The organism is Pseudomonas sp. W2Aug9 (genome assembly GCF_023127755.1).
Lineage (GTDB): Bacteria > Pseudomonadota > Gammaproteobacteria > Pseudomonadales > Pseudomonadaceae > Aquipseudomonas > Aquipseudomonas synxantha_A.
The window spans coordinates 186,703-244,373 of sequence record NZ_SPKL01000020.1; the positions used below are offsets into that span (position 1 = coordinate 186,703).

47 protein-coding genes (2 of these 47 only partly in view) are annotated in these 57,671 nt (G+C 61.6%); 29 read left to right on the forward strand and 18 right to left on the reverse strand.

The genetic code is table 11. The features are described from left to right. A protein-coding gene (gene tssI / locus E3O56_RS14505) for a type VI secretion system tip protein TssI/VgrG (RefSeq protein WP_248089361.1) crosses the window boundary here: on the reverse strand, positions 1 to 508 show its 5' end (the start). The gene continues 1,514 nt to the left of window position 1, outside the view; the window shows 508 of its 2,022 coding nt (coding positions 1-508); the start codon lies at positions 506 to 508; its stop codon lies off the left edge, out of view. 215 nt (positions 509 to 723) lie between these two features. Beyond that, positions 724 to 2,208 (reverse strand): sodium/proline symporter PutP, encoded by a 1,485-nt coding sequence (gene putP / locus E3O56_RS14510; protein WP_005784119.1) that lies wholly within the window; start codon positions 2,206 to 2,208, stop codon positions 724 to 726. A 461-nt stretch (positions 2,209 to 2,669) separates the two neighbouring features. Here putP and putA point away from each other — a divergent pair, with 461 nt between their 5' ends. Both putA and E3O56_RS14520 read left to right on the forward strand, forming a co-directional pair. Then, positions 2,670 to 6,623: a trifunctional transcriptional regulator/proline dehydrogenase/L-glutamate gamma-semialdehyde dehydrogenase gene (putA, locus tag E3O56_RS14515; RefSeq protein ID WP_032878273.1), complete on the forward strand. Its 3,954-nt coding sequence runs from the start codon at positions 2,670 to 2,672 to the stop codon at positions 6,621 to 6,623. A 211-nt stretch (positions 6,624 to 6,834) separates the two neighbouring features. Beyond that, positions 6,835 to 8,637, forward strand: coding sequence for an acyl-CoA dehydrogenase (locus E3O56_RS14520; RefSeq protein ID WP_248128457.1), 1,803 nt, complete (start codon positions 6,835 to 6,837; stop codon positions 8,635 to 8,637). On the opposite strand, the gene E3O56_RS14525 is transcribed toward E3O56_RS14520, so the two are convergent. Then, positions 8,634 to 8,924 carry a cell division protein ZapA gene (locus tag E3O56_RS14525; protein ID WP_005784113.1) on the reverse strand — a complete coding sequence of 97 codons (291 nt, stop codon included), beginning with the start codon at positions 8,922 to 8,924 and terminating at the stop codon, positions 8,634 to 8,636. The two genes, E3O56_RS14520 and E3O56_RS14525, sit on opposite strands and share 4 nt — an antisense overlap. After that, a complete protein-coding gene (locus tag E3O56_RS14530; RefSeq protein WP_003187970.1) occupies positions 8,921 to 9,151 on the reverse strand; it encodes a hypothetical protein in 231 nt (76 codons plus the stop codon). The genes E3O56_RS14525 and E3O56_RS14530 overlap by 4 nt, the downstream gene beginning before the upstream one ends. 277 nt (positions 9,152 to 9,428) lie before the next feature. Between E3O56_RS14530 and E3O56_RS14535 the strand changes: the two genes are divergently transcribed. From E3O56_RS14535 to trxC, 5 genes are all read left to right on the forward strand, one after another. After that, complete coding sequence (locus tag E3O56_RS14535; protein ID WP_078820113.1) at positions 9,429 to 11,054, forward strand: methyl-accepting chemotaxis protein; 1,626 nt, start codon at positions 9,429 to 9,431, stop codon at positions 11,052 to 11,054. Positions 11,055 to 11,284: 230 nt separating this feature from the next. Then, entirely contained in the window at positions 11,285 to 13,027 is a 1,743-nt protein-coding gene (locus tag E3O56_RS14540) for a potassium/proton antiporter (RefSeq protein ID WP_005784108.1), read from the forward strand. Positions 13,028 to 13,076: 49 nt separating this feature from the next. Beyond that, positions 13,077 to 16,460 (forward strand): mechanosensitive channel MscK, encoded by a 3,384-nt coding sequence (gene mscK / locus E3O56_RS14545; RefSeq protein ID WP_078820112.1) that lies wholly within the window; start codon positions 13,077 to 13,079, stop codon positions 16,458 to 16,460. 48 nt (positions 16,461 to 16,508) lie between these two features. Further along, positions 16,509 to 17,972 (forward strand): protein adenylyltransferase SelO, encoded by a 1,464-nt coding sequence (gene selO / locus E3O56_RS14550; RefSeq protein ID WP_248128458.1) that lies wholly within the window; start codon positions 16,509 to 16,511, stop codon positions 17,970 to 17,972. Positions 17,973 to 18,008: 36 nt separating this feature from the next. Further along, on the forward strand, positions 18,009 to 18,443 hold the full coding sequence (gene trxC / locus E3O56_RS14555) for a thioredoxin TrxC (protein WP_248128459.1): 435 nt from the start codon (positions 18,009 to 18,011) through the stop codon (positions 18,441 to 18,443). 130 nt (positions 18,444 to 18,573) lie between these two features. On the opposite strand, the gene E3O56_RS14560 is transcribed toward trxC, so the two are convergent. Then, entirely contained in the window at positions 18,574 to 18,798 is a 225-nt protein-coding gene (locus E3O56_RS14560) for a DUF6124 family protein (protein WP_216090636.1), read from the reverse strand. A gap of 480 nt (positions 18,799 to 19,278) precedes the next feature. After that, on the reverse strand, positions 19,279 to 20,049 hold the full coding sequence (locus E3O56_RS14565) for a ParA family protein (RefSeq protein ID WP_032878281.1): 771 nt from the start codon (positions 20,047 to 20,049) through the stop codon (positions 19,279 to 19,281). Positions 20,050 to 20,364: 315 nt separating this feature from the next. Between E3O56_RS14565 and E3O56_RS14570 the strand changes: the two genes are divergently transcribed. The 20 genes from E3O56_RS14570 to E3O56_RS14665 are packed head-to-tail and all read left to right on the forward strand — an operon-like array spanning position 20,365 to position 37,691. Beyond that, entirely contained in the window at positions 20,365 to 21,087 is a 723-nt protein-coding gene (locus E3O56_RS14570) for a beta-ketoacyl synthase chain length factor (protein WP_078820110.1), read from the forward strand. After that, positions 21,063 to 21,875, forward strand: a complete 813-nt coding sequence (locus E3O56_RS14575) for a lysophospholipid acyltransferase family protein (RefSeq protein ID WP_078820109.1) — start codon at positions 21,063 to 21,065, stop codon at positions 21,873 to 21,875. The genes E3O56_RS14570 and E3O56_RS14575 overlap by 25 nt, the downstream gene beginning before the upstream one ends. Continuing rightward, on the forward strand, positions 21,853 to 22,122 hold the full coding sequence (locus E3O56_RS14580) for a phosphopantetheine-binding protein (protein ID WP_005784090.1): 270 nt from the start codon (positions 21,853 to 21,855) through the stop codon (positions 22,120 to 22,122). The genes E3O56_RS14575 and E3O56_RS14580 overlap by 23 nt, the downstream gene beginning before the upstream one ends. Before the next feature lie 9 nt (positions 22,123 to 22,131). Beyond that, positions 22,132 to 22,386, forward strand: a complete 255-nt coding sequence (locus E3O56_RS14585; protein WP_003187949.1) for an acyl carrier protein — start codon at positions 22,132 to 22,134, stop codon at positions 22,384 to 22,386. Then, positions 22,383 to 22,928 carry a membrane protein gene (locus E3O56_RS14590; RefSeq protein ID WP_032878284.1) on the forward strand — a complete coding sequence of 182 codons (546 nt, stop codon included), beginning with the start codon at positions 22,383 to 22,385 and terminating at the stop codon, positions 22,926 to 22,928. Before E3O56_RS14585 ends, E3O56_RS14590 begins: the two co-directional genes overlap by 4 nt. Beyond that, complete coding sequence (locus E3O56_RS14595) at positions 22,925 to 24,595, forward strand: acyl-CoA synthetase family protein (protein WP_248128460.1); 1,671 nt, start codon at positions 22,925 to 22,927, stop codon at positions 24,593 to 24,595. The genes E3O56_RS14590 and E3O56_RS14595 overlap by 4 nt, the downstream gene beginning before the upstream one ends. After that, the gene (locus E3O56_RS14600) at positions 24,588 to 25,322 is read left to right on the forward strand and encodes a glycosyltransferase family 2 protein (RefSeq protein WP_078820105.1); all 735 of its coding nucleotides are present in this window, start codon (positions 24,588 to 24,590) and stop codon (positions 25,320 to 25,322) included. The genes E3O56_RS14595 and E3O56_RS14600 overlap by 8 nt, the downstream gene beginning before the upstream one ends. After that, positions 25,319 to 26,254: a glycosyl transferase gene (locus tag E3O56_RS14605; protein WP_248128461.1), complete on the forward strand. Its 936-nt coding sequence runs from the start codon at positions 25,319 to 25,321 to the stop codon at positions 26,252 to 26,254. The genes E3O56_RS14600 and E3O56_RS14605 overlap by 4 nt, the downstream gene beginning before the upstream one ends. After that, complete coding sequence (locus tag E3O56_RS14610; RefSeq protein ID WP_248128462.1) at positions 26,238 to 27,779, forward strand: aromatic amino acid ammonia-lyase; 1,542 nt, start codon at positions 26,238 to 26,240, stop codon at positions 27,777 to 27,779. The genes E3O56_RS14605 and E3O56_RS14610 overlap by 17 nt, the downstream gene beginning before the upstream one ends. Then, the gene (locus tag E3O56_RS14615) at positions 27,772 to 28,200 is read left to right on the forward strand and encodes an acyl-CoA thioesterase (protein ID WP_248128463.1); all 429 of its coding nucleotides are present in this window, start codon (positions 27,772 to 27,774) and stop codon (positions 28,198 to 28,200) included. The genes E3O56_RS14610 and E3O56_RS14615 overlap by 8 nt, the downstream gene beginning before the upstream one ends. After that, a complete protein-coding gene (locus E3O56_RS14620; protein ID WP_032878290.1) occupies positions 28,194 to 28,889 on the forward strand; it encodes an outer membrane lipoprotein carrier protein LolA in 696 nt (231 codons plus the stop codon). The genes E3O56_RS14615 and E3O56_RS14620 overlap by 7 nt, the downstream gene beginning before the upstream one ends. Continuing rightward, positions 28,861 to 31,191 carry an MMPL family transporter gene (locus tag E3O56_RS14625; RefSeq protein WP_248128464.1) on the forward strand — a complete coding sequence of 777 codons (2,331 nt, stop codon included), beginning with the start codon at positions 28,861 to 28,863 and terminating at the stop codon, positions 31,189 to 31,191. Before E3O56_RS14620 ends, E3O56_RS14625 begins: the two co-directional genes overlap by 29 nt. A gap of 33 nt (positions 31,192 to 31,224) precedes the next feature. Further along, a complete protein-coding gene (locus E3O56_RS14630) occupies positions 31,225 to 32,472 on the forward strand; it encodes an NAD(P)/FAD-dependent oxidoreductase (RefSeq protein ID WP_248128465.1) in 1,248 nt (415 codons plus the stop codon). Then, the gene (locus E3O56_RS14635) at positions 32,469 to 33,218 is read left to right on the forward strand and encodes a class I SAM-dependent methyltransferase (RefSeq protein WP_248128466.1); all 750 of its coding nucleotides are present in this window, start codon (positions 32,469 to 32,471) and stop codon (positions 33,216 to 33,218) included. The genes E3O56_RS14630 and E3O56_RS14635 overlap by 4 nt, the downstream gene beginning before the upstream one ends. Then, positions 33,215 to 33,697 (forward strand): hypothetical protein, encoded by a 483-nt coding sequence (locus tag E3O56_RS14640; protein ID WP_148852982.1) that lies wholly within the window; start codon positions 33,215 to 33,217, stop codon positions 33,695 to 33,697. Before E3O56_RS14635 ends, E3O56_RS14640 begins: the two co-directional genes overlap by 4 nt. Further along, positions 33,694 to 34,860: a beta-ketoacyl-[acyl-carrier-protein] synthase family protein gene (locus E3O56_RS14645; RefSeq protein ID WP_248128467.1), complete on the forward strand. Its 1,167-nt coding sequence runs from the start codon at positions 33,694 to 33,696 to the stop codon at positions 34,858 to 34,860. The genes E3O56_RS14640 and E3O56_RS14645 overlap by 4 nt, the downstream gene beginning before the upstream one ends. After that, the gene (locus tag E3O56_RS14650) at positions 34,857 to 35,318 is read left to right on the forward strand and encodes a hotdog family protein (protein WP_078820098.1); all 462 of its coding nucleotides are present in this window, start codon (positions 34,857 to 34,859) and stop codon (positions 35,316 to 35,318) included. The genes E3O56_RS14645 and E3O56_RS14650 overlap by 4 nt, the downstream gene beginning before the upstream one ends. Beyond that, the gene (gene fabG / locus E3O56_RS14655; protein ID WP_216090631.1) at positions 35,315 to 36,043 is read left to right on the forward strand and encodes a 3-oxoacyl-ACP reductase FabG; all 729 of its coding nucleotides are present in this window, start codon (positions 35,315 to 35,317) and stop codon (positions 36,041 to 36,043) included. The genes E3O56_RS14650 and fabG overlap by 4 nt, the downstream gene beginning before the upstream one ends. Beyond that, positions 36,043 to 37,269, forward strand: a complete 1,227-nt coding sequence (locus E3O56_RS14660) for a beta-ketoacyl-ACP synthase (RefSeq protein ID WP_032878298.1) — start codon at positions 36,043 to 36,045, stop codon at positions 37,267 to 37,269. The genes fabG and E3O56_RS14660 overlap by 1 nt, the downstream gene beginning before the upstream one ends. Before the next feature lie 26 nt (positions 37,270 to 37,295). Further along, positions 37,296 to 37,691 carry a hypothetical protein gene (locus E3O56_RS14665; protein WP_032878299.1) on the forward strand — a complete coding sequence of 132 codons (396 nt, stop codon included), beginning with the start codon at positions 37,296 to 37,298 and terminating at the stop codon, positions 37,689 to 37,691. Positions 37,692 to 37,893: 202 nt separating this feature from the next. On the opposite strand, the gene E3O56_RS14670 is transcribed toward E3O56_RS14665, so the two are convergent. Continuing rightward, a complete protein-coding gene (locus tag E3O56_RS14670; RefSeq protein ID WP_032878300.1) occupies positions 37,894 to 38,280 on the reverse strand; it encodes a type II toxin-antitoxin system PemK/MazF family toxin in 387 nt (128 codons plus the stop codon). 88 nt (positions 38,281 to 38,368) lie between these two features. Continuing rightward, a complete protein-coding gene (locus E3O56_RS14675) occupies positions 38,369 to 39,262 on the reverse strand; it encodes a LysR family transcriptional regulator (protein ID WP_032878301.1) in 894 nt (297 codons plus the stop codon). Between the two features lie 124 nt (positions 39,263 to 39,386). Here E3O56_RS14675 and E3O56_RS14680 point away from each other — a divergent pair, with 124 nt between their 5' ends. Beyond that, on the forward strand, positions 39,387 to 40,655 hold the full coding sequence (locus E3O56_RS14680) for an MFS transporter (RefSeq protein ID WP_032878302.1): 1,269 nt from the start codon (positions 39,387 to 39,389) through the stop codon (positions 40,653 to 40,655). A 122-nt stretch (positions 40,656 to 40,777) separates the two neighbouring features. On the opposite strand, the gene hemE is transcribed toward E3O56_RS14680, so the two are convergent. From hemE to pilM, 10 genes are all read right to left on the reverse strand, one after another. Beyond that, complete coding sequence (gene hemE, locus E3O56_RS14685) at positions 40,778 to 41,845, reverse strand: uroporphyrinogen decarboxylase (protein WP_046070564.1); 1,068 nt, start codon at positions 41,843 to 41,845, stop codon at positions 40,778 to 40,780. Positions 41,846 to 42,097: 252 nt separating this feature from the next. Next, positions 42,098 to 43,516 carry an FAD-dependent oxidoreductase gene (locus tag E3O56_RS14690; RefSeq protein ID WP_003187920.1) on the reverse strand — a complete coding sequence of 473 codons (1,419 nt, stop codon included), beginning with the start codon at positions 43,514 to 43,516 and terminating at the stop codon, positions 42,098 to 42,100. Positions 43,517 to 43,548: 32 nt separating this feature from the next. Further along, on the reverse strand, positions 43,549 to 47,994 hold the full coding sequence (gene gltB / locus E3O56_RS14695; protein ID WP_032878304.1) for a glutamate synthase large subunit: 4,446 nt from the start codon (positions 47,992 to 47,994) through the stop codon (positions 43,549 to 43,551). Positions 47,995 to 48,349: 355 nt separating this feature from the next. Next, a complete protein-coding gene (locus E3O56_RS14700) occupies positions 48,350 to 49,921 on the reverse strand; it encodes an AAA family ATPase (RefSeq protein WP_005784047.1) in 1,572 nt (523 codons plus the stop codon). A 10-nt stretch (positions 49,922 to 49,931) separates the two neighbouring features. Continuing rightward, positions 49,932 to 51,032, reverse strand: coding sequence for a 3-dehydroquinate synthase (gene aroB, locus E3O56_RS14705; protein WP_032878306.1), 1,101 nt, complete (start codon positions 51,030 to 51,032; stop codon positions 49,932 to 49,934). A gap of 125 nt (positions 51,033 to 51,157) precedes the next feature. Further along, on the reverse strand, positions 51,158 to 51,676 hold the full coding sequence (gene aroK, locus E3O56_RS14710; RefSeq protein WP_005784043.1) for a shikimate kinase AroK: 519 nt from the start codon (positions 51,674 to 51,676) through the stop codon (positions 51,158 to 51,160). A 4-nt stretch (positions 51,677 to 51,680) separates the two neighbouring features. After that, positions 51,681 to 53,006, reverse strand: coding sequence for a type IV pilus secretin PilQ family protein (locus tag E3O56_RS14715; RefSeq protein ID WP_078820091.1), 1,326 nt, complete (start codon positions 53,004 to 53,006; stop codon positions 51,681 to 51,683). A gap of 69 nt (positions 53,007 to 53,075) precedes the next feature. Continuing rightward, complete coding sequence (locus E3O56_RS14720; RefSeq protein ID WP_248128468.1) at positions 53,076 to 54,047, reverse strand: pilus assembly protein PilP; 972 nt, start codon at positions 54,045 to 54,047, stop codon at positions 53,076 to 53,078. Then, on the reverse strand, positions 54,044 to 54,598 hold the full coding sequence (locus tag E3O56_RS14725; RefSeq protein ID WP_005784037.1) for a PilN domain-containing protein: 555 nt from the start codon (positions 54,596 to 54,598) through the stop codon (positions 54,044 to 54,046). Before E3O56_RS14725 ends, E3O56_RS14720 begins: the two co-directional genes overlap by 4 nt. Next, positions 54,595 to 55,251 (reverse strand): type IV pilus assembly protein PilM, encoded by a 657-nt coding sequence (gene pilM / locus E3O56_RS14730; protein WP_248128469.1) that lies wholly within the window; start codon positions 55,249 to 55,251, stop codon positions 54,595 to 54,597. Before pilM ends, E3O56_RS14725 begins: the two co-directional genes overlap by 4 nt. Positions 55,252 to 55,481: 230 nt before the next feature. Here pilM and E3O56_RS14735 point away from each other — a divergent pair, with 230 nt between their 5' ends. Further along, positions 55,482 to 57,671, forward strand: partial view of a penicillin-binding protein 1A gene (locus tag E3O56_RS14735; protein ID WP_248128470.1) — the 5' portion only. 276 nt of this gene lie beyond the right edge of the window; only the first 2,190 of its 2,466 coding nucleotides appear in the window; it begins with the start codon at positions 55,482 to 55,484; its stop codon lies off the right edge, out of view.

Here is a 57,671-nt window from a genome sequence, read left to right on the forward strand (position 1 = left end):
AGTGATAGTGAATGCCGACTTCGGCACACAGGCGTTGGATGAACGCCAGATCCGTCTCACCGAATTGCACGCAATACTCACGCTCAGGGTATTGACCGCTCAGCCGGAACTCAAAGCTGTCACTGTGGATGCCCTGCCCCGCCAACACCTGCGCAACGATCTGCGGCACCGTCTGATGCTGGAAAATCCGCTGATGACTGCTGTGCGCCAGATACGCCAGGTGCGGCGCCAGGCTGAGCTGGTAGCGTGTCAGGCGCCGTCCGGAATCGCCTTGGGCGACCCGGTACACCAGGCCATGCACACCATGGCCGCGGTCATCGAAACCCAGGTATACCTGACGATGCAGCAAGCTCTCCAGGTCGATATCCGGCTGCTCGCTGACCAGCTCAAGTTCGAAACGGTAAGGCTGGCTGATGGCCTCGGAGCCACTGAACTCATACACCTTGAGGTCACTGGGCGCCCCATCCAGGGCCAGGGTAAATGCACTTTGGTTGGCAGGAGCGAACATCCGGTGTTTCTCTGCGAAGGGTGGGCAGCCGATTCTGCACCAGCTTTTTGCCGGGCCGGGCGTAACGCAGCCAAATCAGTAAGGTCCTACCTGTGCCTTCATCCAGCCACCCTCGAAGGCAACCAGGCGAACTGGCCGAAACAAAAACGGCCCGCCATCCAAAGGACGCGGGCCGTTTTTGTTTCAACTGGACAGGCGCTCAACGCCCGGCGCAGTTATTTGTTGAGGTTGTAGTCTTTTTCGGCAGCATCAAAACGCTCGACCATACCAACCGTCGGTGCGCCCATCTTGCTCACGAAGTAGATCGCCAGACTGGCGAAGATGAAGCCTGGGATGATTTCGTACAGACCCAGCAGTTCAAAGTGCTTCCACACGATCACGGTGATCGCGCCGACCAGGATGCCGGCCAGTGCGCCGTTGCGGGTCATGTTTTTCCAGATCACCGAGATCAGCACCACAGGGCCGAACGCAGCGCCGAAACCGGCCCAGGCGTAGCTGACCAGGCCCAGCACGCGGTTTTCCGGGTTGGCGGCCATGGCGATGGCGATCAAGGCCACTACCAGCACCATGATCCGACCGACCCAAACCAGCTCAAGCTGGGAAGCGCCTTTACGCAGGAACGCCTTGTAGAAGTCTTCGGTCAGGGCGCTGGAGCACACCAGCAACTGGCAGCTCAAGGTACTCATCACCGCCGCGAGGATCGCCGACAGCAATACACCGGCAACCCATGGGTTGAACAGGATTTTGGCCAGTTCGATAAACACTCGCTCAGGGTTTTCAGTGACCGGGCCAGCCACTTCCGGATGCGCCGAGAAGTAAGCGATACCGAAGAAGCCCACCGCCACGGTGCCGCCCAGGCACAGGATCATCCAGGTCATGGAGATGCGACGTGCGTTGGCAATCGACTTCACCGAGTCGGCCGCCATGAAACGCGCCAGGATGTGCGGCTGGCCGAAGTAGCCCAGGCCCCAGCCCATCAGCGAGATGATGCCGATGAAGGTGGTGTTTTTCAGCATGTCGAAGTTGGTCGGGTCTTTGGCTTCGATGGCCAGGAACGTGGTGTCCACACCGCCGGTGGCCAGCAGCACGATGATCGGCGTCAGGATCAGCGCGAAGATCATCAGCGTGGCTTGTACGGTGTCGGTCCAGCTGACCGCCAGGAAACCACCGATAAAGGTGTAGGCAATCGTTGCCGCAGCACCGGCCCACAGCGCGGTCTCGTAGGACATGCCGAAGGTGCTTTCGAACAGGCGGGCACCGGCGACAATGCCGGAGGCGCAATAGATGGTGAAGAACACCAGGATCACCACTGCCGAGATGATCCGCAGCAGGCCGCTTTTATCTTCGAAGCGGCTGGAGAAGTAATCCGGCAGGGTCAGGGCGTCGCCGTTGTGTTCGGTCTGCACCCGCAGGCGGCCAGCCACGAACAACCAGTTGAGGTAAGCACCGGCGATCAGGCCGATGGCAATCCAGCTTTCCGACAGGCCGGACATGTAGATGGCGCCCGGCAGGCCCATCAACAACCAGCCGCTCATGTCGGAAGCACCGGCCGACAAGGCTGTCACCACGCTACCGAGGCTGCGACCGCCGAGGATGTAATCGGAAAGGTTGTTGGTGGAGCGATAGGCCATCAAGCCGATCAGCACCATTGCTGCGATGTAGATCACGAACGTGATCAGGGTTGGATTGCTAACGCTCATATGAGTGACGCCCTGGCTTTGTTTTTATGTAGCGACGGTCTGTCAGATCGCCACTGGTGGATAACCGAGTAGACGAGCCTGCTAGCCGCGCATTTATGACTGGCGTTTCCCCAGGAAAGCCGCCAGCCGATGAACCAAACCTTAGAGGTGGTTGCACCTTGGTGCGCGAATGCTATTCAACAAAGCAAATAAGGTGCAACCAGTTTCTTGCGAATAAGTTGCACCCAGGTGTGATTTAGGACAAACGCCGTGTTTTTGCTCCTTTTCGGAGCAAGAACAGCCGATCTCAGAAGCAAACGCACCAATGCCGAGCGGATTTTGTCGAAGGCCAATTTTTTTCCGATCAACCGTCGAAAATTTCCTAAACAAAAGGGTTGCACCCGGTTGCACCTCTGCATGGGCAAAGCTAATCTTGCCGCCAGCAGATGCCACTCGGTAGTGGCACCCATGAGGATAAGAAAATGGCAACGACCACCCTTGGGGTCAAACTCGACGACCCAACCCGCGAGCGCCTGAAAGCCGCCGCGACCTCCATTGATCGCACGCCGCACTGGCTGATCAAGCAGGCAATTTTCAATTACCTGGAGAAACTCGAGGGTGGTGCAACCCTGTCCGAGCTCAATGGCTTGAGCAGCAAGGACGCCGAAGACGCGGGCGAGATCCAGGCTGACCACGCCCACCAGTGCTTCCTTGAGTTCGCTGAAAGCATCCTGCCGCAATCGGTACTGCGCGCATCGATCACCGCCGCTTACCGTCGCCCGGAACCGGAAGTGGTACCGATGCTGATCGAGCAGGCACGCCTGCCGGCAGACATGGCCGAAGCCACCAACAAGCTGGCTGCCACCATTGCCGAGAAACTGCGTAACCAGAAGAGCGCCGGCGGCCGTGCCGGTATCGTCCAGGGCCTGCTGCAGGAATTCTCCCTGTCGTCCCAGGAAGGCGTGGCGCTGATGTGCCTGGCCGAAGCGCTGCTGCGCATCCCGGACAAAGGCACCCGTGACGCGCTGATCCGCGACAAGATCAGCACCGGCAACTGGCAGCCGCACCTGGGCAACAGCCCGTCGCTGTTCGTTAACGCCGCCACCTGGGGCCTGTTGCTGACCGGCAAACTGGTCGCCACCCACAACGAAGCGGGCCTGACCTCCTCCCTGAGCCGCATCATCGGCAAAAGCGGCGAGCCGATGATCCGCAAGGGCGTCGACATGGCCATGCGCCTGATGGGCGAACAGTTCGTCACCGGCGAAACCATCGCCGAAGCCCTGGCCAATGCGAGCAAGTTCGAAGCCAAGGGCTTCCGCTACTCCTACGACATGCTCGGTGAAGCCGCCCTCACCGAACACGATGCCCAGAAGTACCTGGCTTCGTATGAACAAGCCATTCACTCCATCGGCAAAGCCTCCCATGGCCGTGGGATCTATGAGGGCCCTGGCATCTCCATCAAGCTCTCCGCCCTGCACCCGCGCTATAGCCGTGCGCAGTACGAGCGCGTGATGGACGAACTGTACCCGCGCCTGCTGTCGCTGACCTTGCTGGCCAAGCAATACGACATCGGCCTGAACATCGACGCCGAAGAAGCCGACCGCCTGGAACTGTCCCTGGACCTGCTGGAGCGTCTGTGCTTCGAGCCGCAACTGACCGGCTGGAACGGTATCGGTTTTGTGATCCAGGCTTACCAGAAGCGTTGCCCGTATGTGATCGACTACGTCATCGACCTGGCCCGCCGCAGCCGCCATCGTCTGATGATCCGCCTGGTAAAAGGCGCGTACTGGGACAGCGAAATCAAACGCGCCCAGGTCGAGGGCCTGGAAGGCTACCCGGTGTACACCCGCAAGGTGTACACCGACGTTTCCTACATTGCCTGCGCACGCAAACTGCTGTCGGTGCCGGAAGCCATCTACCCGCAGTTCGCCACGCACAACGCCCACACCTTGTCGGCCATCTACCATATCGCCGGTCAGAACTATTACCCCGGCCAGTACGAGTTCCAATGCCTGCACGGCATGGGTGAACCGCTGTACGAACAAGTGGTGGGCAAAGTATCCGAGGGCAAGCTGAACCGTCCGTGCCGTGTGTACGCGCCGGTCGGTACCCACGAAACACTGCTGGCCTACCTGGTACGCCGCCTGTTGGAAAACGGCGCCAACACCTCGTTCGTCAACCGCATCGCCGACCAATCGATCTCGATTCAGGAGCTGGTGGCCGATCCAGTGGCCAGCATCGAGCAGATGGCTACGCTGGAAGGTGGCTTCGGCTTGCCGCACCCACGTATTCCGCTGCCGCGTGACCTGTATGGCAGCGACCGCGCCAACTCGGCCGGTATCGACCTGGCCAACGAACACCGTCTGGCGTCGCTGTCCTGCGCCCTGCTGGCTACCGCGCACAACAACTGGAAAGCCGCGCCGATGCTCGGTTGCGCCTCCAGCCAGGAAGCGGCCCAACCGGTGCTGAACCCGTCCGACCTGCGGGATGTGGTCGGCCACGTACAGGAAGCTACCGTCGAAGACGTCGACAACGCGATCCAGTGCGCGATCAGCGCCGCGCCGATCTGGCAGGCCACCCCGCCCGCCGAACGCGCCGCGATTCTGGAGCGTGCCGCCGACCTGATGGAAGGCGAGATCCAGCCGCTGATGGGCCTGCTGGCCCGTGAAGCCGGCAAGACCTTCGCCAACGCCATCGCCGAAGTGCGTGAAGCCGTGGACTTCCTGCGTTACTACGCGGTGCAGGCGCGCAACGACTTCACCAACGATGCCCATCGCCCACTGGGCCCGGTGGTCTGCATCAGCCCGTGGAACTTCCCGCTCGCCATCTTCAGCGGCCAGGTGGCTGCGGCATTGGCCGCCGGTAACCCGGTACTGGCCAAGCCTGCCGAACAAACCCCGCTGGTCGCCGCCCAAGCCGTGCGCATCCTGCTCGAAGCCGGCATTCCCGAGGGCGTGCTGCAGCTGCTACCGGGCCAAGGCGAAAGCGTCGGCGCCCGCCTGGTGGGTGATGATCGCGTCAAAGGCGTGATGTTCACCGGTTCCACCGAAGTTGCTCGCTTGTTGCAACGCAATGTCGCAGGGCGCCTGGATGCCCAGGGTCGCCCGATCCCGCTGATCGCCGAAACCGGTGGCCAGAACGCGATGATCGTTGATTCGTCGGCGCTCACCGAACAGGTGGTGATCGACGTGGTGTCGTCGGCTTTTGACAGCGCCGGCCAACGTTGCTCGGCCTTGCGTGTACTGTGCCTGCAGGAAGATTCGGCAGACCGCGTCATCGAAATGCTCAAGGGCGCCATGGCTGAATGCCGTCTGGGCAACCCGGAGCGCCTGTCGGTGGATATCGGCCCAGTGATCGACGCCGAAGCCAAGGCCGGCATCGAGAAACACATCCAGGCCATGCGCGACAAAGGCCGCAACGTTTATCAGGTTGCAATTGCCGATGGCGAAGAGATAAAGCGCGGCACCTTTGTGATGCCAACCCTGATCGAGCTGGAAAGCTTCGACGAGCTGCAACGCGAGATCTTCGGCCCGGTGCTGCACGTGGTGCGCTACAAGCGTAAAGAGATCGACCAGTTGATCGGCCAGATCAATGCGTCGGGCTACGGTCTGACCCTGGGCGTGCATACCCGCATCGACGAGACCATCGCCAAGGTGATCGACAACGTCAACGCCGGTAACGTCTACGTCAACCGCAACATCGTGGGTGCCGTGGTCGGCGTGCAGCCGTTCGGCGGCGAAGGCCTGTCGGGCACTGGCCCGAAAGCCGGCGGCCCGTTGTATCTGTACCGCCTGCTGTCGACTCGTCCTACCGACGCGATCGAGCAATCCTTCGTACGTGGCGACGCATTGACTGCACCCGACGTACGCCTGCGCGACGCCATGAGCCAACCGCTGACCGCCCTGAAAACCTGGGCCGACAGCCATAAGTTCAGTGAGCTGAGCGCGCTGTGCACGCAATTCGCGGCGCAGTCGCAAAGCGGTGTCACACGGCAACTGGCCGGCCCGACCGGTGAGCGCAACAGCTACGCAATCCTGCCGCGTGAACACGTGCTGTGCCTGGCTGAAGTGGAAGGTGATCTGCTGACCCAACTGGCGGCAGTGCTGGCCGTCGGCGGTTCGGCGGTATGGCCGGAAACCGAGCTGACCAAGGCCCTGTTCCCACGCCTGCCGCGAGACATTCAGGCGAAGATCAAGCGCGTGGCCGACTGGACCAAGGACGACGTAGTGTTCGACGCCGTCCTGCACCACGGTGATTCCGACCAACTGCGTGCGGTGTGCCAGCAAGTGGCGCAGCGCGGTGGGGCGATTGTTGGGGTGCATGGTATGTCTCAGGGTGAGACGGCCATTGCCTTGGAGCGATTGGTGATCGAGCGGGCGTTGAGCGTCAACACCGCAGCGGCAGGCGGTAACGCCAGCCTGATGACTATCGGTTAAAACCTGTGGGAGGGGGCTTGCTCCCGATAGCGGAGTGTCAGTCAGCACATTGGACACTGACACACTGCTATCGGGAGCAAGCCCCCTCCCACATTGACTGCATTTCAATTCCCTGCCTGCGTTTTGCCCTTCCATCACCCAGATCAATCTTGCTATCCAGCCTCTATTCACGCGCTTAGACTCAGGCCAATTCCTTCAAAGGTAGTCCGCCATGTCCGAGACGCTGCTCAGTTCCCGCAATCTGGCTTTCGAGCTGTACGAAGTCCTCGATGCCGAGGGCCTGACCCAGCGTGAGCGGTTTGCCGAACACAACCGCGAAACCTTCGACGCTGCGATCAGCACGGCGCGCAGCATCGCCGAAAAGTACTTCGCCCCCCACAACCGCAAGAACGACGAAAACGAACCGCGTTATGAGAACGGCCAAGCGATCCTGATCCCGGAAGTCAAACCCGCCGTAGACGCCTTCCTGGAGGCCGGTTTCCTCAACGCAGCCCGCAGTTTCGAAGCAGGCGGCATGCAACTGCCGACCTTGCTGTCCCAAGCCTGCTTCGCCCACTTTCAAGCGGCCAACACCGCATCGACCTCCTACCCGTTCCTGACCATGGGCGCCGCCAACCTGATCGAAAGCTTCGGCACCGAGGAGCAGAAACAGCGCTTCCTGCAACCGATGATCGAAGGGCGCTTCTTTGGCACCATGGCCCTGACCGAGCCCCATGCCGGCTCCTCGCTGTCAGATATTCGTACCCGCGCAGAACCGGCGGCTGACGGCAGTTATCGCCTCAAAGGCAACAAGATCTTCATCTCCGGTGGCGACCACTCGCTGTCGGAAAACATCGTGCATATGGTGCTGGCCAAATTGCCGGACGCACCCGCGGGCGTGAAGGGTATTTCGCTGTTTATCGTGCCCAAGTTCCTGGTCAACGATAACGGCAGCCTGGGCGAACGCAACGATGTATTGCTAGCCGGGCTGTTTCACAAGATGGGCTGGCGCGGTACCACGTCCACGGCGCTCAACTTCGGCGATAACGGCAACTGCGTCGGCTACTTGGTGGGCAAACCGCACCAGGGCCTGAGCTGCATGTTCCAGATGATGAATGAAGCACGCATTGGCGTGGGCATGGGCGCGGTGATGCTTGGTTACGCCGGCTACCTCTACTCGCTGGACTACGCCCGCGAACGGCCCCAGGGTCGCCTGCCCGATAGCAAAGACCCAGGCACCGCACCAGTGGCGATCATTCAGCACGCCGACATCAAGCGCATGTTGCTGACCCAGAAAGCCTATGTGGAAGGCGCCTTTGACCTGGGCCTCTACGCAGCCCGACTGTTTGACGACACCACCACCCTGGCAACCGACACTGAGCGCAAGCACGCCCACGAACTGCTGGACCTGCTCACCCCCATCGTCAAATCCTGGCCGTCGGAGTTTTGCCTCAAGGCCAACGAACTGGCGATCCAGATTCTCGGCGGCCACGGCTACACCCGCGAATACCCGGTGGAGCAGTACTACCGCGACAACCGCTTGAACCCGATCCATGAAGGCACCCACGGCATCCAGTCCCTGGACTTGCTTGGGCGCAAATTGGCGCAGAACGGCGGCGCCGGCTTGAAGCAATTGATTCGCCTGATCGCCGAGACCGGGGCCCGTGCGCAGAAGTACCCGTCACTTACGGCACTGCGAGAGCCGCTGGAGCAACTGGTCAATCGACTGCAAGGCGTCACGATTGGCCTGCTGACCGATCTCGCCCAGGGCAAGGTCAACAGCAGCCTGGCGAACTCGGCGCTGTACTTGAAAGTATTCGGGCATACGGTGATCGGCTGGCGCTGGCTGGAACAGGCGATCCGCGCTGAAGAAGGGCTGGCCAAGGGTGAAGCGGCCGATGCGGCCTTCTACAAGGGCAAGCTCCAGGCCGCCCGGTACTTCCTGACTTGGGAAGTACCGAGCTGCCATCACGAACTGGCAATTCTGGAGGCACGCGACGATACGTGCCTGGGGATGCAGGATGAGTGGTTCTAAGGCTGGATCGCCTTGGAAATCACCTCGACCGTGGCGCTGACTTGCTCTTGGTAACGGTCGAGTTCCTGCTGGTGAGCCTGTTGCATTTCGATCTGCTCGGCGCACAGGTTCAGCGCGGCCAGTACCAATAATTTATCACCGATCAGCGTCGGGTACTTTTTCTTGGTAACCGCCAGGGAAGCCTTCAGCATAGTCACGGCATGCATCAGGGTCTGATCTTCGCCGGCCGGTGCCTTGATCGAGTAATCCTCTCCGAGAATCGAAACGACCTTTATCCCCTCATTCATGCGCTGACAGGCCCTGCACTCACACGCTCAACCAGTGCCTGGATGCGTGCGGCGGTGGCGCCGTGCTTTTCTTCCTGCTCCATCAGGTTCAGTTGCAGGCTGTCGTTTTCATCCTTGGCGCGAGCCAGTTCGGCCTTGAGGGATTCGTTGCTGCCCAGCAGCTCTTGATTCTGCTGTACCAGGTCGCTGACCAGTTGTTCCAATTGGCTGAGAGATGCTTCTAACATTTTGATTTCCCGGGCTTTTAAAAGGGCGGTGACGATAAAGAAAATTCACCTCGGATGCCAGGGATATCCCCGGCGTGCAGCCCGATTTATCGGGGCCGGGCAGCACTTTCGAGCCTTAGTGACTGCAATTACCCGATCTGGTTCCTCCAATGCCCCCAACCCTTCGTCAGATGCGACAAAAGCGCGCAGCCCCTTAAGACTTTAGTCGCAGGGCCGATAACGCAGGCACACCTCGTCTCATGGCCGCACGGATCGCGCTTCCCCCCAGGATTCCAGCATGTCTCTTCGTAATATGAATATCGCCCCGAGGGCCTTCCTCGGCTTCGCGTTTATTGGCGCCCTGATGTTGTTGCTGGGTGTGTTCGCCCTGAACCAGATGAGCAAGATTCGCGCAGCCACCGAAGACATCACCTCAGCCAGCGTGCCAAGCATTCGTGCCCTCGACGAATTCACCCAACTGACCCTGCGCCTGCGCGTGCTGTCGTATCGCTTGCTGACCAACCGCGAGCCGGATGTACAGCAAAAGACTTTGGAAGCCTTCGAGTTGCGCAATCAGCAGATTCGCACGGCCCAGGGCATCTACGAAAAATTGATCACCAGCACTCAAGAGCGCAACGCCTACGACGAATACGTGCGCCTGCTGGGCCAGTACCACCAGATTGAAGAGCGCATGAAGAGCCTGTCACGCGCCAATCAGGTCGACGAGCTGCGCAACTTGCTGAACACCGAGTTGCTGAGCAACTCCGAGCAAGTCAACGCCGTATTGACCCGCTTGCTGGATATCAATAACGACGACGCCAACGCCACCAACCAGCAAGCCAAAGACCAATACGACATGGCCTTCGACCTGGTGGTGGGCCTGCTGGTGGTTGCCACGGCGCTGACCGTGTTGTTCGCCTGGTTGCTGACCCGCAGCATCACCCTGCCCATCGCCCGAGCCCTTGAAGCCGCCGAAGAAGTGGCCGAAGGTAACCTGACGCGCCCGATCACCGTAGACGGCAACGACGAAGCCGGCCGCCTGCTCGCCGCCATGGCCAAGATGCAAAACAAACTGCGCGATACCCTGCAACGCATCGCCGGCTCCGCCACTCAGTTGGCGTCTGCCGCCGAAGAGCTGAACGCCGTCACCGACGAAAGCGCCCGTGGCCTGACCCAGCAAAACAACGAAATCGAACAAGCCGCCACCGCCGTCAACGAGATGACCAGCGCCGTTGAAGAAGTCGCACGCAACGCCGTGAGCACTTCCGAAGCTTCGCGCAACGCCACCACCTCTGCCGGTGATGGTCGGGACCTGGTGCAGGAAACCGTCAGCGCCATCGAACGCATGAGCGCTGACGTGCAGGCCACCGCCTCCCTGATTGGCGACCTGGCCAATGAATCGCGGGATATCGGCAAAGTGCTGGACGTGATTCGCGGCCTGGCCGACCAGACCAACCTGCTGGCCCTGAACGCGGCGATTGAAGCCGCACGCGCCGGGGAAGCCGGACGTGGTTTCGCCGTAGTGGCCGACGAGGTGCGAGCGCTGGCCCATCGCACGCAACAATCCACCAGCGAGATCGAGCGCATGATCGGCAGTATCCAGACGGGTACTGAGCACGCAGTGGATTCGATGCGAAACAGCACCGAGCGGGCCGAGTCGACGCTGAACATCGCCAAGGGCGCGGGCATGTCGCTGGACACCATCAACACCGCAATTGTCGAGATCAACGAGCGCAACCTGGTGATCGCCAGCGCGGCGGAAGAACAGGCCCAGGTGGCGCGGGAAGTGGACCGTAATCTGGTGAATATTCGCGACCTGTCGGTGCAATCCGCTACGGGCGCCAGCCAGACCAGCGCCGCGAGCAGCGAATTGTCGCGCCTGGCAGTGGATCTGAATGGGATGGTAGGCCGCTTCCGTCTCTAACTGACGGCACTTGAAAATGTGGGAGGGGGCTTGCTCCCGATTGCGGTATATCAGTCAACTTATCTGTGGCTGACCCACCGCTATCGGGGGCAAGCCCCCTCCCACATTTGCTTCTGCAAAAATTCAGAAAAAGCTTTTTGACAGCGCAGCAATTCAACAGGTTAGAATCGCTGGCACGCAGACTGCATGGTCAGTTTGCGCCCCGCCTTCCCTGCTCTGGAGTACTGCCTTTGAATGCGACGACCATCAACAGCCTGTTCTTGATCGGCGCGTTGCTGGTAAGTGCGAGCATTCTGGTGAGTTCCCTTTCGTCCCGCCTGGGCATCCCGATCCTGGTGATCATCCTGGCCGTGGGCATGACCGCCGGTGTCGATGGCGGCGGTATCATTTTCGATAACTACCCGACTGCCTACCTGGTGGGCAACCTCGCCCTGGCCGTGATCCTGCTCGACGGCGGCTTGCGCACACGGGTGGCGAGTTTCCGCGTGGCGCTGTGGCCGGCCTTGTCCCTGGCCACGGTGGGGGTGTTGATTACCACCGGCCTCACCGGCATGGCGGCGGCCTGGCTGTTCGACCTCAATATCATCCAGGGCTTGCTGATCGGCGCCATCGTCGGCTCCACGGACGCTGCAGCGGTGTTCTCGCTGCTGGGCGGCAAGGGCCTCAACGAACGGGTCAGCGCCAGCCTGGAAATCGAATCCGGCAGCAACGACCCGATGGCGGTGTTCCTTACCGTCACCCTGATCGACATGCTCGCCAGCGGCCAGACCGGCCTGCACTGGAGCCTGCTGACTCATCTGATTCGCGAATTCGGCATCGGTGGCCTGGTGGGCCTGGGCGGCGGCTGGCTGATGCTGCAGCTGGTCAACCGCATCAACCTAGCCAACGGCCTGTACCCGATTCTGGTAATCGCCGGCGGCCTGTTCGTTTTCGCCCTGACCAACGCCCTGCACGGCAGCGGCTTCCTGGCCGTGTACCTGTGCGGCCTGGTGATTGGCAACCGCCCGGTGCGCAGCCGCCATGGCATTTTGCATATGCTCGATGGCATGGCCTGGCTGGCGCAGATCGGCATGTTCCTGGTGCTGGGCCTGTTGGTCACGCCCCATGACCTGCTGCCCATCGCCCTGCCCGCGCTGGGCCTGGCGCTGTGGATGATCCTGTTTGCGCGGCCTCTTTCGGTGATGGTTGGCCTGCTGCCGTTCAAGGCATTCCACGGTCGCGAAAAGGCCTTTATCGCCTGGGTCGGCCTGCGCGGCGCGGTGCCGATCATCCTCGCGGTGTTCCCGCTGATGGCTGGCCTGCCCCATGCGCAGCTGTACTTCAACCTGGCGTTCTTTATCGTGCTGGTGTCGCTGCTGGTGCAGGGCACAAGTCTGCCGTGGGTGGCCAAGTTGCTCAAGGTCACCGTACCACCGGACCCGGCACCGATTTCCCGCGCAGCCCTGGAAGTACACGTCACCAGCGAGTGGGAGCTGTTCGTCTACCGCCTCGGCGCCGAGAAATGGTGCATCGGCGCGGCCCTGCGCGAGCTGAAAATGCCCGAAGGCACGCGCATCGCTGCACTGTTCCGGGGCCAGCAACTGCTCCATCCGTCGGGTAGTACGGTGTTGGAAGTCGACGATTTGCTCTGTGTAATCGGCCACGAACACAACCTGCCGGCCCTGGGCAAACTGTTCAGCCAGGCACCGCAACGGGGCCTCGATTTGCGCTTCTTCGGCGACTTCGTGCTCGAAGGCGACGCCCAGCTGGGCGCGGTTTCGGCCTTGTACGGGCTCAAGCTCGAGGGTATCGACCCGGACATGCCGCTGAGTCGCTTCATCACCCAGAAGGTCGGCGGTGCACCGGTGGTGGGCGACCAGGTGGAATGGAACAACACCATCTGGACTGTCGCGGTCATGGACGGGAACAAGATTGGCAAAGTCGGCGTCAGATTCCCCGAAGGAAGTCGCCCGGGCCCCGGACTCTTCCTCTAAACTGCGGGGCAACAACGCCCCGATTCTTCACCTTGCAAGACCGGTCTCTATGCCAACCCTGCGCACTTTTATCGCCACTGCCCTGCTGGGCCTGACCCTTTGCGTCGGCGCCGTTCACGCTGCCGACCCGCCCAGCGCCGACGCCATCCAGCAAACCCTGGATAAACTGCCCGACCGCAAGCTGCCCGACGCTGACATGAAGGCGTTGCAGGGCATCCTGCAGCAGACCCTGACGTACCTGGCGAACCAGCAGGATTACGAGCAGCGCCTGGCCGATCTCAAGCGCCAGCTGGAAGAGGCCCCACGCCAGACCGCCGACAACCAGCGCGAGCTGGCCCGGCTCAAGGCCACCAAAATCATCCCGGTAGCCCAACGCTACGCCTCGCTGCCCGTGCCGCAGCTTGAGCAATTGCTGGTGCAACGCAGCACCCAGCAAGGCGACCTGCAAAAAGAGCTGGCCGACGCCAACAGCTTGACCATCGCCGCCCAGACCCGCCCCGAGCGCGCCCAAACCGAAATCAGCAGCAGCCAGACGCGCATCCAGCAGATCAATGCCACGCTCAAGCTGGGCAAAGACAACGGCAAAGCCCTCAGCGGCGACCAGCGCAACCAGCTGAACGCTGAACTGGCGGCCCTGAATGCGCTCATCCCCCTGCGCCGCCAGGAGTTGGCCGGCAACAGCCAGTTGCAAGACCTGGGCAACAGCCAGCACGACCTGATCCAGGAAAAAACCGCGCGCCTGGAGCAGGAAATCCAGGACCTGCAAACCCTGATCAACCAGAAACGCCTGGCCCAGTCCCAGCAGACGGTGACGCAACAGTCCATCGAAGCCCAGAAAGCCGGGGGCAGCAGCATCCTTGCCAAGGAAAGCGCCGACAACCTGAAGCTGTCCGACTACCTGCTCAAGAGCACTGACCGCCTCAATGACCTGACCCAGAAGAACCTGCAGACCAAGCAGCAACTGGACACGGTCAACCAGAGCGATTCGGCCCTGGACGAGCAGATCAACGTGCTCAAGGGCAGCCTGCTGCTTTCCAAGATTCTGTATAAGCAAAAACAGGCCCTGCCGCGCCTTACCGTCGACCGCGACCTGGCCGACGATATCGCCAACATTCGCCTGTACCAGTTCGAGGTCAACCAGCAGCGTGAGCTGATCAGTTCCCCCAGCGCCTATGTGGATAACCTGCTGGCCAACCAGCCACCGGACGAAGTCACGCCGCAACTGCGTCGCACCTTGCTGGAACTGGCGATCACCCGCAGCGACCTGCTGGAGCGCCTGAGCCGCGAGCTGAGTGCGCTACTGAACGAATCGATCACCCTGCAACTGAACCAGAAGCAACTGTTGAGCACCGCCACTACACTGCGCGCGACGCTTGATGAGCAGATGTTCTGGATCCCGAGCAACAAGCCGCTGGACACCGAATGGCTGGAAACCGTGCCGGCGCACCTGAGCAAGCAAGTCGCCACCCTGCCCTGGGCGTCCAGTGTCAGTGAACTGTATGACGGCCTGACCCAGCGCCCGTTGCTGTTCCTGCCGCTGCTGCTGTTGCTCGGCGCGCTGTTGTGGCGACGCAAGGCGTTGTACCAGCGCCTGAACAAGGTCCACCTGGACATCGGTCACTTCAAGCGCGACAGCCAGTGGCATACGCCGCAGGCGATCCTGATCAATATCCTGCTGGCAATGCCGGTGTCACTGGGCCTGGCGCTGTGCGGCTATGCCTTGCAGATCGACGCCCGCGGGCAAAACGCCAACCTGGGCTCGGCCCTGCTGCAGATCGCCCAGGCGTGGCTGGTGTTCTACACCGCCTACCGCATCCTTGCGCCGGGCGGCGTGGCCGAACTGCACTTTCGCTGGGAGAAACCTCAGGTCCAGTTCCTCCAGGGCTGGATACGCAAGCTCGGGCTGGTGGTACTGGCCCTGGTGGCAGTGGTGGCGATTGCCGAACACCAACCGGCGGCACTGGCCGAAGACGTGCTGGGCATCGCCGTGGTGCTCACCTGTTATGGCTTGATGGCGTGGCTGCTGAGTCGCCTGCTGCTCAACAGCCCCACCCATGAAAAGGCCTCGCTGTTTCGCAAGGCCATCGGGCTGGTGTTCACCGCCCTGCCGATCGCGCTGTTCATCGCCGTGTGCTTTGGCTACTACTACACCGCCCTGAAACTCAGCGACCGGCTGATCAACACCCTGTACCTGCTGATGTTCTGGCTGGTGATCGAAGCCACCTTCGTGCGCGGCCTCGGCGTGGCCGCCCGGCGCCTGGCCTATGCCCGCGCCCTGGCCAAACGCCAGGCCGCCAAGGAAGCCGGTGATGGCGAAACGGTGATCGAGGAGCCGACCCTGGACATCGAACAGGTCAACGAACAGTCCATGCGCCTGATCCGCCTGGCCTTGCTCGGCGGCTTTATCGCGGCGCTGTACTGGGTGTGGTCGGACCTGATCTCGGTGTTTTCGTACCTGGATAACGTCACCCTGTACGAATACACCAGCGGTACGGGTGCCAATATCAGCATGGTGCCCATCAGTATCGGCGACCTGCTCGGCGCGTCGATCATCATCGGCATCACCTTCGCCCTGGCGCGCAACCTGCCCGGCCTGCTGGAAGTGCTGGTGCTGTCCAAGCTGGACCTGGCCCAAGGCAGCGCCTATGCCACCACCACCTTGCTGTCCTACATCATTGCCGGCGTAGGGTTTGTCACCACCCTGTCCACCCTCGGCGTGAGCTGGGACAAGCTGCAATGGCTGGTTGCGGCGCTGTCGGTGGGCCTGGGCTTCGGTATGCAGGAGATCTTCGCCAACTTCATCTCCGGTATCATGATCCTGTTCGAACGCCCGGTGCGCATTGGCGATACCATCACCATCGGCAACCTGTCGGGTACGGTGAGCAAGATCCGCATTCGCGCCACCACCATCACCGACTTCGACAACAAGGACATCATCGTCCCGAACAAGACCTTTATTACCGGGCAACTGATCAACTGGTCGCTGACCGACACCATCACTCGCGTGACCCTCAAACTCGGGGTGGACTACGGCTCGGACCTGGACCTGGTGAAGGAATTGTTACTGAAAGCCGCACGGGAAAACCCGCGGGTACTGAAAGAACCCGAACCCCACGTGTACTTCCTCAACTTCGGCGAAAGCACCCTGGACCACGAGCTGCGCATGCATGTGCGCGACCTCGGCGACCGCAACCCGGTGCTCGACGAGGTCAACCGCTTTATCAACCGTGAGTTCAAGAAACAGCACATCAACATCTCGTTCAGGCAGATGGAGATCTACCTGAAAAACCTCCACGGCCAGGAATACAAGCTGGTGCCGGCCGAGGATGAGCGCAAGACCATCGTCGAGCCCGTCGACAAGCCCGACGCACCAGAGCCACCCGCCGGCAAAGTGGTGGATGCGCCGGAGCCGCCACCGAGCAAACTCGACTAAACGCCCTATCCCCAGCAGAATGCTCGGACATTCTGCTGGAGATGGCCGGTGAAAGCCCTCGACGAACTGACCTTCGACAACCGCTTCGCACGCCTGGGCGACGCGTTCTCAACCCACGTATTGCCAGAGCCCCTGGACGAACCGCGCCTGGTGGTGGCCAGCAAGGCCGCCATGGCCCTGATTGACCTCGACCCGGCCGTGGCTGAAACGCCCGTGTTTGCCGAACTGTTTGGCGGCCACAAGCTGTGGGCCGAAGCCGAACCACGAGCGATGGTTTATTCGGGGCATCAGTTTGGCGGCTACACCCCGCAATTGGGCGATGGCCGCGGGTTGTTGCTGGGCGAGGTCTACAACGACGCCGGCGAGCATTGGGATTTGCACCTCAAGGGCGCGGGGATGACGCCTTACTCGCGCATGGGCGACGGGCGTGCGGTGTTGCGCTCTTCGATTCGCGAATTCCTCGCCTCCGAAGCGTTACACGCGCTGGGCATCCCCAGCAGCCGCGCTCTATGCGTGATCGGCTCCAGCACCCCGGTCTGGCGTGAGAAACAGGAACGTGGCGCCATGGTGTTGCGCCTGGCCCATAGCCATATCCGCTTCGGGCATTTCGAATACTTCTACTACACCAAGAAGCCCGAACAGCAGGCCGAGTTGGCCGAACACGTGCTGAACCTGCATTACCCCGAGTGCCGCGAGCAGCCTGAGCCGTACCTGGCGATGTTCCGCGAAATCGTCGAGCGCAATGCCGAAATGATCGCCAAGTGGCAGGCCTATGGCTTTTGCCACGGGGTGATGAACACCGACAACATGTCGATTCTGGGCATCACCTTCGACTTCGGGCCCTTCGCGTTTCTCGATGATTTTGACGCGCACTTCATCTGCAACCACTCCGACCATGAAGGGCGCTACTCCTTCAGCAACCAGGTGCCTATCGGGCAGTGGAACCTCAGCGCCTTGGCCCAGGCGCTTACGCCGTTCATCAGCGTTGATGCCTTGAAGGAGGCACTTGGCCTGTACCTGCCGTTCTACCAGGCCCACTACCTGGACCTGATGCGCCGCCGGCTGGGGCTCACGAGCGCTGAAGAGGATGACCAGAAACTGGTGGAAGACTTGCTCAAGCTGATGCAGAACAGCGGCGTGGACTACACACTGTTCTTCCGACGCCTGGGCGATGAATCCGCGGCGCTGGCCGTGACGCGGCTACGTGACGACTTTGTCGACCTGGCCGGGTTTGATACCTGGGCCGAGCGGTACAAGGCCCGCGTTGCGCGGGACGGGGATTTCACCCAGGAACAGCGCCGTGAGCGGATGCATGCGGTGAACCCGCTCTACATCCTGCGTAACTACCTGGCCCAAAACGCCATCGCCGCCGCCGAATCAGGCGACTACAGCGAAGTGCGACGGCTGCATGAAGTGCTAACCAGGCCGTTTGAAGAGCAAGCGGGGATGGAGCAGTACGCGCAACGGCCGCCGGATTGGGGTAAGCATTTGGAGATTAGTTGTTCGTCGTAAGTCCTGAAACCCATAGCCACCCCCAAGGAGCCCCCGATGTCCGAATCTCCTGTCATCCCCTGCCCTCATTGCAATGGCCTCAACCGCATCCCCGGCGAACGCCTGGGTGATGCGCCCAAATGCGGGCGTTGCAAGCAGCCGGTGTTGTTGAATAGGCCCTTTGAATTGAAACAAGGCGACTACGCCAGCCAGATCAAGGGCGACTTGCCGTTGCTGGTGGATGTGTGGGCCGACTGGTGCGGGCCGTGCAAGTCGTTTGCGCCGGTATTCGAGCAGGCCGCCGGGCAGCTTGAAGGCAAGTGCCGGCTGGCGAAGCTGGACAGTGAGGCTAATCAGCAGCTGTCGGCGCAGTTGGGGATTCGTTCTATTCCCAGTTTGATCCTGTTCAAGAACGGCCGCGAAGTGGCGCGCCAGAGCGGAGCGTTTCCGTTGCCGCAGCTGATGAGCTGGTTGCGTAGCCAGGGGGTGTAACCACCCCTTCAGAACACCGCTGGACAGTGTGGGAGGGGGCTTGCTCCCGATAGCAGTAAGCCAGTCAACTTATCAGGGGACTAACACACCGCCATCGGGAGCAAGCCCCCTCCCACATTTTGACCGCATTTCAGCCTTGAGGGAGTGGGGCTTCGCGGTCCATCATCTGGCCGACCAGCATGACGCCCAGTTCGCTTAATTGGTGAATCGCCAGAGCCACATCGCGATGTTCGCCTGTGAGGTCGTTGGACAAGTTGAGTAATAGCGTGCGCACGGAGGAGAAGATTTCGTAGCTGTTGAGCACGAGGGCTTCGGTGGGGAGGTTGGGTGAAACATTGAAAAGACGGATAGACATGCATTTGTTCCCTGATAGGGCCACTACCGTTTCGCTACTAAACGAAGGGTGGCAGCTGTACGCAGGTTAGTAGACCGGGGAACAAAGCAAAGACCGGCGCACCCGAAGGTGCCCTGCGCACAGCCACCATCAGATAGGCGATAACGCCATGCTTTTGGAGCAGGTGCACATGCTTTGGTCGGTCGGGCTACTAAACCCGATCACTGAACATTCAGCGACCGGCAAACCTTAGAGACGCCCATCCAGACGCACAAGCCGGCGGATTCTGGCGTAGCTGTAGGCAAGGTTACAAGGCACAAGCCCAATTGCCAGACCCTTCCTACAGACCCTGTGGGACAAATCCAACCCACCTGCCGAAATGCAATCCAAACTGTGGGAGCTGGCTTGCCTGCGATGCAGGCGACTCGGTCTGCCTGGTACACCGAGGTGATGCCATCGCAGGCAAGCCAGCTCCCACAGTGTTCTGCGCTGCCTGTGGGGTCAGGCATTTTCCAGCAGATTATGCAGCTCCACAAACTGCTGCGTCAGTTTATGCCGTGGGTCGAGGTGGATCAGCGGCTTGCTCTCCTGGTGCGACTCGCGCATTCGCACCGAGCTGGCCAGGTACACCGGCAGCACCGGCAGCCCTTCGGCAATCAGTTCATCCAAGATCTGCTGCGGCAGACTCGCCCGGGCCTGAAACTGGTTAACCACGATACCTTCCACTTCCAGGCCTTCATTATGGTCTTCCTTCAGTTCTTCGATTTCCGCCAGCAGGCCATACAGGGCCTGGCGCGAAAAGCTGTCGCAATCGAAGGGGATCAGCACACGATCAGCCGCAATCAGCGCAGAAACCGCATAGAAGTTCAACGCGGGTGGAGTATCGAGGTAAATCCGGTCGTAATCCTCGCTCAACTCATCCAGCAGCTTTCGCAGCTTGTTGATCTTGTGCTTGGCTTCGAGCTTGGGCTGCAGGTCTGCCAGCTCAGCGGTGGCGGTGATGACGTGCAGGTTGTCGAACGGCGTTTCGTAGATATCAACCTTGTTCTTCTTCGAAAACGGCCCGGAAGACAACGTTTGCTTGAAAAAATCCGCGATCCCCATGGGGATGTCTTCGCCCGTCAACCCGGTGAGGTACTGGGTCGAGTTGGCTTGCGCATCGAGGTCCACCAACAGGGTTCGATAACCTTCGCTGGCGCTGACCGCCGCCAGGTTGCAGGCGATGCTGGACTTGCCCACGCCGCCTTTTTGATTGAACACCACGCGCCGCATGGAAAAACCTCCGTGTATCAATGAATGACCGAGTGTAGAGCGCAAAAGCGCCAGTTAGCTACCTCGTTCATCCATACGCTGTGCCTGGCTCACAAATGAATGGGAAATCTCCGACGACCCAGCCTGGCCTGTGATCGCCGACAATCTGTAAATTCTTCCAACTTATTTGTGATCAATAGTGAACAAATTTTCACCACTATTTGCTAGAACCCCGCGGCACCGGGATAATGCGCGCCATTCGGCTATTGCTCTCTGTCCCGGAATCCGGGGCCATTGGCCGCACATGGAAGCCCGCAGGGGCGGGATAACTTCTCAGTGATCAACTTCAACATCGCCCAATGGCGCGCCTGGGCTCCTGGCCTTGAGAGTGCGCACGACTGGCACGCCTGGTGCCGGGACCCGGTGTTGCTGCCCGTCAGCGAAGCCTGCCCGGATGTGTCATTTCTGCCAGCTATGCAGCGCCGCCGCTTGAGCCGGCTGGCGCGCATGGCATTCAGCGTCGGCTGGCCGCTGGCCGAGGGCCTTGCAGAGCTGCCGCTGGTGTTCATTTCCCGCCACGGCGAAACCCCGCGCACCCTGGATATCCTCAGCGATTTGGCCAACGAGCAGCCGCTGTCGCCCACCCAGTTCAGCCTGTCGGTGCACAACGCGGTGATCGGCCTGTGGTCGATCCTGCGCAATGAAACCGCCGAGATGACTGCCCTCGCCGCCGTTGGCGATGGCCTGGAGCACGGCCTCCTCGAAGCCGCCGCACTGCTCAACGAAGGCGCCCCGGCGGTGCTGCTGGTGATCACTGAAGAACAGCCGCCCGAAGCCTACGCCGGCTGGATCCATGACGTACCGTTCCCCTATGCCCTCGGCCTGTTGCTCACACCGGGCGACGAGTGGCAGCTGGAACTTACCACCGGCACTGTCCAACCCTCCACCATCGCCCAGTGGCCCCACGCCCTGAACCTGCTGCGCACCCTGCTGACCGAACAGGGCGCCTGCCAACATGCCTGGAAGAACCGAGTATGGAACTGGCAACGCAAGCCCTGACCGACAAGCCTCGGGACGCCTATTACTGGCGCCTGTTCGCTACCGCCGCGAGCTTTTTCCTGTTCGGCGTGGGCGGGTTGTGCCTGCGTTTGCTGGTGTTCCCATTGCTCAGTTGCTTGCCGGGCAGTGCCGAACAGCACCAGCGCCGTGCACGTCACACCATCAGCCGGCTGTTCTGGTTCTTTGTGCGGTTGATGCAGCGTGTCGGCGTGCTGACCTACAGCGTGGAAGGCGCCGAAAAGCTCGGGCGTCCAGGGCAGATGATCGTTGCCAACCACCCGTCGCTGATCGATGTGGTGTTCCTGATTGGCCTGATGCGCCAGACCAACTGCGTGGTCAAGCAGAGCCTGTTCCAGAACCCCTTCACCCGCGGGCCGGTGCGTGATGCCGGCTACATCAGCAACGACGGCAGCGCCGACATGCTCGATGCGGCTGCCGACGCCCTGCGCGCCGGCCAGACCCTGATCATCTTTCCCGAAGGCACCCGCACCACACCCGGCGCGGCCCCCGCCTTTCATCGCGGCGGCGCGGCCATTGCCCTGCGGGGTGCGACAATCATCACCCCGGTGGTGATCAAGGTCAGCCCCACCACCCTGACCAAGGCCGAACCCTGGTATCGCATCCCCAAACGTCGATTTCACTTCAGTTTGCGCGTGGGGGCCGATATAGAGCCACAAGCGTTTGCCGCGCTCGGCGCCGCGCCCCAGGCTTCACGCAAGCTCAACGATTACCTGCATCACTATTTCATTAAGGAGCTCGCCGAAGATGAGCGACCAAAAAAGCCTTGAGCACGAGATAAAAGAGCTGATCATCGAGGCCCTGGGCCTGGAAGACATCAGCGCCGACGACATTGGCAGCGAACAGACTCTGTTTGGCGAAGGCCTGGGCCTGGACTCGGTCGATGCCCTGGAATTGGGCCTGGCGATCCAGAAAACCTACGGCATCAAGATCGATGCCGACGCCAAGGACACCCGCAATCATTTCACCAACGTGGCCAGCCTTGCGGCGTTCGTCACGGCCCGACAGGCAGCTTGAGACCGTACCATGCAAACTCGTGACGATATTTTCAACACCCTGCGCGATGCCTTGGTGGAACTGTTTGAGCTGCCCCCGGAGCGCGTCACCCTCGACGCCAACCTGTATCAAGACCTGGAAATCGACAGCATCGACGCCGTGGACCTGATCGACCACATCAAGCGCCAGACCGGCAAGAAGATCGCCGCCGAAGAGTTCAAGGCCGTACGCACGGTGAACGACGTGGTTGAGGCGGTATACCGTCTGGTCCAGCCCGCCGCATGAGCCGGCTGATCGGCCTTGGCCTGTTGTTGGCGGGGCTGCTGTACCCCTTTGCGGTGTATTACGGCACCGAGCATTTTGCACCGTGGCAATTCGGCCTGTTGCTGGGCAGCCTGTGGCTGTTGCGCGCCCTGACCGCTGGGCGGCGCCCGGGCAGCCGCTGGATGGCGGTGACGGTGATCGTGTTCTGCGTACTGCTGGCCTGGTTCGATAACCCGCAGTGGCTGCGTTGGTACCCCAGCCTGGTCAGCGCGTTCATGTTGGCGCTGTTCGGCCTGAGCCTGAAATACGGCCCGCCGATGGTCGAGCGCCTGGCACGCATGACTGACCCGCAACTGCCGCCGAAGGCAATCGTGTATACCCGCCAGGTCACCGTGGTGTGGAGTGCATTTTTTCTGTGTAACGGCTTGCTCGCCGCCGCGCTCACGCTGTGGGCGCCGCTGAGCTGGTGGACGTTGTACAACGGCTTGATCGCCTACGGGCTGATAGCGCTGTTGTTTGCCGTGGAATGGCTGGTACGACAAAGGGTTCGAGGCCGCGTATGAATGGGTTGAAACTTGAGCACTTGTTGCTTGAGCCGCTGCAACAGCGCTGGGTCACCACCGAGCCTGACATGAATCACGCCCAGCTGTGGGAAGCATCCCTGCGCCTGGCGGCCGGCTTGCAGGCGCGAGGCATCCAGCGCCTGGCCGTGTACCTGGAAGACGCGGGCGTCCTGGCGATTGCCTTGCTGGGCGCCTGGCGCGCCGGTGCCAGCGTACTGCTGCCGGCCGACCTGCAGCCCCAGACCCGCCATCGCTGGGATCCTGCCGTCGACGCCTGGTTGATCGAAGCCGCTGATCTCGAGGCGCTGTACCAGGCGCCACTGAGCCCTGCGGTTCTCGACCTGGACACCTGCCAACTGAGCCTGTGCACCTCCGGCTCCAGCGGCGAGCCCAAGCGCATCGACAAGTCCCTGCGCCAGTTGGCCAATGAAGTGGAGGCGCTGGAAGCCCTGTGGGGGGCGGACCTCAAAGACGCCTGCATCATCGGCAGCGTCGCCACCCAGCACATCTACGGCTTGCTGTTTCGCGTGCTGTGGCCGCTGTGCGCAGGTCGCACCTTTGTGCGCAAGCAACTGGCGTTCCCCGAAGACATGCAGCGCGCCAGCCGCGAGCACCCACAATTTGCCTGGGTCGCCAGCCCGGCGCTGCTCAAACGCATGGGCGACAACCTCGACTGGTCGGCACTGAGCCAGGTTGCGCGGGTGTTTTCCTCCGGTGGCGCGCTGCCCGTTGAAGCCGCCGGCAGTCTGTATGACCGCTTGCAGCAATGGCCGACGGAAATTCTCGGCAGCTCGGAAACCGGCGGCATCGCCTGGCGCCAGGGCGCGCAACCCTGGCAGCCGTTTGCCGACGTGCAACTGAGCCAGGATGCCGACGGCGCGCTGCGCATCGCATCAAAGTACCTGCCCGAAGGGCACATCGAACAGACCGCCGACGCTGCACGCATCCATGCCGATGGCCGCTTCGAATTGCTGGGCCGCCTGGACCGTATCGTCAAGCTGGAAGAAAAACGCATCTCCCTGCCGATGCTCGAACAGGCATTGATGACCCATCCCTGGGTCGCCGAAACCCGCTTGGGTGTAGTGCAGGAAAACCGCGCCTCCCTTGGCGCGCTGGTGGTGCTCAGCAGCGATGGCCTGCATGCCCTGCGCAACCAGGGCCGGCGCACGCTCACCCAAACCCTGCGCCAGCACCTGGGCCAACATTGCGAAGCCCTGGCCCTGCCCCGTCGCTGGCGGTTGCTGCGCCAATTGCCGCTCAACAGCCAGGGCAAGCTGCCCCAGGCCGATATCGAAGCACTTCTGCTGGCTCCCCGGCCAAAAGCCCCCGAAGTGCTGGAGCAGGTCGAAGCCGATGGCGAATGGACCGTGCAACTGAGCGTTCCGCCGGACCTGGCCTATTTCAGCGGACACTTCCCGGTAACGCCCGTGCTGCCGGGCGTGGTGCAAGTGGAATGGGCGTTCAACCTGGGCCAGCAACTGTTCGACTTGCCGAGCACCTTCGCCGGTATGGAAGTACTCAAGTTCCAGCAACTGGTGCGCCCGGGCGATCAGATTGAACTGCACCTGCGCTTTGACCGGGAACGCAGCAAGCTTTATTTCACCTACCGTAACGGCGTTGCCGCCTGTTCCAGCGGTCGCATACAGTTGGTGACTGCGAATGCATAACCCCTGCGCCCTGATTCCGGTGTACAACCACGAAACTGCCGTACCCGCCGTGGTCCGCAGCCTGCTGGGCAGCGGCCTGCCGTGCCTGCTGGTCGACGACGGCAGCAGCCCGGCCTGCGCAGCGGTGTTGGCGCAATTGGCCACCCTCGACAACGTCACCCTGTTGACCCTGCCCAGCAACCAGGGCAAGGGTGGCGCCGTGATGGCCGGCTTTCGCGAAGCGGCGCGCCAGGGCTACACCCACGCCCTGCAAGTGGACGCCGACGGCCAGCACGACCTGCGTGAAGTCGAGACCTTTATCGACACCTCGCGCCGGCACCCTGACGCCGTCATCTGCGGCTACCCCGAATACGACGACAGCGTGCCCAAAGGCCGTTTGTATGCGCGTTACCTGACCCACGTATGGGTGTGGATCAACACCCTGTCGTTGCAGATTCGCGACTCGATGTGCGGTTTTCGCGTGTACCCGCTGGCGCCAACCCTGGCCTTGATGGACTCGGCCTACATCGGCACGCACATGGATTTCGACTCGGACATCCTGGTGCGCCTGGCCTGGCGCAACCAACCGATGCGCTGGCTGCCGACCCAGGTGCACTACCCGGCCGACGGCCTGTCGCACTTTCGCTTGTTCCGCGACAACGTTCGCATCAGCGCCATGCACACGCGGCTGTTTTTCGGCATGTTGGTGCGTGCGCCGATGATCCTGTGGCGACGGTGGCAGGCATGAGCGACAGCACCAAGCACTGGGCCGACCGCGAGGAACGCGGCAGCTTCTGGCTGATGAAGCTCACGGCGCTCGCCGCAAAAATCCTGGGTCGTCGCCTGTTGAGCCCTTTGCTCTACAGCATCGTTTTCTACTTCTTTCTGTTTGGCCGCACGGCGCGCCACAGCGCCTGGCAATATCAACAGCGCCTGGCCCAATGGAGTGGGCGCGATGAACTGCTGCCCAGCCACCGGAAAGTCTTCGGCCAGTTCATGGCCTTCGCCGATTCCCTGCTCGACAAGCTCGACGTATGGAACGGCAGGCTGGGCCTGGAACAGATCGAAATCAACGACCCGGCGCAATTGCGCGGGCAACTGCGTGGCGAGCGCGGGCAGATGCTGGTAGGCGCGCACCTGGGCAACCTGGAAGTGTGCCGTGCACTGGCGGAGATCGGTGAACAGGTCACCATGAACGTGTTGGTGCACACCAAGCACGCCGAGCGTTTCAACCGCCTGTTGGGCGAAGCCGGGGCCAGCCATTTGCGCCTGATCCAGGTCAGCGAGCTGGACCCGGCCACCATGCTGCTGCTCAGCCAGCGCCTGGACGACGGCGAATGGCTGGCGATTGCCGGTGACCGCATACCGTTGCACGGTGGGCGCACGGTGCGCGTGGATTTCCTCGGTCACCCGGCTGCGTTCCCCCAAGGCCCGTGGCTGCTGGCCGGGCTGCTCAAATGCCCGGTGAACCTGCTGATGTGCCTCAAACACCAAGGCCGCTATCGCCTGACCATCGAGCCTTTCGCACCGTTGATCGAATGGAAGCGCAGCACCCGCGAGCAGGTGATTGCCGAGTGGACCGCCCGCTACGCCGCACGCCTGGGCCAGTTCTGCCTGCAAGCGCCCCAACAATGGTTCAACTTTTACCCTTTCTGGAAGACCGATGACGACGCATCTTGAGCCGGTAACCTTTGGCGAACGCCCCTTGCGCATCGAAGACGTGCTGGCCCTGGCCAACCGTCAGGCGCCCACGCAATTGCAGGGTGATGCTGCCTATCGTCAGCGCATCGCCAAGGGCGCGCAGTTTCTCGACTCGCTGCTGGACAAGGAAGGCGTGATCTACGGCGTCACCACCGGCTACGGCGACTCCTGCGTGGTGGCGGTACCGCTGGAACACGTCGAAGCCTTGCCGCGTCACCTGTACACCTTTCACGGTTGCGGCCTGGGCAAGCTGCTCGACGCCCAAGCCACCCGCGCCGTGTTGGCGGCGCGTTTGCAGTCGCTGTGCCATGGCGTGTCGGGCGTACGCGTGGAACTGCTGGAACGCCTGCACGCCTTCCTCGAACACGATGTGCTGCCACTGATCCCGGAAGAAGGCTCGGTGGGCGCCAGCGGTGATCTGACGCCGCTGTCCTACGTGGCAGCGACCTTGTCCGGCGAACGTGAAGTGCTGTTTCGTGGCGAACGCCGCCCGGCGGTCGACGTGCACCGCGAACTGGGCTGGGAGCCTTTGGTGCTGCGCCCCAAGGAAGCCCTGGCCTTGATGAACGGCACCGCCGTGATGACTGGCCTGGCCTGCCTGGCTTTCGCCCGCGCCGACTACCTGCTCCACCTGGCGACGCGCATCACCGCGCTCAATGTGGTGGCGCTGCAAGGCAACCCGGAACACTTCGACGAGCGCCTGTTCGCCGCCAAGCCGCACCCTGGGCAGATGCAAGTGGCCGCGTGGCTGCGCAACGACCTGGCGATTGATGCGCCAACGGCGCCGCTGCATCGCTTGCAGGATCGCTACTCCTTGCGCTGCGCCCCTCATGTCCTCGGCGTGCTGGCCGACAGCCTGAACTGGCTGCGCTCATTTATCGAGATCGAGCTCAACAGCGCCAACGACAACCCAATCATCGACGCCGAAGCAGAACGCGTGCTGCACGGCGGGCACTTCTACGGCGGGCATATCGCCTTCGCCATGGACAGCCTCAAGACCCTGGTGGCCAACGTCGCCGACCTGCTCGACCGCCAGCTCGCGCTGCTGGTGGACGTGCGTTACAACCATGGCCTGCCAAGCAACCTCTCGGGCGCCCCCGCCGACCGCGCGATGATCAATCACGGTTTCAAGGCCGTGCAGATCGGCACCAGCGCCTGGACCGCCGAAGCATTGAAGAACACCATGCCGGCCAGTGTGTTCTCACGCTCCACCGAGTGCCACAACCAGGACAAGGTGAGCATGGGCACCATCGCTGCCCGCGATGCAATCCGCGTACTGGAGCTGACCGAACAAGTAGCCGCCGCCGCCCTGCTCGCCGCCAACCAGGGCGTGTGGCTGCGAGCCCAAGCAGAAGATGCCCGAGCGCTGCCACCGGCACTGGCCGCAATGCACGCAGAATTGGCCCTGGACTTCCCGCCAGTCATCGAAGACCGTGCCCTGGAAGGCGAACTGCGCCTGTGCCTGCAACGCATCGCCGCGCAACACTGGAGGCTGCATGCGTAGCCCCGGCGTATTGCACTGCGACACGCAAATCCTCGTGCCGTTTTTCGATATCGACACCATGAGCGTGGTGTGGCACGGGCACTACGTGAAGTACCTGGAAGTGGCGCGCTGTGCGCTGCTGGACAAGATCGGCCATAACTACACGGCGATGCTCGAGTCCGGCTACGCCTGGCCGGTGATCGACATGCAGCTACGCTATGTACGTGGCGCGACCTTCGGCCAGACGCTCAATGTGCGTGCCAGCCTGGTGGAGTGGGAGAACCGTTTGAAGGTCAACTACCTGATCACTGACCTGGCGAGCGGCGAGCGCTTGACCCGCGCCAGCACCGTGCAAGTGGCGGTGCAAATCGCCAACCGCGAGATGCAACTTGCCTCGCCCAAGATATTCACCGATGCCGTAGAAAGGGCCCTGAAATGCTGACCCCTGTGGGAGCGGGCTTGCCCGCGATGGTCGTTAACGATAACGCACGACGCCTGACACTACGCAGCGTCCTCAGGTTCTTCGCGGGCAAGCCCGCTCCCACAGGGATTGTGCTTATCCTGCTGTTGGGCGTTCCAGGCTTGGCCCAGGCGTTCGACTTGCAGCAGTTGAGCGATCAGCTTGCAAAACCCTCTGTCATCCACGGCAGCTTCACTCAGGAAAAACACCTGCGCGCCCTGCCCCAGCCGCTGGTCAGCAAAGGCACCTTCGTGCTCGCCAAGGACCACGGCCTGTTATGGCTGCTCAAGACCCCGCTGCAACAGGACTACCGCATCACAGGCCAAGGCATCGCCCGGCGTGACGCCAACGGCTGGCAACCGCTGCCGAACAAGAGCGCCGGGGCCGAACAGAATCGCCTGTTTCTCGCCGTACTCCAGGGCGACAGCAGCGGCTTGCAGCGTGACTTCGAACTGCAACTGCAAGGCCAGCCCCACAACTGGAAGCTCACGCTGACCCCGCGCTCATTGCTGCTCAAGCAAGTGTTCACCCGGATCAATATCGACGGCGGCGAACTGGTGCAAACCATCGAGCTGCTGGAAACCCAGGGCGACAGCACTGTATTGCGTATGCAGGACAGCACGGCCGACCAACCCTTGAGCGATGCGGAGCAACACGACTTTGCCCAGTGAGCGCCTGCTGCCGCGCCTGTTCCTGATCCTGCTGGTGGCCGTGCTGGCCCTGGCCGGCTGGCAGTGGCGCGATGGCGCGCCGTTGTCGGCCAACCTGATGGAACTGGTGCCGGGCAGTACGCCGGACGCCCTGGAACAGCAGGCCGAACAGCGTATGCAAGAACCGCTGAACCGCGAGATGCTGGTACTGGTGGGCCATGCCGACCGCCAGCAAGCACTGGCCGCGGCGCAGCAAATGGGCGAGCGTTGGCAGGCCAGCGGTCTGTTTGAACAGGTGCAATGGAACCTGCAAGCCGACTTGCCGGCGTTGCGCGAGCAACTGCTGCGTGGGCGTTTGTCGATGCTCTCGGCCAACGACCGTGAGCAACTGATCGAACGCCCCGACGCCTTTATCCAGCAACGGGTGCAAGCGCTGTTCGACCCGTTCACCGGCTTCAGCCTGGTGCCGAGCCAGGACGACTGGCTCGGCCTGACCGGGCGTATCCAGAACAGCCAGCCACAACACGGCGCGGTTCAGCTGGACATCGGCAGCGGCGCCTTGATCGCCGAAGCCGACGGCCAAAGCTGGGTGCTGGTGCGGGCACGCACCCACGGCAATGCCTTCGATATGAAATTGCCGTTGCAAGTGGCGGATTTGCTCCAGGCCAGCCGCGAGCAGGCGGGTGAACACGGCGCGCAATTGCTCGCCGCCAGCGGCTTGCTCTACGCGGCCAATGGGCAGCAGCAAGCCACGCGGGAAATCACCTGGGTCGGCGGTGGCGCAACCATCGGCATCCTGTTGTTGCTGTTGCTGGCCTTCCGACGCTGGCGGGTGTTGCTGGCATTTGTGCCGGTGCTGGTGGGCATGCTGTTTGGCGCAGTCGCTTGTGTGGCACTGTTTGGGCATATGCATGTGATGACCCTGGTGCTGGGCTCCAGCCTGATCGGCGTGGCGGTGGATTACCCACTGCACTACCTGTCCAAAAGCTGGAGCCTGCAACCCTGGCGCAGTTGGCCGGCGTTGCGCCTGACCCTGCCGGGGCTGAGCCTGAGCCTGGCCACCAGTTGCATCGGCTACCTGGCGCTGGCCTGGACACCCTTCCCGGCGCTGACGCAAATCGCGGTGTTCTCCGCCGCCGGGCTGGTGGGGGCTTATTTGTGTGCGGTGTGCCTGCTGCCTGCGCTGCTCAAGGGTGTGGAGCTGCGCCCGGCGCAATGGCCGCTGCGTGTCGCCCAGGCCCTATGGCAACTGCGTACCGCCTTGATCAAACGCGTGCCCGGTTCTGTGCTGCTGGTGGCGGTGCTGGTGTTCTGCGCCGCCGGCCTGTGGCAGCTCAACAGCAAGAACGATATTCGCCAGTGGATCGGCGCGCCGCCGCAATTGCTCCAGGAGGCACAGGCCGTAGCGCGCATCACCGGGTTCCAGCCCACCAGCCAGTTTTTCCTGGTGCGCGCAGATAATCAGCAGCAGTTGCTGGAACGCCAGGCCGCCTTGGGCAAACGCCTGGATCAGTTGGTGAACATGGACAAGCTCCAGGGTTACCTGGCGCTCAGTCAACTGGTGAACCTGCCCGAGGAGCAGCAACAACTGCGCGATGCGCTGAACACTCTGGCGCAACACTGGCAACCGCTGCTGGACCTCGGCGTGCCCGTCAGTGCCCTGCAGGCTGAAGTCGCGCAGTTGCAGGCGCTGCCCACTCAAGACATTGACGCAGCGCTGCAAGGCCCGCTGGCCGAACCCTGGCGCACGCTCTGGCTCGGCCCGGTCGACGGCGGCGTGGCGGCCATGGTCAGCTTGCAAGGCTTGAACAACCCGGCGTTGCTGCGGGTGCAGGCGCTGGATTTGCCCGGCGTGCAACTGGTCGATCGCTTGGGCGACTTGAACCGCGTGTTTGCCGACACGCAAATCAGCGCAGCCGAATTGAAGTTGCTGTCGTGCGTGCTGATCGTGCTGTTGCTGATTGCGCCCTTCGGTTTTGGCGGCGCCTTGCGTATCGTCGCCCTGCCCCTGCTGGCCGCGCTGTGCAGCCTGGCCAGCCTCGGCTGGCTGGGCCAGCCGCTGACCTTGTTCAGCCTGTTTGGCCTGTTGCTGGTCACGGCCATCAGCGTTGACTACGCGATCTTGATGCGCGAGCAGATCGGCGGCCCGGCCGTCAGCCTCTTGGGAACACTGCTGGCGGCGTTGACAACTTGGTTGTCGTTCGGCCTGCTGGCGGTGTCGAGCACACCGGCCGTGAGTAATTTCGGTTTATCGGTCAGCCTGGGCCTGGCATTCAGCTTTATGCTGGCGCCCTGGGCAGCCCAGCAGAAACACACCTTATGAATGCGATTATCGCCCATGCGGCAAGGAGCCCTCGTGCCCACAGTTGAAATGGAACGTCGCCAGGTGGTGGTGATCGGTGCCGGGCCATCCGGTGCCATTGCGGCCGCGCTGCTAAAGCGCAAAGGGCATGATGTATTGATCATCGAACGCGAGCATTTCCCGCGTTTTTCGATTGGCGAAAGCCTGCTGTCGCACTGCATAGACTTCATCGAAGAAGCCGGGATGCTGGACGCTGTGCAAGCGGCGGGCTTCCAGGTAAAAACCGGCGCCGCGTTCGCCTGGGGCGAGCGCTACAGTGCGTTTGACTTTGGCGACACCTTCAGCAACGGCAAGCCCACCACCTTCCAGGTGCAGCGCGGCGAGTTCGACAAGTTGCTGGCCGATCAGGCGGCGCTGCAAGGTGTGGAAATCCGCTATGGCCAAAGCATTGTCGGTGTGGATTTCTCCGGCGAGTGCCGCTACCTGCATGTGCGCCGACAGAACGGCAGCGAGTACCACATCAAAGCCAAGTTCGTGCTCGACGCCAGCGGCTATGGCCGCGTGCTGCCGCGCCTGCTGGACCTTGAGGCGCCCTCGAACTTCCCGCTGCGCCAGGCCGTGTTCACTCACATCGAAGACCGCATCGAACACCCAGGCTTTGATCGCAGCAAAATTCTGGTCACCACCCACCCGACCCAGCGCGACATCTGGTTCTGGACCATCCCGTTCAGCAACGGCCGTTGCTCGGTGGGCGTGGTTGCGGCCAAAGAGCATTTCGATGGCCGCGACAGCGACCTTGACGCCTGCCTGCGCAGCTTTGTCGATGAAACGCCAAGCCTGACCGCCGTGCTGCAAAACGCCGTCTGGGACACCCCGGCACGCAGCATCGGCGGCTATTCGGCCAACGTCAAAAGCCTGCACGGCCCAGGCTTTGCGCTACTGGGCAATGCAGCGGAATTTCTCGACCCGGTGTTCTCGTCCGGCGTGACCATCGCCATGCGGTCGGCCAGCATGGCCGCCGCTGTGCTGCACCGTCAGCTCAACGGCGAGACCGTGGACTGGCAAAGCGAATTCGCCGAACCCTTGAAGCGCGGTGTCGATACCTTCCGCTGCTACGTCGAAGGCTGGTATGCCGGTACGTTCCAGGATGTGATTTTCCATCCAGGCAGCTCACCGGAGATTCGCCGCATGATCAGTTCGATCCTGGCCGGTTACGCCTGGGATGAGCGCAACCCGTTTGTCAGCGAGCCTAAACGGCGATTGCGGATGTTGTCGGATATTTGTGCGAGTGAAGCGGTATGAGCAGTCCTGCCGTTGAAAAAAACTACCTGAGCAAAAATTATGTCGAGGAAACCAGGTTCGGCTTCTGGTTCCTGCGCAGCCACACCTGGCAGCATCACGTATTGCGTGTGGCGATCAACGACCTGCGCAGCCTGTTCAGCGAGCCGCTGCCGGTGGCCCCGGTGTTGCTGGACGCCGGTTGTGGTCAGGGTAAGTCCTTCCGGTTGCTGCAGCAGGTGTTTGCGCCTTCACGCCTGATCGGCCTGGATGCCGACCCCCACAGTCTGGAGCTGAGCCGTGAAGAGGCTGCGCGCCAGGGCCTGGCTGTCGAGCTGATCGCCAGTGACTGCGCCACCCTCGATGTACCGGACGCCAGCGTCGATATCGTGTTTTGCCACCAGACATTTCACCACTTGGTCGAGCAACATCGCGCACTCAAGGAGTTCTATCGGGTACTCAGACCGGGCGGCTATCTGCTGTTTGCCGAATCCACCGAAGCCTATATCAACACCTGGGTGATTCGCTGGTTGTTCCGCCACCCGATGCATGTGCAAAAAAGCGCCGAAGAGTACTTGGAGATGCTGCGCGAGCAAGGCTTTGAATTCGACTCGCAGAATGTCTCGTACCCCTACCTGTGGTGGAGCCGCTCCAGCGACTTCGGCCTGCTGGAGCGCTGGGGCCTGCGCAAGGCGCCGCCGGTGGGCCAGCGCGAGGAAACCCTGGTCAACTGCGTAGCGCGCAAACCTTTGGAGAACGCCGCCTCATGATGCGCCTGCTGTTAATGGGTTGCCTGTTGCTGCTCAGTGCCTGCGCCAGCCAGGCACCGCTGCCGGAAAAAATCCCGGCGCTGGCCTTGCCGATGCAACTGCATGTGCAGCGCCTGGCGGACGGGCAGCGCCAGGACTGGCTGCTGGTGATCCAGCGCGAAGGCCACGCGATTCGCTGGTCGATGATGGACCCCTTGGGCATTCCCCTGGCCCGGCAAAAACTGCTCGATGGGCAGTGGCAGGCCGACGGCTTGCTGCCACCCAATCCCCAGGCGCGGGAGCTGTTTGCCGCGCTGCTGTTTGCCCTGACCCAGGCCGGTGATGTGCCGGCGCTGTATCCGCACGCCCAGGCCATGGACCTGACGCGCACGCTGCCGGGCCATTGGCAAATCATCTATCAGTCTTCCGAGGTGTTCAGCGTGAACATGGCCGGCCAGCCGTTGAGTTATCGCATCACCCCGCTGGGTATCAGCCGATGACCGCTTACCTCAATGCCCTCGGTGTGATCTGCGCCCTTGGCCGAGGCCAGGCCGAAGTCAGCCGCAACCTGTTTGCCGGTGACTGCTCAGGCATGCGCGCCGCAAGCGGCTGGGTGCCGGAGCGCGTGGTGCCGGTGGCTGCCGTCCAGGGCGAACTGGTGCCTTTGCCGGTGGAACTGGCTCAACAAAGCAGCCGCAATAACCAGTTGTTGCTGGAAGCGGCGTTGCAGATTGAAGATGAGATCCGTCAGGCCATTCAAACCTATGGCCGAGGGCGAGTCGGCGTGGTGCTTGGCACCAGCACCTCGGGCATCGACGAAGCCAGCCGTGGCATTGCCCATTACCTGCGCGACAAGCAGTTCCCTGCCGACTACGACTACCAGCAACAGGAACTCAGCGCCCCGGCAAACTTCCTCGCCGACTGGCTGCAATTAAGCGGCCCGGCCTACGTGATTTCCACCGCCTGCACCTCCAGCGCCCGTGCCTTGATGAGCGCCCAGCGCCTCCTGAACCTGGGGGTGTGCGATGCGGTGATCTGTGGCGGCGTGGACAGCCTGTGCAAACTGACCCTGAACGGATTTACCTCGCTGGAAGCGGTATCCAGCGAGCGCTGCAACCCGTTCTCGGTGAACCGCAACGGCATCAATATCGGTGAGGCGGCGGTACTGTTCCTGATGAGCCGCGAGCCGGCACCGATCGCCTTGCTGGGCAGCGGTGCCAGTTGCGACGCTCACCATATCTCCGCGCCCGAGCCCAGCGGCAAGGGTGCATTGCAGGCGATGCGCAAGGCCCTGGCCAGCGCAAAGCTGGCTCCCGAGCAGATCGGCTACCTGAACCTGCACGGCACCGCCACTCAACACAACGACGCCATGGAAAGCCTGGCGGTTGCCAGCCTGTTCCCCGGCGGTGTGGCCTGTTCGTCGACCAAGCCCATGACCGGCCACACCCTCGGTGCCGCCGGAGCGCTGGAAGCGGCGTTCTGCTGGCTGAGCCTGGCTCAGGGCCAGCTGCCGCCTCACGTGTGGGATGGCCACGCCGACCCGGCGCTGCCGCCCTTGCAATGGACGCACAGCGGCGACACCTTGAAAAAAACCTGCCTGATGAGCAACTCGTTTGCCTTCGGCGGTAATAACGTCAGCCTGATAATCGCAGAGGCCCCATGATCGATTGGCCACTTGCCGAGCTGCTACCCCACGCGGGCGACATGATCCTGATCGACCAGGTGCTGTCGTTCGATGATGAGCAGATCCGCACCCGCGTCACCGTCAAGCCCGACGGCCTGTTCAACCGCCCTGACGGTAGCCTGCCGGCCTGGGTCGGCCTGGAATTGATGGCGCAAAGCGTCGCCGCTTATGCCGGCTGCCATGCACGCCAGCAAGGCCGCGCGGTGGAACTGGGCTTCCTGTTGGGTACACGCAAGTTCGAGTGCAATGTCGAGTACTTCCCGGCAGGCGCCGAGCTGAATATCCACGGCCTGCGCTCCCTGGAAGACGACAACGGCATGGGTGTGTTCGAATGCCACCTCACCGGTAAGGGTATCCAGGCCAGTGCGCGCCTGAACGTATTTCGACCGCCCCAGGCGGCCAACTATTTAGATGAATCGAAGGACCCAACGTCATGACTGAATCCGTACTGGTCACCGGCTCAAGCCGTGGCATCGGCCGCGCCATTGCCCTGCGCCTGGCCCAGGCCGGCCATGACATCGTGCTGCATTGCCGCAGTGGCCGCGCCGAAGCCGACACCGTGCAGGTCGAGATCGAGGCCCTGGGTCGCAAGGCGCGGGTGCTGCAATTCGACGTGTCCGACCGCGCCAGTTGCAAGGCCATCCTTGAAGCCGACGTGGAGCAACATGGCGCCTACTACGGCGTGGTGCTCAATGCCGGCCTGACCCGCGACGGCGCCTTCCCTGCCCTGTCGGAAGACGACTGGGACGTGGTGATGCGCACCAATCTCGATGGTTTCTACAACGTGCTGCACCCAGTGATGATGCCGATGATTCGACGTCGCGCCGCCGGGCGTGTCGTGTGCATCACCTCGGTGTCCGGGTTGATCGGCAACCGCGGCCAGGTCAACTACAGTGCTTCAAAAGCCGGCCTGATCGGCGCAGCCAAGGCGCTGGCGATCGAACTGGGCAAACGCAAGATCACCGTCAACTGCGTGGCGCCGGGGTTGATCGACACGGCGATGCTGGATGAAAACGTCCCCGTCGAAGAGCTGATGAAAATGATCCCCGCGCAACGCATGGGCACCCCGGAAGAAGTCGCCGGCGCGGTGAATTTCCTGATGTCGGCCGAAGCGGGCTATATCACACGCCAGGTGCTGGCCGTGAACGGAGGCTTGTGCTGATGAAGCGCGTCGTCGTCACCGGCATGGCCGGCATGACCTCCCTGGGCAGCGATTGGGACACCATCGCCGCCAACTTTCGCGCCAACCGCAGCGGTATCCGGCGCATGGATGAATGGGACCGTTTTACCGAATTGAACACGCGCCTGGCCGGGCCGATTGATGATTTTGTGGTGCCTGCGCACTGGACCCGCAAGCAATTGCGCAGCATGGGGCGCGTCTCGCGCCTGGCGGTGTGGGCAGCGGAGCAGGCACTGCAGGATGCCGGCTTGCTCGGTGACCCGTCGATCAAGGACGGGCGCATGGGCGTGGCCTGTGGCTCGTCCACCGGCAGCACCGATGAGATCAAGGCGTTCGGCAATATGCTGCTCAATTCCGTGGCCGAGGGGCTAAACGCCAACTCCTATGTGCGGATGATGCCGCACACCACCGCGGCGAATATCAGCATTTTCTTTGGCCTCACCGGGCGCTTGATCCCCACGTCCAGCGCCTGCACCAGCGGTAGCCAGGGCATCGGCTATGCCTATGAAGCGATCAAGTTCGGGCGCCTGCCCTTGATGCTCGCCGGTGGCGCCGAAGAACTGTGTCCCACCGAAGCCATGGTGTTCGATGCACTCTACGCCACCAGCCTGAAAAACGATGCGCCGCAAACCAGTCCGCGCCCCTACGACAGCGGCCGTGATGGCCTGGTGATTGGTGAAGGCGCCGGCATCCTGGTACTGGAAGAGTTGGAACACGCGTTGGCGCGGGGCGCGCATATTCACGCTGAGCTGGTTGGCTTTGGCAGCAATGCCGACGGCCAGCACACCACCCGCCCGGAACAGAAAACCATGCGCCGTGCCATGGAACTGGCACTGGAAGACGCTGGGCTTGCACCTTCTGCCATCGGCTATGTGAACGGCCACGGCACCGCCACCGACCAAGGTGACATCGCCGAAACCCTGGCCACCAGCAGCCTGTTCGGCAGCCGTATGCCGATCAGCTCGCAGAAGAGTTTCCTCGGACACACCCTGGGTGCCTGCGGCGCGCTGGAGTCGTGGTTCAGCATCGAGATGATGAACCGCGACCACTACGTGCACACCTTCAACCTGGATTCGGTCGACCCGCAATGCGGCGAGCTCGATTACCTGCAAGGGGGCTTTCGCCAGATGCACAACGACTACGTGATGAACAACAATTTTGCCTTCGGCGGCGTCAACACCTCGCTGATCTTCCGCCGCTGGGCCTGACTTTTTAATCGATTGGAGAAAACGGAATGTCTTCCCTGCTACGCGCTACCCTGATCACCCTGGCCCTGTTGACCACTGCCGGCTGCACCAGCAAACCAGTGCTCAACACCCAGCACGAACTGCCGGCCACGACCCAGGTCAGCGAAGAAAAAATGAAACAGGTGATCGTCGCCGCCCTGCAAAAACGTGAGTGGACAGTACAACGCCTGAGCCCGCAACTGGTGCAGGCCGAGATCACCGTGCGCGGCCAGTTCTATGCAGCAATCGATATCCGCTACACCCGCAACAGCTACGCCATCACCTACCGCGACAGCCGCGACCTGGGCTACAAGGACGGCAAGATCCATCGCAATTACAACCGTTGGGTGAGCATGCTGGATAGGGACATCCTGGCAGGGTTGCGCTCGACCGGGATGCAGTAAGGCCAGAAACGACAAAGGGCGCCTTTCGGCGCCCTCTTCACAAACAGGTTGGCTTGTCATCGCCGCTTCCTGCCTGGCTCTGCGATGGCTGGTTGCCCAGGATCCTCAGAGTCTCACAAGCCCCTTTCGGGAACTCGGCCAGTATGCCTGAAAGCAGATTACCTGCAATCGGTGGCAAAACGCCGTCCATCTATATCCCACTTTATCGCAACCCAAGCGCACTGCGCACCGCCGCTTTTATCGCCAAAAATTGGTCATTGGTGAGTTCGGCGATTTTGTAAGTTCGTTTGCCATGACGATCTTTACTTTTGATTCGGTCCAGTCGACCCAAGCTGACTGTCGCGACGATGTCGCATTTAGCCCAGCAGACCGGGCTCGCTCCCTGAAGATGGCTATCAAGCCGCAAATGGTGTTCCAACACCTGCTGTGGAGCGGTAGTACTCAGAGGTACCACCGTTACGAGCAGCTTATTCGTCCGGTGTTTGCGTATCACAATAACAGGTCGAATCTTGATGATTTCCGGAACCTCATAGCCACGAAAATCACAAATCAACACGCTGCCCTCCTTGGGCTGATAGAGAAGTGCCATCCATATCCACTCGCCTGAAAAAGAGTGATTTTGCGCAAGTTTCTGGCGAATAACTAAGCCGGTTGCGTTACCTGATATGTGACCCCGCCTACACCAATACCTGACGCGTCAACAACTCCACAAACCCCTTAGCCATCGGCGTTTGCACGCCCTTGCGCTGCACCAGCCACACCGCCGTCATCGCCTCCGGGTCGAGCAGTGTGCGGTAGACCACGCCATCAATGCGGATACGCTGGTAAGACGCCGGCAACACCGACACGCCCAACCCCGCCGCCACCAGGCCGATGATGGTCATCGCCTCCCCCGCTTCCTGGGCAAAATGCGGGCTGAACCCGGCGTCGCGGGCCAGGTTGAGCAGTTGGGCATACAGGCCGCTGCCGTAGGTGCGTGGGAAAAATACAAAGGGTTCCTGCGCCAACTGCGCCAGGTGCAGGCCGCGCTCGCTGCCTTCCACCAACGGATGGCCGGCGCTCAATACGGCAACCAGCGGCTCGCGCATCAACTCGACCACGCTCAGCGAATCAGGCAACGGCAAAGGCCGCATCAGCCCGACCTGGATCGACTCATCCACCAATGACTCGGCCACCTCCGTGCTGCTCATCTCCTGCAGATTGAGGTGCACTGCCGGGAAAGCCTGGCGAAACGCAAAGATCGCCTGGGGAATACTGGAATTGAACGGCGCGGAAGATGTGAAGCCGATCTTCAACTCCCCGAGCTCTCCTAATTGCGCTCTGCGCGCCACGTCTGCCGCCTTGTCGACCTGGGCCAGCACCAGCCGCGCCTCTTGCAGGAACAGGCGCCCGGCCTCGCTCAGCTCGACCCGACGATTGGTACGCTCAAATAACCGCGCCCCCACCTCTTGCTCCAGTGCCTGGATCTGCTGGCTCAAGGGCGGTTGCGATATGCCCAGCACCTGCGCGGCGCGGCCAAAGTGCAGTTCTTCAGCGACGGCGATGAAGTACCGCAGGTGACGTAATTCCATGCACACCTCATTAGGTCGTAGAACCTATCAAACAGGTCGAACAATATATTGGAAAGAATCATTAGCCAGCTATATTCTTTTTCGTATTGTCAGTCCTGGCAGACTTTCCTCCCCGAGGTCCCCCGTGAATCCTGCTGTTGCTCCACTTGCCCAACACACCCCGCCCTCAGCCCTTGATGACGTGGTGGCGCAGCTCAATGACGAGTACATCGAAAAAGGCACGCCGATGTTCATGCGCACGGTGTTGGCGCTATTTTCCGGCGGGTTTGCCACCTTTGCCCTGTTGTATTGCGTACAGCCGATGATGCCGGCGCTGTCCCATGAATTTTCCATCAATGCGGCGCAAAGCAGCCTGATTCTTTCGGTCGCGACCGCGATGCTTGCCTGCGGCCTGCTAATCACCGGGCCGATTTCCGACCGGCTGGGGCGCAAGCCGGTGATGGTCGCCGCGTTGTTCTGTGCGGCGCTGGCCACCATCGCCAGCGGTCTGATGCCGACCTGGGAGGGGATTCTGCTGATGCGGGCGCTGGTGGGCCTGTCCCTGAGCGGCCTGGCTGCCGTGGCGATGACCTACCTCAGCGAAGAGATCCACCCGCAGCACATCGGCCTGGCCATGGGCCTGTACATCGGCGGCAATGCGATTGGCGGCATGAGCGGGCGCCTGATCATCGGCGTGTTGATCGACTTCGTCAGCTGGCACACCGCAATGTTGATCATCGGCGCCCTGGCCCTGATCGCGGCCACTGTGTTCTGGAAGATCCTCCCACCATCGCGCAACTTCCGCGCCAGCAGCCTCAAGCCGCGCAGCCTGGTGGATGGCTTCGTCATGCATTTCAAGGATGCGGGCTTGCCGTGGCTGTTCCTGGAAGCCTTCCTGCTGATGGGCGCGTTCGTAACGATGTTCAACTACATCGGTTATCGCCTGCTGGCCTCACCCTATGAGCTGAGCCAGGCCGTGGTCGGCCTGCTGTCGCTGGTGTACCTCTCGGGCATCTACAGCTCGGCCAAGATCGGCTCCCTGGCCGACCGCCTTGGCCGCCGTCGGGTGCTGTGGGCCACCATCGTGCTGATGCTCGCCGGCATGGCCCTGACGCTGTTCACCCCGCTGTGGCTGGTGGTGCCGGGCATGTTGATCTTCACTTTCGGCTTCTTCGGCGCCCACTCGGTGGCCAGCAGCTGGATCGGCCGCCGGGCGGTGAAAGCCAAGGGGCAGGCGTCTTCGCTTTACCTGTTCTGCTATTACGTGGGATCGAGTATTGCCGGGACGGCAGGCGGGTTCTTCTGGCATTTTGCCGGGTGGAACGGGATTGGCGGATTCATTATCGCGCTACTGATCGGCGCGTTGCTGGTGGCGTTGAAGCTGGCGAAGTTGCCGCCGTTGGGGCAGGTCTGAAGGTTTCCGGCTTTTAATGTGGGAGGGGGCTTGCTCCCGATAGCGCTGGTTCAGTCAATAAATCTGTTGACTGACACTCTGCTATCGGGAGCAAGCCCCCTCCCACATTTTTGCTCTGTGCTTTATTCGTGGTACTGCGCCGACAGTTCATGCACCGCACGCAGGAACGCACCCGCATGTTCCGGATTCACTTCCGGCGTGATGCCATGGCCGAGGTTGAACACATGGCCGGTGCCCTTGCCATAGCTGGCGAGGATGCGCCCGACTTCCGTGCGGATCGCTTCCGGCTTGGCGTACAGCACAGTGGGGTCCATGTTGCCTTGCAGCGCAACCTGGTTTCCAACGCGACGGCGGGCTTCGCCGATATCGCAGGTCCAGTCCAGGCCCAATGCATCGGCGCCAGCATCGGCGATACTTTCCAGCCACAGGCCGCCGCCTTTGGTGAACAGGATGACCGGAACCTTGCGACCTTCGTGTTCGCGGATCAGGCCGCTGACGATCTTGCGCATGTAGGCCAGGGAGAATTCCTGGTACGCCGCCGCCGACAGGTTGCCGCCCCAGGTATCGAAGATCTGCACCGCTTGCGCACCGGCCATGATCTGGCCGTTGAGGTAGGAGGTCACCGACTGTGCCAGCTTGTCCAGCAACAGGTGCATGGCTTGCGGGTTGTCGTAGAGCATGGCCTTGGTCTTGCGGAAGTCTTTCGACGAACCGCCTTCGACCATATAGGTGGCCAGCGTCCACGGGCTGCCAGAGAAGCCAATCAGCGGCACGCGACCGTTGAGCTCGCGGCGGATGGTGCTGACCGCGTCCATCACATAGCCGAGGTCTTTGTGCGGATCAGGAATCGGCAGGGCTTCGATATCGGCCAGGGTGCTGACGACCTTCCTGAAACGCGGGCCTTCGCCGGTCTCGAAGTACAGGCCCTGGCCCATGGCGTCGGGGATGGTAAGGATATCGGAGAAGAGAATGGCCGCATCCAGTTGTGGGTAGCGGTCCAGCGGCTGCATCGTGACTTCGCAGGCGAACGCAGGATTCATGCACAGGCTCATGAAGTCGCCGGCGTGGGCGCGACTGGCGCGGTATTCCGGCAGGTAGCGACCGGCTTGACGCATCATCCACACGGGGGTGACGTCTACAGGTTGCTTGAGCAGGGCACGAAGGAAACGGTCGTTCTTGAGGGCAGTCATGTCGGCATCCGCAAAAAAAGTGCGGGCATTTTCTCAGAGCGCGACGCAAAAGGCACGGCAAGAGCGGAGCCTTTTGTCTATCGGGTCAATTTGTCGCAATGACTGGCAACACAAACCTCAATGTGAAATGAGGTTTGTGTGGGAGCTGGCTTGCCTGCGATAGCATCAACTGGGTCTGGCTGACAGACCGAGTTGCCTGCATCGCAGGCAAGCCAGCTCCCACATTTGATCGCATTTCAGACTGAAATTTGATCAGACCTGCAGGTAGTCCAGGATCCCTTCGGCGGCATTGCGGCCTTCGAAGATCGCCGTCACTACCAGGTCAGAGCCGCGCACCATATCGCCACCGGCGAAGATTTTCGGGTTGCTGGTCTGGTGCTTGTACTGGCCTTGTTCCGGGGCTACCACGCGGCCCTGGCTGTCGGTCTGGATTTCGAACTGCTCGAACCAGGGCGCCGGGCTTGGACGGAAACCGAAAGCGATGACCACGGCGTCAGCCGGGATGATTTCTTCGGAACCCGGGATCGGCTCGGGGCTGCGACGGCCTCGGGCATCCGGTTCGCCGAGACGGGTCTCGACCACCTTCACGCCTTCGACGCGGTCTTCACCGACGATCGCAATCGGCTGGCGGTTGTAGAGGAATTTCACGCCTTCTTCCTTGGCGTTCTTCACCTCTTTGCGCGAGCCGGGCATGTTGGCTTCGTCGCGACGATACGCACAGGTGACCGACTTGGCGCCCTGGCGGATCGAGGTACGGTTGCAGTCCATCGCGGTGTCGCCACCGCCCAGCACCACGACCTTCTTGCCTTTCATGTCGACGAAATCTTCCGGCGACTTTTCAAAGCCCAGGTTGCGGTTGACGTTGGCGATCAGGAAGTCGAGCGCGTCATACACGCCCGGCAAGTCCTCACCGGCAAAGCCGCCCTTCATATAGGTGTAGGTGCCCATGCCCATGAACACCGCATCGTATTCGGCGAGCAGTTGCTCCATGGTGATGTCTTTGCCGATTTCGGTATTGAGGCGGAACTCGATACCCATGCCGGTGAACACTTCACGACGGTGACTCAGTACGGTTTTTTCCAGCTTGAACTCGGGAATACCGAAAGTCAGCAGACCACCGATCTCCGGGTTCTTGTCGAACACCACCGGGGTCACGCCACCACGCACCAACACGTCGGCACACCCCAGGCCCGCCGGGCCCGCGCCGATGATCGCGACGCGCTTGCCGGTCGGTTTGACCTTGGACATATCCGGGCGCCAGCCCATGGCGAACGCGGTGTCGGTGATGTACTTCTCCACCGAACCGATGGTCACTGCGCCGAAGCCGTCGTTGAGGGTGCAGGCACCTTCACATAGACGGTCTTGCGGGCACACCCGGCCGCAGACTTCCGGCAGGGTGTTGGTCTGGTGCGACAGCTCGGCGGCGGCGAGAATGTTGCCCTCGGCCACCAGTTTGAGCCAGTTGGGAATGAAGTTGTGCACCGGGCACTTCCATTCGCAATACGGGTTACCGCACCCCAGGCAGCGGTGGGCCTGATCGGCCGAGTGCTGGGGCTTGAAGGGTTCGTAGATTTCCACGAACTCTTTCTTGCGTTGACGCAACAGTTTCTTCTTCGGATCTTTGCGCCCGACATCGATGAACTGGAAGTCGTTATTCAGACGTTCAGCCATGTTAAAACCTCATCAAACTGTTCAGGCGCATATCACTGCGGGTTGGCACGGATGCTGGAAAGCAACGATTTCAGGTTGGCAGCCTTGGGCTTGACCAGCCAGAAACGACGCAGGTAATCATCGAGGTTTTCGGCGAGGTTGCGACCCCATTCACTGCCGGTCTCCTCGACATACTCGTCCAGCACGTGCTGCAAGTGGTTCCGGTAGGATTCCATGGCTTCACCGCTGATCCGCTGGATCTCGACCAACTCGTGGTTGACCTTGTCGACGAAGGTGTTGTCCTGGTCGAGCACGTAGGCGAAACCGCCGGTCATGCCCGAACCGAAGTTGTAACCGGTCTTGCCCAGTACCGCGACAAAGCCCCCGGTCATGTACTCGCAGCAGTGATCGCCAGTGCCTTCCACCACGGTGTGGGCACCGGAGTTACGCACGGCGAAGCGCTCACCGGCAGTACCCGCGGCAAACAGCTTGCCACCCGTGGCGCCGTACAAGCAGGTGTTGCCGATGATGGCACTGTCCTGGGTCTTGTACACGCTACCGGCTGGCGGGACGATAACCAGCTTGCCGCCGGTCATGCCTTTGCCCACGTAGTCGTTGGCATCGCCTTCCAGATACATGTGCAGGCCACCGGCGTTCCACACACCGAAACTCTGGCCCGCAGTGCCCTTGAAGCGGAAGGTGATCGGCGCTTTCGCCATGCCCTGGTTGCCGTGCTTGCGCGCGATTTCACCGGAGATGCGAGCACCGATGGAACGGTCGCAGTTGCAGATATCCAGGGCGAATTCGCCACCGCTGGCATCGCTGATCGAGGAGCCGGCCATTTCGACCATTTTCTCGGCCAGCAGGCCTTTGTCGAACGGCGGGTTGCGGTCCACTTGGCAGAATTGTGGCTTGTCTGCGGGGATGTGATCGCTGCCCAACAGCGGTGTCAGGTCCAAATGCTGTTGCTTGGCGGTCTGGCCTTCGAGGATGTCCAACAGGTCGGTGCGACCGATCAGCTCTTCCAGCGAACGCACGCCCAGCTTGGCCAGCCACTCACGGGTTTCTTCGGCGACGTAGGTGAAGAAATTCACCACCATGTCGACGGTGCCGATGTAGTGGTCCTTGCGCAGTTTTTCGTTCTGAGTCGCCACGCCAGTAGCGCAGTTGTTCAGGTGGCAGATACGCAGGTATTTGCAGCCCAGCGCGATCATGGGCGCAGTGCCGAAGCCGAAACTCTCGGCGCCGAGGATCGCGGCCTTGATCACGTCGAGGCCGGTTTTCAGGCCACCGTCGGTCTGTACCCGCACCTTGCCGCGCAGGTCGTTGCCGCGCAGGGTCTGGTGGGTTTCGGCCAGGCCGAGCTCCCACGGCGCACCTGCGTACTTGATCGAGGTCAGCGGCGAAGCGCCGGTGCCGCCGTCGTAGCCGGAGATGGTGATCAGGTCGGCATAGGCCTTGGCCACGCCAGCGGCGATGGTGCCGACGCCCGCTTCTGCGACCAGTTTTACCGAGACCAGGGCCTGCGGGTTGACTTGTTTGAGGTCGAAAATCAGCTGCGACAAATCTTCAATCGAGTAGATGTCGTGGTGCGGCGGCGGCGAGATCAGGGTCACGCCCGGCACTGCATAACGCAGCTTGGCGATCAGGCCGTTGACCTTGCCGCCTGGCAATTGCCCGCCCTCACCCGGCTTGGCGCCTTGGGCAACCTTGATCTGCAGCACTTCGGCGTTGACCAGGTACTCCGGGGTCACACCGAAACGGCCGGTTGCCACCTGCTTGATTTTCGAGCTTTTGAGCGTGCCATAACGCGCCGGGTCTTCGCCGCCTTCGCCGGAGTTGGAACGCGCACCCAGGCGGTTCATGGCTTCGGCCAGGGCTTCGTGAGCCTCAGGCGACAAGGCGCCCAGGGAAATACCGGCGGAGTCGAAGCGCTTGAGGATCGATTCCAGTGGCTCGACTTCGGCGATATCCATCGGCGTGTCCAGGGTCTTCACCTTGAACAGATCGCGGATCATCGACACCGGGCGGTTATCCACCAGGCTCGTGTATTCCTTGAACTTGGCGTAGTCGCCCTGCTGCACGGCGGCTTGCAGGGTACTGACCACGTCCGGGTTGTAGGCGTGGTATTCGCCACCGTGCACGAACTTGAGCAGGCCGCCTTGCTGGATCGGCTTGCGCGCGCTCCAGGCTTCGGCTGCCAGGGCTTTCTGCTCGGCTTCGATATCGACGAAACGTGCGCCCTTGATACGGCTCGGCACGCCACGGAAGCTCAGCTCGCAGACTTCTTCGGACAGGCCGATGGCTTCGAACAATTGCGCACCGCGGTAGGAGGTGACGGTGGAGATGCCCATCTTCGACAGGATCTTCAGCAGGCCCTTGGTGATGCCCTTGCGGTAGTTCTTGAACACCTCGTAGAGGTCGCCCAACACTTCACCGGTACGGATCAGGTCGCCGAGTACTTCATACGCCAGGAACGGGTACACCGCCGAGGCGCCGAAGCCGATCAGCACCGCGAAGTGGTGCGGGTCACGGGCAGTGGCGGTTTCCACCAGAATGTTGGAGTCGCAGCGCAGGCCTTTTTCGGTCAGGCGGTGGTGCACCGCGCCGGTCGCCAGGGACGCGTGGATCGGCAACTTGCCCGGCGCGATATGGCGGTCGGTCAGTACGATCTGAGTGCGGCCGGCGCGCACAGCTTCTTCAGCCTGGTCGGCGACGTTGCGCACAGCGGCTTCAAGGCCGAGGCTCTCGTCGTAGTTCAGGTCGATGATCTGGCGGTCGAAGCCTGGACGCTCCAGGGTCATCAGCGAGCGCCACTTGGCCGGGGAAACGACCGGCGAGCTGAGGATCACACGGGAGGCGTGCTCAGGCGATTCCTGGAAGATATTGCGCTCGGCACCGAGGCACACTTCCAGCGACATCACGATGGCTTCGCGCAGCGGGTCGATCGGTGGGTTGGTCACCTGGGCGAACTGCTGGCGGAAGTAGTCGTACGGCGTGCGCACGCGCTGGGACAGCACAGCCATCGGCGTATCGTCGCCCATGGAGCCTACGGCTTCGTAGCCTTGCTCGCCGAGCGGGCGCAGCACCTGATCACGTTCTTCGAACGTGACCTGATACATCTTCATGTATTGCTTGAGCTGGTCGATGTCGTAGAAAGCCGAACCGTGGTCATTGTCTTCCATGGTCGCCTGGATGCGCAGGGCGTTTTTGCGCAGCCATTGCTTGTACGGGTGACGCGACTTCAGACGGTTGTCGATGGCGTCGGTGTCGAGGATCTGCCCGGTTTCGGTGTCCACGGCCAGGATCTGGCCAGGACCGACACGGCCTTTGGCGATCACGTCTTCAGGCTTGTAGTCCCACACGCCGATTTCCGACGCCAGGGTGATAAAGCCGTTTGTGGTGGTGACCCAGCGCGCCGGGCGCAAGCCGTTACGGTCGAGCAGGCACACCGCGTAGCGGCCGTCGGTCATGACCACGCCGGCCGGGCCGTCCCACGGTTCCATGTGCATCGAGTTGTATTCGTAGAACGCCCGCAGGTCCGGGTCCATGGTCTCGACGTTCTGCCACGCAGGCGGAATGATCATGCGCACGCCACGGAACAGGTCGATGCCACCGGTGACCATCAGCTCAAGCATGTTGTCCATGCTGGAGGAGTCGGAACCCACGCGGTTGACCAGCGGGCCGAGCTCTTCGAGGTCCATCAAATCGTTGGCGAACTTGGTGCGACGGGCCACGGCCCAGTTGCGGTTGCCGGTGATGGTGTTGATCTCGCCGTTGTGGGCGAGGAAGCGGAATGGCTGGGCCAGCGGCCATTTCGGCAGGGTGTTGGTGGAGAAGCGCTGGTGGAACACGCAGATCGCGGTTTGCAGGCGCTCGTCGCTCAGGTCTGGATAAAAGGCGGTGAGATCCGCCGGCATCATCAGGCCTTTATAAATGATGGTCTTGTGGGAAAAGCTGCAGATGTAATGGTCAGTGTCGGCGGCGTTGAGCACCGACGAACGACGACGGGACGTGAACAGCTTGATCGCCATGTCCTGGTCACTCAGGCCGTCACCCGCGATGAACACTTGTTCGATCTGCGGCAGGCGCTCCAGGGCCAGGCGGCCGAGTACGCTGGTGTCGATTGGCACTTTGCGCCAGCCGACCAGTTGCAGGCCGGCAGCAACGATCTCGCGGTTCATGTTCTCGCGAGCGGCTTCGGCTTTTACCGGGTCCTGGTTGAAAAACACCATGCCCACGGCGTACTGCTTGGGCAGGTCGGCCGCAAAATGCTCTTTGGCGACAGCGCGCAGGAACTGGTCGGGCTTTTGAATCAGCAAGCCGCAACCGTCACCGGTCTTGCCGTCGGCGTTGATCCCACCGCGGTGGGTCATGCAGGTCAGGGCCTCGATGGCCGTTTGCAAAAGGGTATGACTGGGCTCGCCCTGCATGTGGGCTATCAGGCCGAAACCGCAGTTATCCTTGAATTCATCGGGTTGGTACAGACCTGCTTTCATAGACACTTTCTCACCAGGCTGCCTCTTATATCGAGGCAAATTTCTTTTCAATTCAACCGGTTACCTTCCACGCCGAACGTACGCCGGCTTAGCGGGGGCAAAAGGGAGGTCATTGTACACACCGACACAGACGCTCACAAATTTAGCGACGAAATGTCGCAAATCTATGTCGCATTTATGAAAGGTTTAAAGCGATATGCTGTGCTAGTCAAAACTTTTTTAATTCTGACCGCTACGACTCAAAAGCTACTGTGGCGCAGACACCACAAAGCGCGCGGTCCTTGCGGGGGACTGCACGCCTTGCGATTGTTTTTTGAGGTGCCGGGAGGGCGGCCTGGGTAAGGCCGCCGGATCTTCAGCGAGTTGCTGCCAGTTCTTGTTGAACGCTGGCAACAGTGCGAGGCCAAGGTTTACCAGCCTGAACCTTCGCTGGCAAGGCCTTGATGGCAGAATCGGCTGCGGCGCGGCTTGGGAAGCTGCCGTAGGTGATCACGTAGAGAGGCTTGCCGTTGAGCACTTTCTTGAAATAACGGTACTGGCCGCCCTGCTCCTTGACGAACGCCTGGGCGTTGGCCTCAGAGCTGGTGCCGAGGATCTGCACCACGAAATTGCCGGTAGGCTGGCTGCTGTACCAGCTGCTGCCAGCGGCGCCGGCCTTGGCCACGGTAGCGGCAGGTTTTTCAGCAGGCTTGGCCGCGGGTGCCGGTGCCGGCTTGGCAACTGGTGCTGCGGGCTTGGCTGTCGCTACTGTCGGCGCCGGGGTCGGCTTGGCAACTGGCGCAACCGGTGCGGCAGGCGCTACTGGGGTTGCTGGCGTGCCGGCCGGTACGCCCGCTGGTGGCGCGGTGGTGGTCACGGTCGGCGGCGTGGCGCTGGAGCCTTCCACCGGCACGCCGTCGTCGCCTTCGGAGATGCCACCGGCTTCTTCAGCCAGCGGGCCGCGCATTACAGGCTGGCCGACCATAGGCAGATTGGTTGGTTGGCCGGAGTTGGCGAATTCGACATTTGGCGTGGGCTTGCCCAGTGGCAACTGCGCCTGCTCAGTTGGCGCGCCGGTTGTTGTCGGTGCCTTATTGCGACCCGGGATCAACCAGGCGGCGGCTACAGCGACCACGACAACGGCGGAAATAGCCAATACGTGCTTCTTAGGCATAGTGAACCCCATCTTTGGACGCTTGACCGCAGAGCGGCTGGCAATCATGGCTTCGATCATTGCATCGCGGGCAACCTGGTTGATGTTTCCAGGCCATCCATCGGAGCTTTCGTGAATATCAGAGATCTGCGCAGCGGAGAAAAGTTCGATACCGGCCCCTGCACCCTCGAGGCGCTGAGCCAGGTATTCGCGGGTTTCTTCCTCTTCGTACGGCTGCAATTCGATGACGTGGAACAGCTCTTGCTCACCGCTGATCTGCTCCAGATCGGCGATCAACGACGACTCGCCAAACAGGAACACATGCGGGCGGCCTTCCGGCGTGCCCGCGGCCAGCGCCAACAGCGCTTCCAGCGCGGATTCGTCAAGCTGCTCGGCGTCGTCGACCAGCAGGTAGACTTCCTGGCCGGTCAGGCCCAGTTGCACCACCTGTTTGAGAATCGCGTTCGGCTCGGCGTTGGATACGTCCAGGGCCTGCGCAACCTGGCGCAGTACACCCGCTGCGTCACCGGCGCCACGGGCCGATACCACCACGCTCTGCACCGATTGCTTGTTGGTGCTGGCGACCAGCGCCTGGCGCAGCAAGGTCTTGCCACTGCCCAACGGTCCCGTGACCACCAGCAGCAACTGGCTGTAGCGCGCCAGATGATGCAGTTGCCCCAATACCGGCTTGCGCTGCGCAGGGAAGAATTTGAAACCAGGTACCCGTGGAGCAAAAGGGTCATGGCTCAAGTGATAATGGCCGAGGAACGCCTCGTCGGCATGCAAACTAGTCATCGGGATCTTATTAACCTTTAAGCTGGGCCAGGGCGCGGTAATCCGCTCCCAGCGTGGCCTGTAAAATCTCTTTCGGATAATCGTCGGTCACCACCGCCTCGCCCATGTGGCGCAGCAGTACCAGTCGCAGTCGACCGTCGATTACTTTCTTGTCTATTGCCATATGTTCGAGAAAATCTGCCTCGGTCATCTCTGTGGGAGGGATGACCGGTAAGCCGGCGCGCTGGAACAGGCGGATACCGCGATCACGCTCCTGGGCGGTGATCCAGCCCAGGCGTTGCGACATCTCCAACGCCATCACCGTGCCAGCCGCTACAGCTTCCCCATGCAGCCACACACCATAGCCCATGTGCGTTTCGATCGCATGGCCGAAGGTGTGGCCCAGGTTCAGGGTAGCGCGCACGCCGGACTCCCGTTCGTCGGCATTGACCACCAGCGCCTTGGCGGCGCAGGAGCGGGAAATCGCTTCGGTCAAGGCCACCTGGTCGAGTGCGCGCAAGGCATCTACATGTTCTTCAAGCCAGCTCAGGAAGGGCTCGTCACAGATCAGCCCGTACTTGATGACTTCCGCCAGGCCCGCCGACAACTCACGCGGTGGCAGTGTGTTGAGGGTAGCGGTGTCGATCAGCACGGCCTGTGGCTGGTAGAACGCACCGACCATGTTCTTGCCCAGCGGGTGATTGATACCGGTTTTGCCGCCCACCGAAGAATCGACCTGGGACAACAGGGTGGTCGGCACCTGGATAAAGTCCACGCCACGCTGGTAGCAGGCTGCAGCAAAACCGGCCATGTCGCCGATCACACCGCCGCCCAGGGCAACCACGGTGGTTCGACGGTCATGGCGCGCAGTCAGCAGGCCATCAAAGATCAGTTGCAGGGTTTCCCAGTTCTTGTGGGCTTCGCCGTCGGGCAACACCACGGAAATCACCGAATACGCCGCAAGGCTGCGGCTCAAACGCTCAAGATACAGGGGCGCAACCGTTTCGTTGGAGATGATCGCCACCTGCCGACCGGCAATATGCGGCGCGAGCAGTTCGGGCTGGTCCAACAGACCTTCGCCAATGTGGATCGGGTAGCTGCGCTCGCCTAGATCGACCTTAAGTGTCTGCATGTTTCCCCGCGTTGAAGATGTATTGACGACCGGCAATGTCGCAATCCGACATCACCTGATGGCTCTACGCCACACCTCACAAGGTTATGGCGCGCCGCCGAGAATAGCGCATTTCGGGCCAGGCTTTAACGGGGTGGCAACCGCTGCAGGCGCTCCAGAATATCGAGCACCACCATCCGAGGGGGTCGCTCATCGGTTTCCACCACCAGATCGGCGATTTCCCGATACAGCGGATCGCGCAGCGCCAGCAGGTCCCGCAGGGTTTTTTCCGGGTTGGCGGTGCGCAGCAACGGGCGATTGCGATCGCGGGCGGTGCGGCCCACCTGCTGCTCGACCGAGGCATGCAAATACACTACCCGACCACCGGCATACAGCGCTCGACGGTTTTCGTCGCGCATGACGGCGCCACCGCCGGTCGCCAATACCACGCCATCGCAGCCACACAGCTCGGCAATCATCGCCTGCTCGCGGTCACGAAAGCCCAGCTCGCCTTCTTTATCGAAGATCCATGGGATATTGGCACCCGTGCGCAATTCAATTTCCTTGTCGGAATCTTTGAACGGCAGGCGCAGCTCTTTGGCCAGCAAACGGCCGATGGTGCTCTTTCCAGCCCCCATCGGCCCTACAAGAATCAAATTTCGCACAGAATCAACGACTCACAGCAATCGCCTGGTTATTCATGATACGCGGAGTCAGGAATACCAGCAGCTCGGATTTTTTCTCCGCCAGCACATCGCGCCGGAAAAGGCGGCCAAGATACGGCACATCGCCCAAAAATGGCACTTTATCTACCACTTTGCTTTGGGTATTGGAGAAAACCCCACCGATGACGATGGTCTCGCCATCCCTGACCAGCACCTTGGCGTTGACCTCGTTTTTCTTGATCGGCGGTACATCATTGAGCCTGTTCAAGTAATCGGGCTCATCCTTGGTGACCTTGACCGCCATGATCACGTGGTCGTCGGGGGTGATTTGCGGCGTGACCTCCAGCGAAAGCGAAGCCTCCTTGAACGACACCGAGGTAGCGCCCTGGGAGGTGGACTCTTGATAGGGAATTTCGGTGCCCTTGAGGATGCGTGCCGTCTCCTTGTCGGACGTGACCACCTTGGGCTGCGAGACGATTTCGCCGTTGCCGGTTTTCTCCATGGCTGTCAGCTCAAGGTCCAGCAGTAGATTGTCGGTGATGTAGGCCACGCCCAGACCCGAGGTGCCGGTCAGCGAACCCAAGTCGACAAACGGGGAGCTGGGCGGGTTTTGCGGCGGTTCGGCGCCGTCTGCCACGGGCTTGGAAATACCTCCGACACTTCCCCTGCCATGACTGAGCCGCCCACCCCAGCGCACGCCCAGGCTTTTGTCGTAGTCGACATTGGCCTCGACAATTCGCGCCTCGATCATCACTTGGCGGACGGGAATATCCAGTTGCGCCACGATACGCCGCAGCTCTTCGAGCCGTTCGCCGGTCTGGTAGGCGATGATGTTGTTGGTGCGATCATCCACCGCCACCGAGCCGCGCTCATCCGTGGCGCCTTCAAAACCTGTGACCGACTGAAACAGCTTGGCCAGGTCCGCCGCCTTGGCATAGTTGACCTGCAGCAGCTCCCGACGCAGCGGTGCCAGTTCCGCCATCTGCTTGCGCGACTCCAGCGCCAGCAGTTCGCGAGCGGCCAACTCATCCGCAGGTGCCACCAGCAACACACCGGCTTTCACGCGCTTATCCAGACCTTTGGTTTGCAGCACCAGATCCAGCGCCTGATCCCAAGGCACATCCTTGAGCCGCAGGGTAATTGAGCCCTGCACTTCATCACTGGTCACCAGGTTGAGCCCGGCGACATCGGCGATTTGCTGCAAGACCGCCCGCAGGTCGATGTCCTGGAAATTCAGGTTCAGCCGGGTGCCTGTATAGCTGACCGACGCTGCACTGTCGGGCGGCGGCAGGTGGATCAGGTCCAGGCGATTGGGCACAGCAGCAGCCATCGGTGCCGTGAACGCTATCCATAGCGCCACACCGAAGGACGAGAAAGTCCTTTTCATTGTTTGATTCCGTTATGAGTTGACGTTCAACACAAGGGTTCGCGGGCGTTCGAGCCAGCCGCCCTGTTCATCGGGAAACCGTTCGACCAAGTGGATAGACCCCTCTTGAATGGCTGTGACCTGGCCATGATCCGGCCCCAGGTAATCACCAATCGTCAGCCGGTGCACCCTGGATCCGGCACGCAGCAGGGCAAAAGCCTGCGCCCCCAAGGACAGCGTGCCGACCATTTTGAACTGATCGATGTTCATGCCTTCCAGCAGCCCCCGTGGCCGAGCGAGATCCGGCGCAAGGGCCGGTCGCCCCGGCACGCGAGTTACTTGCAAACCGGGCGGCTGAAACGGGTCGCGCACAAACGATGGGGTGTAGACCAATGGCTGGGCCGGGTCGAACGCTTCGCGGGCCTTGGCGCTTTGCGTGGTACGCCGATAGGTCTTTGCCAGCAGGTTCAGACGCAGCAAGGCGCCGTCATGCCCCAGTGCAACATCCTGCACGGTGACGACGCGCGGTAACCCACCCAGGGCGCCGACGAATGCTGCCAAGTCGTGGTAGCCCCCGGTGACGCCGATTTGCATGGGTTGCTCGATATAGAGCTGACGAGGCTCTTCATCCAACACCGTGATGCCCTCGACCCATACTCCATTGGCAATCGCCAATCGGGCGATATCTTCAAGCAAGGCCGGCACCTCTGACTGGCCGGGCAATTGACGTAGAAGGCCTGTGACCTTGTCCTCCATTGCCCTGAACTGATCGGTGCGCGCCTCAAGGCTGGAGGCCAGTTCAGCTTTTTCCGCCAACTGCTGCTGTAGCGTTTGCTCCCGCGCCTCAAACCCGTGCAATCGCTCACGTGACGAGCTCAGGTAGGTAACCTCTCCTATCAGCAGCACCAGGCCGGCCAGCCCACAGCCAAGCAGGACCTTGCCAGGCAAGGGCCATTTAGCAGCGTTGTAGAAGAGCGTGGGAAAATCGAGCCTGGGCAGGCTCATGGTTGCGCCTCGCTGGATTCCCCCTGGCGCACCATCAGTTGAAACTCACTTTCGCCGCGCGCTCCATCAGCCTGCACGCGCTGCAGACGAGTCGAGCTGGAGCCCTGGGATGACTGCTTGAGCTGCTGCATCAACCGGGCAATGTCCTGGTTGCTTTCAGCCGTGCCGCGAATGCTGATGGTGTCACCGTTTGCGACCACCTCATGCAGATGGACACCTTCAGGCATTGCACGAGCCAATTGCTCGAACAATCGAGCGCCGGAAGAGCGGGCATCGTGCAGGTCCTGCACCACCTTCATGCGTTCGGCCAGTTGCTGGCTTCGTTCCTGCAGGTCGTCGATGGTCCTGATCCGCGAATCCTGGGTAGCCACCTCCTCACCCAAGCGGCTATTGCGGCTCACTTGCCGATCTATCGCCTGGTCGATCACCTGGTCAGCCAGCCACACGGCCGCCAGCGCCAGGCAGGCAAATGCCAGCAATAGCACCATGAAATACCTGCGCTTGCGCTCTGCCAGCGCCTGACGCCAAGGCAAAAGATTGATTCGTGTCATCCAGCGAAACTCCTCAGGGCCAACCCGCAAGCCACTCCCATCCCTTGGGCATCCACGGCCCATTGTGCACCATCGACTCGATGACCCGGCGTGAAGCTGGCAAAATCCTGACGGCAAGCGCGCTCCAATGCAAACCCTTCGACATCGACCACCCGCGGCACCAGCCCCGCCCGGGCTAAAACCGCCACTCGCGCCTGGACCTGCTCGCGCAGACAGGCCGCCAACATGACTTCAACCCACTGCGGCCCTTGGGCCGATGGGCCCCGGACCTGAAAGTCGATCGCCACCTCATCCAATGGATAAGGAATGAACTGGTCGGCTTCCATCTGGATCTTCCAGGCCATTTCTTCGTCGCGCAGGCCCGCATCCATCTCGATCAACCGCGTGATTACCGAAGGGCCCGCCACTGCCACAGCGGCGTGTCGAGCCGAAGTGCGCAGGCAGGATAACGCTTGTTGCAAGGCTCGCCCCACGCCCTCGACGTCCAGCAAGGCGCCATCGACGACCGCATGGGCGGGCAGCGCCTGGGTGGCATAGCCCTGGACACTGAAACCACCCGATGAACGGCTCAGCTCGATCAGCTTGATACCGCTGTCATTGATGTCGACACCCAAGACGATGTCGGCTTTTCGCCTGAAAAATCCCTTTCCCATAAAACTCCCCAAAACTTTCCCTGTCATACCGGCTGTCATCTCGCTTGATTGCTGCCAGGCACCCTGCATTCGGTCGGCTTGTTCGAGGCACGCGAATGACGCCCCAAGCTGAAAAATGCTTTAATGCCCAGCGTTTTTTCCCGCTTTTTTATCTGCTGCCCGGGTCGATCCATCGTTTGCCATGCATCCCCGACGCGTAACTCATTCTTTTCTCTGGAAATCCAAAAGCCTTGATTCGTCTGCTGAAGTTTTTCGGGTACTCCATTGTCGCGATCGTCTGCGGGCTGCTGCTCGTACTCAGCGGGGCCTACCTCTACCTTAGTCCGGGTTTGCCCTCCGTAGAGGCCCTCAGAAGTATCCAGTTGCAGATTCCTTTGCGGGTCTACAGCAGCGACGAAAAACTGATCGCGGAGTTCGGCGAAATGCGCCGCACACCGATCCGTTTCGCCGACATTCCACCCAATTTCATCAGTGCATTGCTGTCGGCAGAAGACGACAATTTTGCCAACCACTACGGCGTCGACCCCAGCAGCCTGGTGCGTGCGGCCACGCAGTTGGTAAAGAGCGGACACATTCAATCCGGCGGCAGCACCATCACCATGCAGGTGGCGAAGAACTTCTTCCTCACCAGCGAGCGCAGTTTTTCGCGTAAAGCCACCGAGATCCTGCTGGCGCTACAGATTGAACGCCAACTGACCAAGGACGAAATCCTCGAGCTGTACGTCAACAAGATCTACCTGGGCAATCGCGCCTACGGCATTGAGGCCGCCTCCCAGGTCTACTATGGCAAATCGATTCGTGACGCCAGCCTGGCGCAGATGGCCATGATCGCCGGCCTGCCCAAGGCGCCGTCGCGCTTCAACCCGCTGGCCAACCCGGCGCGCAGTAAAGAACGTCGCGACTGGATCCTGGGGCGCATGTACAAGCTGGGCAAGATCGACCAGGCCGCTTATGAAAGCGCCGTGGCCGAGCCGCTGAACGCCAGCTATCACGTGCCGACGCCGGAAGTGAATGCACCGTACATCGCCGAAATGGCCCGCGCCGAAATGGTTGGCCGTTATGGCAGCGATGCCTACACCGAAGGCTTTCGCGTGACCACGACGGTTCCGAGCAACTTGCAGGAAATCGCCAACCACTCCGTACACGAAGGCTTGATTACCTATGATCAACGTCACGGCTACCGCGGCCCCGAGTCGCGCCTGCCGGGCAAGACCCTGAGTGCCTGGACCACCGAACTGGGCAAACAGCGCTCGATCAGCGGCCTGGAGCCGGCCATCGTCACCGAGGTGACCAAAGACGGCATTCAAGTGCTGACCCGCGCCGGTGAAGCCCACGTGGCGTGGGACAGCATGAAATGGGCGCGCCCGTTCCTGAACACCAACAGCATGGGGCCGATGCCCAAGCAGCCGTCCGAAGTGGCCAAGGTGGGTGATTTGATCCGCGTGCAACGCCAGAAGGATGACAGCCTCAAGTTCAGCCAGGTGCCGGTCGCCCAAGGCGCCCTGGTATCCCTCGATCCGCAGAACGGCGCAATCCGCGCACTGGTCGGCGGTTTCGCCTTTGAGCAGAGCAACTACAACCGTGCGATACAGGCCAAGCGCCAGCCGGGTTCAAGTTTCAAGCCGTTCGTCTACAGCGCCGCACTGGACAACGGCTACACCGCCGCCAGCCTGGTCAACGACGCACCGATCGTGTTTGTCGATGAATACCTGGACAAGGTCTGGCGGCCGAAGAACGACACCAACACCTTCCTCGGCCCGATCCGCATTCGCGAGGCGCTGTACAAGTCTCGCAACCTGGTGTCGATCCGCCTGCTGCAGGCCATGGGCGTGGGCAAGACCATCGACTACATGACGCGCTTCGGCTTCGCCAAGTCGGACTTGCCGCCCAACCTGTCCCTGGCGCTGGGTACCGCAACCCTTACGCCGATGGAAATCGCCACCGGCTGGAGCACCTTTGCCAACGGCGGCTACAAGATCGCGCCGTACCTGATCGACAAGATCGAAAGCCGCAACGGCGACACCCTGTTCACCGCCAACCCACCACGGGTGCCCGGTGATGTGGTCAATGGTGTGGCGGCAACCGATGGTCTTGCGGCACCGGGTAACGGCGGTATTACCATCGAGCCCACGCCAGGCACAGCGCCGGCCGCAAACGCTCCCGCAACGACCGAGCCGCAAGCGCCAGCGGTTGCCGAGCGCATCGTGGATGGACGCACCACCTATATCCTCAACAGCATCCTGCAGGACGTGATCAAGAAGGGCACCGGCCGCCGCGCACTGGCCCTGGGCCGTGCGGATATCGCGGGTAAAACCGGTACCACCAACGAGTCCAAGGATGCCTGGTTCTCCGGCTACAACGGCGACTACGTGACCACGGTATGGACTGGCTACGACCAGCCGGAAAGCCTGGGCCGCCGT

What these genes read in the sequence shown, in the direction of transcription:
- putP (WP_005784119.1), bottom strand. Translation starts at nt 2,208, where the DNA reads ATGAGCGTTAGCAATCCAACCCTGATCACGTTCGTGATCTACATCGCA.
- putA (WP_032878273.1), top strand. Translation starts at nt 2,670, where the DNA reads ATGGCAACGACCACCCTTGGGGTCAAACTCGACGACCCAACCCGCGAG.
- E3O56_RS14520 (WP_248128457.1), top strand. Translation starts at nt 6,835, where the DNA reads ATGTCCGAGACGCTGCTCAGTTCCCGCAATCTGGCTTTCGAGCTGTAC.
- E3O56_RS14525 (WP_005784113.1), bottom strand. Translation starts at nt 8,924, where the DNA reads ATGAATGAGGGGATAAAGGTCGTTTCGATTCTCGGAGAGGATTACTCG.
- E3O56_RS14530 (WP_003187970.1), bottom strand. Translation starts at nt 9,151, where the DNA reads ATGTTAGAAGCATCTCTCAGCCAATTGGAACAACTGGTCAGCGACCTG.
- E3O56_RS14535 (WP_078820113.1), top strand. Translation starts at nt 9,429, where the DNA reads ATGTCTCTTCGTAATATGAATATCGCCCCGAGGGCCTTCCTCGGCTTC.
- mscK (WP_078820112.1), top strand. Translation starts at nt 13,077, where the DNA reads ATGCCAACCCTGCGCACTTTTATCGCCACTGCCCTGCTGGGCCTGACC.
- trxC (WP_248128459.1), top strand. Translation starts at nt 18,009, where the DNA reads ATGTCCGAATCTCCTGTCATCCCCTGCCCTCATTGCAATGGCCTCAAC.
- E3O56_RS14560 (WP_216090636.1), bottom strand. Translation starts at nt 18,798, where the DNA reads ATGTCTATCCGTCTTTTCAATGTTTCACCCAACCTCCCCACCGAAGCC.
- E3O56_RS14565 (WP_032878281.1), bottom strand. Translation starts at nt 20,049, where the DNA reads ATGCGGCGCGTGGTGTTCAATCAAAAAGGCGGCGTGGGCAAGTCCAGC.
- E3O56_RS14575 (WP_078820109.1), top strand. Translation starts at nt 21,063, where the DNA reads ATGGAACTGGCAACGCAAGCCCTGACCGACAAGCCTCGGGACGCCTAT.
- E3O56_RS14580 (WP_005784090.1), top strand. Translation starts at nt 21,853, where the DNA reads ATGAGCGACCAAAAAAGCCTTGAGCACGAGATAAAAGAGCTGATCATC.
- E3O56_RS14585 (WP_003187949.1), top strand. Translation starts at nt 22,132, where the DNA reads ATGCAAACTCGTGACGATATTTTCAACACCCTGCGCGATGCCTTGGTG.
- E3O56_RS14590 (WP_032878284.1), top strand. Translation starts at nt 22,383, where the DNA reads ATGAGCCGGCTGATCGGCCTTGGCCTGTTGTTGGCGGGGCTGCTGTAC.
- E3O56_RS14595 (WP_248128460.1), top strand. Translation starts at nt 22,925, where the DNA reads ATGAATGGGTTGAAACTTGAGCACTTGTTGCTTGAGCCGCTGCAACAG.
- E3O56_RS14600 (WP_078820105.1), top strand. Translation starts at nt 24,588, where the DNA reads ATGCATAACCCCTGCGCCCTGATTCCGGTGTACAACCACGAAACTGCC.
- E3O56_RS14605 (WP_248128461.1), top strand. Translation starts at nt 25,319, where the DNA reads ATGAGCGACAGCACCAAGCACTGGGCCGACCGCGAGGAACGCGGCAGC.
- E3O56_RS14610 (WP_248128462.1), top strand. Translation starts at nt 26,238, where the DNA reads ATGACGACGCATCTTGAGCCGGTAACCTTTGGCGAACGCCCCTTGCGC.
- E3O56_RS14615 (WP_248128463.1), top strand. Translation starts at nt 27,772, where the DNA reads ATGCGTAGCCCCGGCGTATTGCACTGCGACACGCAAATCCTCGTGCCG.
- E3O56_RS14620 (WP_032878290.1), top strand. Translation starts at nt 28,194, where the DNA reads ATGCTGACCCCTGTGGGAGCGGGCTTGCCCGCGATGGTCGTTAACGAT.
- E3O56_RS14625 (WP_248128464.1), top strand. Translation starts at nt 28,861, where the DNA reads ATGCGGAGCAACACGACTTTGCCCAGTGAGCGCCTGCTGCCGCGCCTG.
- E3O56_RS14635 (WP_248128466.1), top strand. Translation starts at nt 32,469, where the DNA reads ATGAGCAGTCCTGCCGTTGAAAAAAACTACCTGAGCAAAAATTATGTC.
- E3O56_RS14640 (WP_148852982.1), top strand. Translation starts at nt 33,215, where the DNA reads ATGATGCGCCTGCTGTTAATGGGTTGCCTGTTGCTGCTCAGTGCCTGC.
- E3O56_RS14645 (WP_248128467.1), top strand. Translation starts at nt 33,694, where the DNA reads ATGACCGCTTACCTCAATGCCCTCGGTGTGATCTGCGCCCTTGGCCGA.
- E3O56_RS14650 (WP_078820098.1), top strand. Translation starts at nt 34,857, where the DNA reads ATGATCGATTGGCCACTTGCCGAGCTGCTACCCCACGCGGGCGACATG.
- fabG (WP_216090631.1), top strand. Translation starts at nt 35,315, where the DNA reads ATGACTGAATCCGTACTGGTCACCGGCTCAAGCCGTGGCATCGGCCGC.
- E3O56_RS14660 (WP_032878298.1), top strand. Translation starts at nt 36,043, where the DNA reads ATGAAGCGCGTCGTCGTCACCGGCATGGCCGGCATGACCTCCCTGGGC.
- E3O56_RS14665 (WP_032878299.1), top strand. Translation starts at nt 37,296, where the DNA reads ATGTCTTCCCTGCTACGCGCTACCCTGATCACCCTGGCCCTGTTGACC.
- E3O56_RS14670 (WP_032878300.1), bottom strand. Translation starts at nt 38,280, where the DNA reads ATGGCACTTCTCTATCAGCCCAAGGAGGGCAGCGTGTTGATTTGTGAT.
- E3O56_RS14675 (WP_032878301.1), bottom strand. Translation starts at nt 39,262, where the DNA reads ATGGAATTACGTCACCTGCGGTACTTCATCGCCGTCGCTGAAGAACTG.
- hemE (WP_046070564.1), bottom strand. Translation starts at nt 41,845, where the DNA reads ATGACTGCCCTCAAGAACGACCGTTTCCTTCGTGCCCTGCTCAAGCAA.
- E3O56_RS14690 (WP_003187920.1), bottom strand. Translation starts at nt 43,516, where the DNA reads ATGGCTGAACGTCTGAATAACGACTTCCAGTTCATCGATGTCGGGCGC.
- gltB (WP_032878304.1), bottom strand. Translation starts at nt 47,994, where the DNA reads ATGAAAGCAGGTCTGTACCAACCCGATGAATTCAAGGATAACTGCGGT.
- E3O56_RS14700 (WP_005784047.1), bottom strand. Translation starts at nt 49,921, where the DNA reads ATGACTAGTTTGCATGCCGACGAGGCGTTCCTCGGCCATTATCACTTG.
- aroB (WP_032878306.1), bottom strand. Translation starts at nt 51,032, where the DNA reads ATGCAGACACTTAAGGTCGATCTAGGCGAGCGCAGCTACCCGATCCAC.
- E3O56_RS14715 (WP_078820091.1), bottom strand. Translation starts at nt 53,006, where the DNA reads ATGGCTGCTGCTGTGCCCAATCGCCTGGACCTGATCCACCTGCCGCCG.
- E3O56_RS14720 (WP_248128468.1), bottom strand. Translation starts at nt 54,047, where the DNA reads ATGAGCCTGCCCAGGCTCGATTTTCCCACGCTCTTCTACAACGCTGCT.
- E3O56_RS14725 (WP_005784037.1), bottom strand. Translation starts at nt 54,598, where the DNA reads ATGACACGAATCAATCTTTTGCCTTGGCGTCAGGCGCTGGCAGAGCGC.
- pilM (WP_248128469.1), bottom strand. Translation starts at nt 55,251, where the DNA reads ATGGGAAAGGGATTTTTCAGGCGAAAAGCCGACATCGTCTTGGGTGTC.